The 57,042-nt window shown below is 68.7% G+C and carries 51 protein-coding genes and 1 tRNA gene (2 of these 52 running past the window's edge); 15 read left to right on the top strand and 37 right to left on the bottom strand.

From position 1 onward, the window contains the following. From rpoD to hemH, 4 genes are all read left to right on the top strand, one after another. Positions 1–1,437: the 3' portion of an RNA polymerase sigma factor RpoD gene (rpoD, locus tag VO99_RS03575; RefSeq protein WP_046111418.1), read on the top strand. 735 nt of this gene lie to the left of the window's left edge; the window shows 1,437 of its 2,172 coding nt (coding positions 736–2,172); its start codon lies beyond the left edge, outside the window; its stop codon occupies positions 1,435–1,437. Between the two features lie 106 nt (positions 1,438–1,543). After that, on the top strand, positions 1,544–2,512 hold the full coding sequence (locus VO99_RS03580; RefSeq protein ID WP_046111419.1) for an adenylate/guanylate cyclase domain-containing protein: 969 nt from the start codon (positions 1,544–1,546) through the stop codon (positions 2,510–2,512). 15 nt (positions 2,513–2,527) lie between these two features. Continuing rightward, complete coding sequence (locus tag VO99_RS28585) at positions 2,528–5,365, top strand: ATP-binding protein (protein ID WP_052736069.1); 2,838 nt, start codon at positions 2,528–2,530, stop codon at positions 5,363–5,365. Positions 5,366–5,377: 12 nt separating this feature from the next. Beyond that, a complete protein-coding gene (hemH, locus tag VO99_RS03590; RefSeq protein ID WP_046111420.1) occupies positions 5,378–6,478 on the top strand; it encodes a ferrochelatase in 1,101 nt (366 codons plus the stop codon). Positions 6,479–6,505: 27 nt separating this feature from the next. Here the strand turns inward: hemH and VO99_RS03595 are convergent, their stop codons facing one another. Genes VO99_RS03595 through VO99_RS03605 form a run of 3 tightly spaced genes read right to left on the bottom strand, consistent with a single transcriptional unit; the run spans position 6,506 to position 9,493 of the window. Further along, positions 6,506–7,990 carry a tripartite tricarboxylate transporter permease gene (locus tag VO99_RS03595; RefSeq protein WP_046111421.1) on the bottom strand — a complete coding sequence of 495 codons (1,485 nt, stop codon included), beginning with the start codon at positions 7,988–7,990 and terminating at the stop codon, positions 6,506–6,508. Between the two features lie 10 nt (positions 7,991–8,000). After that, on the bottom strand, positions 8,001–8,534 hold the full coding sequence (locus VO99_RS03600; protein ID WP_046111422.1) for a tripartite tricarboxylate transporter TctB family protein: 534 nt from the start codon (positions 8,532–8,534) through the stop codon (positions 8,001–8,003). Beyond that, the gene (locus tag VO99_RS03605; protein WP_046111423.1) at positions 8,534–9,493 is read right to left on the bottom strand and encodes a tripartite tricarboxylate transporter substrate binding protein; all 960 of its coding nucleotides are present in this window, start codon (positions 9,491–9,493) and stop codon (positions 8,534–8,536) included. Before VO99_RS03605 ends, VO99_RS03600 begins: the two co-directional genes overlap by 1 nt. A gap of 124 nt (positions 9,494–9,617) precedes the next feature. Here VO99_RS03605 and VO99_RS03610 point away from each other — a divergent pair, with 124 nt between their 5' ends. The 7 genes from VO99_RS03610 to VO99_RS03640 all read left to right on the top strand — a co-directional run bounded on the left by VO99_RS03610 (position 9,618) and on the right by VO99_RS03640 (position 17,088). Continuing rightward, positions 9,618–10,277 (top strand): response regulator transcription factor, encoded by a 660-nt coding sequence (locus VO99_RS03610; protein WP_046111424.1) that lies wholly within the window; start codon positions 9,618–9,620, stop codon positions 10,275–10,277. Next, complete coding sequence (locus VO99_RS03615; protein ID WP_232315254.1) at positions 10,274–11,722, top strand: sensor histidine kinase; 1,449 nt, start codon at positions 10,274–10,276, stop codon at positions 11,720–11,722. Before VO99_RS03610 ends, VO99_RS03615 begins: the two co-directional genes overlap by 4 nt. Then, positions 11,722–12,162, top strand: a complete 441-nt coding sequence (locus VO99_RS03620) for an RNA-binding S4 domain-containing protein (protein ID WP_046111425.1) — start codon at positions 11,722–11,724, stop codon at positions 12,160–12,162. Before VO99_RS03615 ends, VO99_RS03620 begins: the two co-directional genes overlap by 1 nt. Positions 12,163–12,269: 107 nt before the next feature. Next, positions 12,270–12,866 carry a nucleotide exchange factor GrpE gene (gene grpE, locus VO99_RS03625; RefSeq protein WP_083440334.1) on the top strand — a complete coding sequence of 199 codons (597 nt, stop codon included), beginning with the start codon at positions 12,270–12,272 and terminating at the stop codon, positions 12,864–12,866. A gap of 68 nt (positions 12,867–12,934) precedes the next feature. Further along, positions 12,935–14,878 carry a molecular chaperone DnaK gene (gene dnaK / locus VO99_RS03630; protein ID WP_046111426.1) on the top strand — a complete coding sequence of 648 codons (1,944 nt, stop codon included), beginning with the start codon at positions 12,935–12,937 and terminating at the stop codon, positions 14,876–14,878. A gap of 151 nt (positions 14,879–15,029) precedes the next feature. After that, positions 15,030–16,190 (top strand): molecular chaperone DnaJ, encoded by a 1,161-nt coding sequence (gene dnaJ, locus VO99_RS03635; RefSeq protein WP_046111427.1) that lies wholly within the window; start codon positions 15,030–15,032, stop codon positions 16,188–16,190. A gap of 94 nt (positions 16,191–16,284) precedes the next feature. Further along, positions 16,285–17,088 (top strand): peptidoglycan-binding protein, encoded by an 804-nt coding sequence (locus VO99_RS03640; RefSeq protein WP_046111428.1) that lies wholly within the window; start codon positions 16,285–16,287, stop codon positions 17,086–17,088. 9 nt (positions 17,089–17,097) lie between these two features. On the opposite strand, the gene VO99_RS03645 is transcribed toward VO99_RS03640, so the two are convergent. The 8 genes from VO99_RS03645 to ppsA form a co-directional block, all read right to left on the bottom strand. After that, positions 17,098–18,189: a PA0069 family radical SAM protein gene (locus tag VO99_RS03645; protein WP_157039420.1), complete on the bottom strand. Its 1,092-nt coding sequence runs from the start codon at positions 18,187–18,189 to the stop codon at positions 17,098–17,100. A 110-nt stretch (positions 18,190–18,299) separates the two neighbouring features. Further along, the gene (gene dnaB, locus VO99_RS03650; protein ID WP_046111430.1) at positions 18,300–19,715 is read right to left on the bottom strand and encodes a replicative DNA helicase; all 1,416 of its coding nucleotides are present in this window, start codon (positions 19,713–19,715) and stop codon (positions 18,300–18,302) included. A 145-nt stretch (positions 19,716–19,860) separates the two neighbouring features. After that, complete coding sequence (gene rplI, locus VO99_RS03655; protein ID WP_046111431.1) at positions 19,861–20,313, bottom strand: 50S ribosomal protein L9; 453 nt, start codon at positions 20,311–20,313, stop codon at positions 19,861–19,863. A 10-nt stretch (positions 20,314–20,323) separates the two neighbouring features. After that, a complete protein-coding gene (rpsR, locus tag VO99_RS03660) occupies positions 20,324–20,614 on the bottom strand; it encodes a 30S ribosomal protein S18 (RefSeq protein ID WP_046111432.1) in 291 nt (96 codons plus the stop codon). A 46-nt stretch (positions 20,615–20,660) separates the two neighbouring features. After that, positions 20,661–20,942, bottom strand: a complete 282-nt coding sequence (priB, locus tag VO99_RS03665; RefSeq protein ID WP_046111433.1) for a primosomal replication protein N — start codon at positions 20,940–20,942, stop codon at positions 20,661–20,663. Positions 20,943–20,973: 31 nt separating this feature from the next. Beyond that, a complete protein-coding gene (gene rpsF / locus VO99_RS03670; RefSeq protein WP_046111434.1) occupies positions 20,974–21,339 on the bottom strand; it encodes a 30S ribosomal protein S6 in 366 nt (121 codons plus the stop codon). Positions 21,340–21,484: 145 nt separating this feature from the next. Then, positions 21,485–23,500 carry a VC_2705 family sodium/solute symporter gene (locus VO99_RS03675; RefSeq protein WP_083440335.1) on the bottom strand — a complete coding sequence of 672 codons (2,016 nt, stop codon included), beginning with the start codon at positions 23,498–23,500 and terminating at the stop codon, positions 21,485–21,487. 82 nt (positions 23,501–23,582) lie between these two features. Further along, positions 23,583–25,991, bottom strand: coding sequence for a phosphoenolpyruvate synthase (gene ppsA / locus VO99_RS03680; protein ID WP_046111436.1), 2,409 nt, complete (start codon positions 25,989–25,991; stop codon positions 23,583–23,585). 235 nt (positions 25,992–26,226) lie between these two features. Here ppsA and ppsR point away from each other — a divergent pair, with 235 nt between their 5' ends. Continuing rightward, positions 26,227–27,051 carry a posphoenolpyruvate synthetase regulatory kinase/phosphorylase PpsR gene (gene ppsR / locus VO99_RS03685; protein WP_046111437.1) on the top strand — a complete coding sequence of 275 codons (825 nt, stop codon included), beginning with the start codon at positions 26,227–26,229 and terminating at the stop codon, positions 27,049–27,051. On the opposite strand, the gene VO99_RS03690 is transcribed toward ppsR, so the two are convergent. The 16 genes from VO99_RS03690 to rpsB form a co-directional block, all read right to left on the bottom strand. Further along, positions 27,045–27,824, bottom strand: coding sequence for a TrmH family RNA methyltransferase (locus tag VO99_RS03690; RefSeq protein ID WP_046111438.1), 780 nt, complete (start codon positions 27,822–27,824; stop codon positions 27,045–27,047). The genes ppsR and VO99_RS03690 overlap by 7 nt on opposite strands. Then, positions 27,821–28,477, bottom strand: a complete 657-nt coding sequence (gene rnhB / locus VO99_RS03695) for a ribonuclease HII (RefSeq protein WP_046111439.1) — start codon at positions 28,475–28,477, stop codon at positions 27,821–27,823. The genes VO99_RS03690 and rnhB overlap by 4 nt, the downstream gene beginning before the upstream one ends. Next, positions 28,449–29,567: a lipid-A-disaccharide synthase gene (gene lpxB / locus VO99_RS03700; RefSeq protein ID WP_046111551.1), complete on the bottom strand. Its 1,119-nt coding sequence runs from the start codon at positions 29,565–29,567 to the stop codon at positions 28,449–28,451. The genes rnhB and lpxB overlap by 29 nt, the downstream gene beginning before the upstream one ends. Before the next feature lie 35 nt (positions 29,568–29,602). Next, entirely contained in the window at positions 29,603–30,391 is a 789-nt protein-coding gene (gene lpxA / locus VO99_RS03705; RefSeq protein ID WP_046111440.1) for an acyl-ACP--UDP-N-acetylglucosamine O-acyltransferase, read from the bottom strand. Beyond that, on the bottom strand, positions 30,388–30,828 hold the full coding sequence (fabZ, locus tag VO99_RS03710) for a 3-hydroxyacyl-ACP dehydratase FabZ (protein WP_046111441.1): 441 nt from the start codon (positions 30,826–30,828) through the stop codon (positions 30,388–30,390). The genes lpxA and fabZ overlap by 4 nt, the downstream gene beginning before the upstream one ends. Before the next feature lie 2 nt (positions 30,829–30,830). Next, positions 30,831–31,865 carry a UDP-3-O-(3-hydroxymyristoyl)glucosamine N-acyltransferase gene (gene lpxD / locus VO99_RS03715; protein ID WP_046111552.1) on the bottom strand — a complete coding sequence of 345 codons (1,035 nt, stop codon included), beginning with the start codon at positions 31,863–31,865 and terminating at the stop codon, positions 30,831–30,833. 34 nt (positions 31,866–31,899) lie between these two features. After that, complete coding sequence (locus tag VO99_RS03720) at positions 31,900–32,412, bottom strand: OmpH/Skp family outer membrane protein (protein ID WP_198156859.1); 513 nt, start codon at positions 32,410–32,412, stop codon at positions 31,900–31,902. Then, positions 32,412–34,715: an outer membrane protein assembly factor BamA gene (gene bamA, locus VO99_RS03725; RefSeq protein ID WP_052736070.1), complete on the bottom strand. Its 2,304-nt coding sequence runs from the start codon at positions 34,713–34,715 to the stop codon at positions 32,412–32,414. The genes VO99_RS03720 and bamA overlap by 1 nt, the downstream gene beginning before the upstream one ends. 13 nt (positions 34,716–34,728) lie before the next feature. Beyond that, positions 34,729–36,096: an RIP metalloprotease RseP gene (rseP, locus tag VO99_RS03730; RefSeq protein WP_046111442.1), complete on the bottom strand. Its 1,368-nt coding sequence runs from the start codon at positions 36,094–36,096 to the stop codon at positions 34,729–34,731. Then, positions 36,093–37,283: a 1-deoxy-D-xylulose-5-phosphate reductoisomerase gene (gene ispC, locus VO99_RS03735; protein ID WP_046111443.1), complete on the bottom strand. Its 1,191-nt coding sequence runs from the start codon at positions 37,281–37,283 to the stop codon at positions 36,093–36,095. Before ispC ends, rseP begins: the two co-directional genes overlap by 4 nt. A 13-nt stretch (positions 37,284–37,296) precedes the next feature. Further along, the gene (locus VO99_RS03740; protein WP_046111444.1) at positions 37,297–38,118 is read right to left on the bottom strand and encodes a phosphatidate cytidylyltransferase; all 822 of its coding nucleotides are present in this window, start codon (positions 38,116–38,118) and stop codon (positions 37,297–37,299) included. A 15-nt stretch (positions 38,119–38,133) separates the two neighbouring features. Next, a complete protein-coding gene (uppS, locus tag VO99_RS03745) occupies positions 38,134–38,868 on the bottom strand; it encodes a polyprenyl diphosphate synthase (protein WP_083440336.1) in 735 nt (244 codons plus the stop codon). Beyond that, on the bottom strand, positions 38,865–39,425 hold the full coding sequence (gene frr / locus VO99_RS03750; RefSeq protein WP_046111445.1) for a ribosome recycling factor: 561 nt from the start codon (positions 39,423–39,425) through the stop codon (positions 38,865–38,867). Before frr ends, uppS begins: the two co-directional genes overlap by 4 nt. Positions 39,426–39,434: 9 nt before the next feature. After that, on the bottom strand, positions 39,435–40,145 hold the full coding sequence (gene pyrH / locus VO99_RS03755) for a UMP kinase (RefSeq protein ID WP_046111446.1): 711 nt from the start codon (positions 40,143–40,145) through the stop codon (positions 39,435–39,437). Between the two features lie 77 nt (positions 40,146–40,222). Continuing rightward, the gene (tsf, locus tag VO99_RS03760; RefSeq protein WP_046111447.1) at positions 40,223–41,113 is read right to left on the bottom strand and encodes a translation elongation factor Ts; all 891 of its coding nucleotides are present in this window, start codon (positions 41,111–41,113) and stop codon (positions 40,223–40,225) included. A 99-nt stretch (positions 41,114–41,212) separates the two neighbouring features. Next, positions 41,213–41,959 (bottom strand): 30S ribosomal protein S2, encoded by a 747-nt coding sequence (rpsB, locus tag VO99_RS03765; protein ID WP_046111448.1) that lies wholly within the window; start codon positions 41,957–41,959, stop codon positions 41,213–41,215. Positions 41,960–42,302: 343 nt separating this feature from the next. On the opposite strand from rpsB, the gene VO99_RS03770 reads away from it, so the two are divergent. After that, positions 42,303–43,589: a D-amino acid dehydrogenase gene (locus VO99_RS03770; protein ID WP_046111449.1), complete on the top strand. Its 1,287-nt coding sequence runs from the start codon at positions 42,303–42,305 to the stop codon at positions 43,587–43,589. A 17-nt stretch (positions 43,590–43,606) separates the two neighbouring features. After that, positions 43,607–45,124 carry an NAD(P)H-hydrate dehydratase gene (locus VO99_RS03775; protein WP_046111450.1) on the top strand — a complete coding sequence of 506 codons (1,518 nt, stop codon included), beginning with the start codon at positions 43,607–43,609 and terminating at the stop codon, positions 45,122–45,124. 28 nt (positions 45,125–45,152) lie between these two features. On the opposite strand, the gene rnr is transcribed toward VO99_RS03775, so the two are convergent. Beyond that, the gene (gene rnr, locus VO99_RS03780; RefSeq protein WP_046111451.1) at positions 45,153–47,396 is read right to left on the bottom strand and encodes a ribonuclease R; all 2,244 of its coding nucleotides are present in this window, start codon (positions 47,394–47,396) and stop codon (positions 45,153–45,155) included. A gap of 73 nt (positions 47,397–47,469) precedes the next feature. Here rnr and VO99_RS03785 point away from each other — a divergent pair. Beyond that, positions 47,470–47,554, top strand: a tRNA-Leu gene (locus VO99_RS03785). A gap of 160 nt (positions 47,555–47,714) precedes the next feature. Here the strand turns inward: VO99_RS03785 and VO99_RS03790 are convergent. The 9 genes from VO99_RS03790 to bamB form a co-directional block, all read right to left on the bottom strand. Beyond that, positions 47,715–48,236 carry a phosphoribosyltransferase gene (locus VO99_RS03790; protein ID WP_046111452.1) on the bottom strand — a complete coding sequence of 174 codons (522 nt, stop codon included), beginning with the start codon at positions 48,234–48,236 and terminating at the stop codon, positions 47,715–47,717. 28 nt (positions 48,237–48,264) lie between these two features. After that, positions 48,265–49,617: an adenylosuccinate synthase gene (locus VO99_RS03795; protein WP_046111453.1), complete on the bottom strand. Its 1,353-nt coding sequence runs from the start codon at positions 49,615–49,617 to the stop codon at positions 48,265–48,267. A 28-nt stretch (positions 49,618–49,645) separates the two neighbouring features. Next, on the bottom strand, positions 49,646–50,809 hold the full coding sequence (locus VO99_RS03800) for an ATP phosphoribosyltransferase regulatory subunit (RefSeq protein WP_046111454.1): 1,164 nt from the start codon (positions 50,807–50,809) through the stop codon (positions 49,646–49,648). 186 nt (positions 50,810–50,995) lie between these two features. After that, positions 50,996–51,883: a protease modulator HflC gene (hflC, locus tag VO99_RS03805; protein ID WP_046111455.1), complete on the bottom strand. Its 888-nt coding sequence runs from the start codon at positions 51,881–51,883 to the stop codon at positions 50,996–50,998. Positions 51,884–51,905: 22 nt separating this feature from the next. Then, the gene (gene hflK / locus VO99_RS03810) at positions 51,906–53,243 is read right to left on the bottom strand and encodes an FtsH protease activity modulator HflK (protein ID WP_198156860.1); all 1,338 of its coding nucleotides are present in this window, start codon (positions 53,241–53,243) and stop codon (positions 51,906–51,908) included. Further along, positions 53,240–54,481, bottom strand: a complete 1,242-nt coding sequence (hflX, locus tag VO99_RS03815) for a GTPase HflX (RefSeq protein ID WP_083440338.1) — start codon at positions 54,479–54,481, stop codon at positions 53,240–53,242. The genes hflK and hflX overlap by 4 nt, the downstream gene beginning before the upstream one ends. Positions 54,482–54,504: 23 nt before the next feature. Next, on the bottom strand, positions 54,505–54,747 hold the full coding sequence (gene hfq, locus VO99_RS03820; RefSeq protein WP_046111457.1) for an RNA chaperone Hfq: 243 nt from the start codon (positions 54,745–54,747) through the stop codon (positions 54,505–54,507). A gap of 96 nt (positions 54,748–54,843) precedes the next feature. Beyond that, a complete protein-coding gene (gene der / locus VO99_RS03825; RefSeq protein WP_046111458.1) occupies positions 54,844–56,184 on the bottom strand; it encodes a ribosome biogenesis GTPase Der in 1,341 nt (446 codons plus the stop codon). A 19-nt stretch (positions 56,185–56,203) separates the two neighbouring features. After that, on the bottom strand, positions 56,204–57,042 hold the 3' portion of the coding sequence (bamB, locus tag VO99_RS03830; RefSeq protein WP_046111459.1) for an outer membrane protein assembly factor BamB. Its footprint extends 283 nt past the window's final position; the window shows 839 of its 1,122 coding nt (coding positions 284–1,122); its start codon lies off the right edge, out of view — the gene reads right to left on this strand; it ends in the stop codon at positions 56,204–56,206.

Here is a 57,042-nt window from a genome sequence, read left to right on the forward strand (position 1 = left end):
ATGATGCTGGCCATCAGCGCCTCGCCCACCACCATCGCCGAGATCCTGACGATGGCCGAGAAGATCCGCGCCGGCGAGATGCAGATCTCCGAGGCGGTGGACGGCTTCGTGGCCGAGGACGAGGCCGACGACTACGTGGCCGAGGAAGACTTCGACGAATTCGACGAAGAGGAAGACGACGACGACGGCCAGGGCGGCAGCAAGGCGCTGACCAAGAAGCTGGAAGAGCTGAAGGCCGCCGCGCTGGTCAAGCTGGACGCGCTGTCGGAGCACTTCGACCGCATGCGCAAGGCCTTCGAGAAGGAAGGCTACAAGTCCAGCGCCTACAACAAGGCGCAGATGGCGGTCAGCGGCGAGATCATCGGCATCCGCTTCACCGTCAAGACCATCGAGCGCCTGTGCGACATCCTGCGCCAGCAGGTGGACGACGTACGCCGCTACGAGCGCGAGCTGCGCAAGATCGTGGTCGACAAGTGCGGCATGCCGCAGGACCACTTCATCAAGACCTTCCCGCCCAACGCACTCAACCTGCAGTGGGCCGAGAAGGAAGTGGCCGCCGGCAAGAACTACAGCGCCGTGATGGGCCGCAACCTGCCCGCCATCCAGGAGCTGCAGCAAAAGCTGATCGACATCCAGTCGAAGGCCGTGGTGCCGCTGGACGACCTGAAGCTCATCAACAAGCGGATGAACCAGGGCGAGAAGGCCAGCCGCGACGCCAAGAAGGAAATGATCGAGGCCAACCTGCGCCTCGTGATCTCCATCGCCAAGAAGTACACCAACCGCGGCCTGCAGTTCCTCGACCTGATCCAGGAAGGCAACATCGGCCTGATGAAGGCGGTGGACAAGTTCGAATACCGCCGCGGCTACAAGTTCTCGACCTACGCCACGTGGTGGATCCGCCAGGCCATCACCCGCTCGATCGCCGACCAGGCGCGCACCATCCGCATCCCGGTGCACATGATCGAGACGATCAACAAGATGAACCGCATCTCGCGCCAGCACCTGCAGGAATTCGGCTTCGAGCCGGATGCCCCGACGCTGGCCGAGAAGATGGAGATCCCCGAGGACAAGATCCGCAAGATCATGAAGATCGCCAAGGAGCCGATCTCCATGGAAACGCCGATCGGCGACGACGACGACAGCCACCTGGGCGACTTCATCGAGGACACGAACAACGTGGCCCCGGTGGATGCCGCGATGCAGGCCGGCCTGCGCGACGTGGTCAAGGACATCCTCGACAGCCTGACGCCGCGCGAAGCCAAGGTGCTGCGCATGCGCTTCGGCATCGAGATGAGCACCGACCACACGCTGGAGGAAGTGGGCAAGCAGTTCGACGTGACGCGCGAGCGCATCCGCCAGATCGAGGCGAAGGCGATCCGCAAGCTCAAGCACCCGAGCCGCTCGGACAAGCTGCGCACCTACCTGGACAACCTCTGATCCTGCGCGCACCGAAGCCCGGCACCGCCGGGCTTTTTTTTGCGCGAGCCGCGGCCGCTTAAACTCAGGCCGAGCCGTCAACCCCCTATTTGCCCAGTAGCGCCGCATGACCGTGATCGCCGAACGCACCGTCCTGTTTGCCGACCTGCGCGGCAGCACGGCGCTGTACGAGCAACTCGGCAATGCGGAAGCCAGCTCGGTCGTCACCCACACCGTCACCCTGCTGGCCGCCACCGTCACGCAATGCGGCGGGCAGGTGGTCAAGACGCTGGGTGACGGCCTGATGGCGGTGTTCGACACCTCAGTGGACGGCGTGGAAGCCGCCAGCCGCATGCACGAGGCGCTGGACCAGCTGCTGTCGCGCGGCCGCGCCCACGGCGCCTCGCCGGGCCTGCGTTCGCTGCGCATCCAGGTGGCGCTGGCCCGCGGCGAGGTGGTGGAGATGGGCGGCGACTGCTTCGGCGACGCGGTGAACGTGGCGGCCCGGCTGATCGACCATGCAGGCGACAACGAGACGCTGATCACCGACGCGGTGCTGCGCGGCCTGCCGCAGCACCAGCAGCAGCAGCGCTTCCGCAGCCTCGACTGGATGCACCTGCGTGGCCGCGCCGACCCGGTGCTCGTGCATTTGCTGGGCGACCGGCGTGCCGACATGGATGCCACCACGCAGTTCGATCCGGTGTCGCCGCTGGCCGAGCCCGACGGCATCCGGCTGCTGTGGGGCGAGATCGAGCGGGTGTACATCGCCGACCAGACGCCGGTGATCCTGGGCCGCAGCCCGCAGGCCAGCTTCTGCGTGGACGACTCGCGGGTGTCGCGCTCGCATGCGCGCATCCAGTGGCACGGCGGCGCCATCCAGCTCACCGACCTCAGCTACAACGGCACCTACGTGCGCTTCCGCGACGACAACAGCATCCTCGGCCTGCGCCGCAGCAGCTGCACCCTGCACAGCAAGGGCAGCATCGGCCTGGGGGGCAGCCCGCTGGAAAGCACCTCGCCCATCGTGCAGTTCGAGGTGCTCCGCTTCGGCGACACGCACCACAACGCACTCGACGACGGCCTGCTCCTGCCCTGACCGGCCCCAGCCGACATGACGACGCAGTCCCGCGTGTCCGCCGACACCGCTCCGGCGCAGCAGCCGCCGCCCGTGGCCGCCGATGCACTGGCGCTGCTGGATGCCAGCCCCGACGCCGCCTTCGACGCCCTGGTGCGCCAGGCCGCCCGCTGCAGCCGCAGCCCGGTGGCGGCGCTCACGCTGTTTACCGGCCAGCGGTCCTTCACCAAGGCCGCGGTGGGCATGCTGCGCACCGAGGCCGCTGCGCTGCATCCCCTGTGCGCCCAGGTGGTCCGGCGCGACCATGCGCAGGTGCTGCGCCAGCTGCACGACGCGCTGCCGGCCGATGCACCGGGCCGCGCCACCGCCTTGGCGCTCGGCATCGCCGCCTATGCCGGCGTGCCGGTGCGCATGCACGGCCGCGCGGTGGGCACGCTGTGCGTGATGGGTGGGCCGGCCCTGGTGCTGGACGATCCGGTGCTGCAAGGCCTGCACGACCTGGCCATCGCCTGCGGCGGCCTCATCGAATCCCGCCTGGCCGCCCTGCCCGGACCCGCACCGGCCGGGCCGTCCGAGCCCGCCGACGTCCGGCTGCAGCGTGCGCATGAGCTGCTGACGCAGACGCTGGACGGCCTGGCCGGCAGCGTGATGATCAGCGACCCGAATGGCCGCATCCTGCTGGCCAACCAGCGCTGGCACCGCCAGATCGGCGCCCTGCTGCCGCGCGGTTGCGACCACTGGCCCACCGCCGTGCGCCACCTGGCCGCCGCCGGCCACTACCAGCAGGCCATCGGCCGCGAGGAAGCCTTCGTCGCCTGGCGGCTGTCGCTACCCGCTGCGGTGCCCCGTCCGCAGGAAACGCAATGGCGCGGCGGCTGGGTGACCATCAACGACCGCCGGCTGCCCGATGGCACGGTGGTGCACCTGTCGATGGACATCACCGACCGCCGGCGACGCGCCAGCGCGCTGGCCGAGGAGCAGGACCGCGCCCGCACCTCCGACGCGCGGCTGCGTGCGGTGCTGCGCGCGGTGCCCGACCTCTGGTTCGTCATCGCCGACGACGGTCGCTTCAAGCATTGCAGCGCGCCCGACCATCCGTCCATGGCCGTGCCCTGGAGCAGCCTGGCGGATCGCCACATGGCAGACCTGCTGCCGCCGCCGCTGGCCGACAGCCTGCGTGCCGCGCTGCGCCAGGCCCGCGCCAGCGGCGACAGCCAGCGCCTGGAATACGAGCTGCCGGTGCGTGGCCAGCCGCGCAGCTTCGAGGCGCGCATCTCCCCCATGCCCGACGGCGAGCTGCTGTACCTGGTGCGCGACGTGACCGAGCTGCGCATGCTGGCCGCCGAGGTGCGGCTGAACGAGGAGCGCTGGAAGTTTGCGCTCGATGCGGCCGGCCACGGCGTGTGGGACTGGGAGGTCGACACTGGCCGCACCTTCTACTCCGCCTACTGGAAGCAGATGCTGGGCTATGCCGAGCACGAGATCGGCGACGACGCCGTGGAATGGTCGTCGCGCGTGCATCCGGAAGACCTGCCGGCGGTGCAGGCCGCGCTGCAGGCCTACCAGCAGGGCGAGGCCCTCGGCTTCGAGGTGGACTACCGCATGCGGCATCGCGACGGCCGAATGCTGTGGATACGCGACCGCGGCCGCATCGTCGCGCGCGGGGCCGATGGCAGCGCGCTGCGCATGGTGGGCACGCAGACCGACATCACCCGCCAGCGCGCCACCGAGGCGGCCCTGCGCGACAAGCAGGCCGCGGAGCTGGCCAGCCGCAGCAAGAGCGAGTTCCTCTCGCGCATGAGCCACGAGATGCGCACGCCCCTGAATGCGGTCATCGGCTTCGCGCAGCTGCTGCGGCTGCAGGGCGGCGCGCGGCTGGACTACGTGGACCATGTGCTGCATGCCAGCCAGCACCTGCTCACGCTCATCAACGACGTGCTGGACCTGCAGCAGGTGGAGGAAGGTGGCCTCAACCTGCAGCCGCGTGCGATGGATGCCGCGCCGCTGGTGGTGGCCTGCGCCTCCATGCTGCAACCGCTGGCGCAGGCCCGCGGCGTCAGCCAGCACCTGCCGCCGCCGTTGCCGGCCCCGCCCCGGCTGGTGGCCGACGAGCAGCGGCTGCGCCAGGTGCTGCTGAACATCGGCTCCAACGCCATCAAGTACAACCGGCCCGCCGGCCATGTGCACTGGCACCTCGAGGCGGAGTCCGGCGGCTCGGTGGCCATCGAGGTGCGCGACACCGGCTCCGGCATGACCCAGGACCAGCAGGCCCGGCTGTTCCAGCCCTTCGAGCGGCTGGGCCGCGAAGGCAACATCGAAGGCAGCGGCCTGGGCCTGCTGATCGCCCGCCGCCTGGTGGGCGACATGGGCGGCAGCCTCAGCCTGAGCAGCCAGCCGGGCGTGGGTACCGTCGTGCGCATCCTGCTGCCGGCCGAGCCACCCGCTGCGCCGGCCGCCGGGACCACCGCCGGCGTGCCCGGGCCCGCCGCGCGCACCGCGCCGCTGCGCCTGCTGTACCTGGAGGACAACCGCGTCAATGCGCTGCTGTTCACCGAGGCGCTGCGCATGCACAGCGACGTGGAGCCGCATGTGGTGGAGACCGGCGCCGAGCTGTTCGAGCGGCTGGACGAACTGCGGCCCGACGTCCTCGTGCTGGACGCCCACCTGCCCGACTGCAACGGCTACGAGGTGCTGGCCCGGCTGCGCACCCTGCCCGGCTATGCGGCCGTGCCGGCCTACATGTGCTCGGCCGATGCCGCGCCCGAGGACATGGCTCGCGCGCAGCAGGCCGGCTTCGCGGGCTACTGGTCCAAGCCGCTGGACTTGTCCCGTATCCTCGCCGACCTCGGCCGGCTTGGTGCCGGCATCCACTGAAGATCACACTGCATGACGACCCCACCCCCCGCCGCGTGGCGCCACGGCACGCCCCAGCGCACCGCGGTCCTGCTCGTCAACCTGGGCACGCCCGATGCGCCCACCGCCCCGGCCCTGCGCACCTACCTGGCCGAGTTCCTGAGCGATCCGCGGGTGGTGGAGATTCCCCGCGCCGCCTGGCTGCCCATCCTGCACGGCGTGATCCTGCGGGTGCGGCCGGCCAAGTCGGCGGCCAAGTACGCCAGCATCTGGACGAAGGAAGGCTCGCCGCTGGCGGTGTGGACGCAGCGCCAGACCACGCTGCTGCGAGGCCACCTGGGCGAACGCCTGGGCCAGCCCGAGCCGGCGGTGCTGGTGCGCCATGCGATGCGCTACGGCAATCCCTCCATCCCTTCGGTGCTGGATGAACTCACCGCCGAGGGCGCCACGCGCATCCTGGTGCTGCCGCTGTATCCGCAATACGCCGGCTCCACCACCGCCACCGCCAACGACAAGATCAATGAGTGGATGGCGAAGCAGCGGCGCCAGCCCGAGCTGCGCTTCGTCAACCACTACCACGACGATGCCGGCTACATCGGCGCGCTGGCCCGCCGCGTGACCGACCACTGGGCGGCGCACGGCCGCGGCGACAAGCTGGTGCTCAGCTTTCACGGCGTGCCCGAGCGCACGCTGCACCTGGGCGACCCCTACCACTGCGAATGCCATGTCACCGCCCGGCTGCTGCGCGAGCATCTGGGCCTGCGGTCCGACGAACTGCAGGTCACCTTCCAGAGCCGCTTCGGCAAGGCCAAGTGGCTGGAGCCCTACACCGAGCCGACGTTGATCGCACTGGCGCAGCAGGGCCTGAAGCGCGTGGACGTGATGTGCCCCGGCTTCACCTCCGACTGCCTGGAGACGCTGGAGGAGATCGACCAGGAAGCGCGCGAAGCCTTCCTGCATGCCGGTGGCCAGGCCTTCCACTACATCCCCTGCCTGAACGACCAGCCGCAGTGGATCAACGCGCTGGCCGCGCTGGCCGAACGCCATCTGCAAGGCTGGGAGCTGCGCGGCGCCCCGCCCGCGGCACTGGCCGCCCAGCGTGAGCGCGCCGTCGCGATGGGCGCGGCCGCCTGAAGAACCGCCGCGCCGGGCTGCCGGTGGTCAGCCCCGCCGCAGCCGCTTGACGATGCGCGGCAGCACGATCACCGCCACGATGCAGGCCAGCAGCGTGGCCGACATCGGCCGCTCCCACAGGATGCTCCACTTGCCTTCGCCGATGGACAGCGCGTTGCGCAGCTGCGCCTCGGCCAGCGGGCCCAGGATCATGCCGATGACCACCGGCGCGGCGGGAAAGTCGAAGCGCCGAAGCACCAGGCCCAGCACGCCGATGGCGTACAGCAGGAAGAGGTCGAAGGCCGACTGCCGCATGCCGTACACGCCCACCGTGGCGAAGATCAGGATGCCGGCATACAGCTGCGCCTTCGGCACCTTCAGCAGCTTGACCCACAGGCCCACCAGCGGCAGGTTCAGCACCAGCAGCATCACGTTGCCGATGTACAGCGAGGCGATCAGCGCCCACACCAGCGTGGCATTGGTGTCCAGCAGCTGCGGCCCGGGCTGGATGCCGTAGTTCTGGAACGCGCCCAGCAGGATGGCCGCGGTGTTGGAGGTGGGAATGCCCAGCGTCAGCAGCGGGATCAGCGTGGCGGTGATGGCCGCGTTGTTGGCGGCCTCGGGCCCGGCCACGCCCTCGATGGCTCCGGTGGTGCCGAACTGCTCCTTGTGCTTGGAGAACTTCTTCTCGGTGGCGTAGCTGAGGAAGGTGGGGATCTCGCTGCCGCCGGCCGGGATGGTGCCGAACGGGATGCCGATGAAGGTGGCGCGCAGCCAGGCCGGGATGGACCGCTTCCATTCCAGCTTGGTCATGTGCACCTTGGTCAGCTTGTTCTGGGTCTCCACCACGCGGCCTTCGAACAGCACCACGTGCAGCGCCTCCGCCACCGCGAACAGCCCGACCGCGATCAGCACCACCTCCATGCCGTCCATCAGCTCGGGCACGCCCATGGTGTAGCGGGCCTGGCCGGTGATCTGGTCGATGCCGATCAGGCCCAGCGCCAGCCCGATGAACAGCGCGGTCACGCCGCGCAGCGCGCTCTTACCCAGCACCGCCGTGACGGTGACGAAGGCCAGCACCATCAGCATGAAGTACTCGGGCGGGCCCAGCAGCACCGCGTACTTGGCCACCACCGGCGCGGCGATCGTCACCACCACCGTGGCGATGGTGCCGGCCACGAAGGAGCCGATGGCCGCCGTGGCCAGCGCCGCGCCGGCGCGGCCGTTCTTGGCCATCTTGTTGCCCTCCATCGCGGTGACCATGGAGGCCGCCTCGCCGGGCGTATTCAGCAGGATGGAGGTGGTGGAGCCGCCGTACATCGCACCGTAGTAGATGCCGGCGAAGAAGATCATCGAGCCGGTGGGCTCGACCTGCAGCGTGATGGGCAGCAGCATTGCCACCGCGGTGGCCGGCCCGATGCCCGGCAGCACGCCGATGGCGGTGCCGATGGTGCAGCCCAGCAGCGCCCACAGCAGGTTGACCGGCGTGCCGGCAGTGGCAAAGCCTTGGAGGAGTTGGTTCCAGACGTCCATGGGGTGCCGTTCAGATCCAGCCGGTGGCCGTCAGGCCGGGAAGGTTGATGGCCAGCAGCTTGGTGAACAGCCAGTACACCGGCGCAGCGATCGCGATGCCCACCAGCGCATCCTTCAGCAGCGTCAGCGGCCTCAGGTCCGGGTGGCCCTGCGAGGCGCGGTAGCCGCGCGTGGCCAGCACGAACGACAGCGTGCAGCTCAGGATGAAGCCGATGGTGGTGATGAGCGCGGCGTTCAGGAGGATGCCGGCGGAGACCGCGGCGAAGCCCGGCCAGTAAGGCCGGCCATCGCCGCCTGACAGCACCGGCGGCGGCTCGTCCCCGTCCATCTGGCGGAAGCCGCCGGTCAGCGACTCCCACAGCAGCCACAGCCCGCAGATGCCCAGGGCGATGGCCACCACCCAGGGCACGAAGTTGGGGCCGATGCCGGCATAGCCGGCCTCGGAGCTGATGTCGCGGGCACCGGCCGCCAGCAGGCCAGCGGCCACCAGCGTTCCGACGGCCACGAGTGTCTGGGCACCCTTGGGGCGGCGGGCGCTGTGCATCAGATCATTCCGGACTTGGCCATCACCGCCCGCAGCGATGCGAATTCGTCGTCCACGAACTGGTCGAAGGCCGGGCCGGTGAGCAGCGCCGGCGTCCAGCCGTTGCGCTCCACGGCTTCCGCCCACGACTTGTGCTTGGTGGCGGTGACGATGGCGTCGGTCAGCGCCTTGCGCTGCTCGGGCGTGATGCCGGCCGCGCCGAACACGCCGCGCCAGTTGCCGATCACCACGTTGTAGCCCATCTCCTTCATCGTCGGGATGTCCTGGCCGGGCAGGCGCTTCTCCGAGGTGACGGCCACCGCGCGCATCTTGCCGGCCTTGATGTACTCGGAGAACTCGCTCAGGCCGCTGCCGCCCACCGACACGTTGCCGCCCAGGATGGCGGCCGTGGCTTCGCCACCCCCCCGGAAGGCCACGTAGTTGATCTTGGCCGGATCGACGCCGACGTCACGCGCCAGCATGGCCGCGGCGATGTGCTCGGTCGAGCCGCGGGAGCCACCGCCCCACTTCACGCTGCCGGGGTCCTTCTTGAGCTGGGCCACCACGTCCTGCATGGTCTTGAAGGGCGAGTTGGCCGGCAGCACGAAGACGTTGTATTCGCTGGACAGCCGCGCGATGGGCGTGGCCTGCGACAGCTGCACCGGCGGCTTGCCGGTGATGATGCCGCCCAGCATCACGGCGCCCATCACCATCAGCGCATTGCCGTCGCCCTTGCTGCTGTTGACGAACTGCGCGAGGCCGATGGTGCCTGCTGCACCGCCCTTGTTCTCGTAGCTCACGGTCGCGGCCGCGCCGGAATCGATCAGCGCCTTGCCCAGCGCGCGGCCCGTGGTGTCCCAGCCGCCGCCCGGGTTGGCCGGCACCATCATCTTCAGGTTGGCCGCCGCCCAGGCCGACATCGGCAGGGCACCGGAAGCGGCCAGGGCCGCCAGGGATTTCAGGAAGGTGTCACGACGCATGGTGTCTCCAGACGGAAGGCGTTCTAGTGAAAATGGCCGAGGTGATCTTCGCCAAGAAAGCTGTCAAACGGCTGTCCATCCACCTAGGGAAAGCGCTAGGGCCTCGCGGCCCCGGCCCGCGCGCATGAAGCTGCTGCTGATCGAAGACAACCCCACCATGCAGACCACGCTGCAGCGCTCCTTCCAGCGCCGCGGCTTCCAGGTGGTGGTGTGCGGCGAAGGCAGCCGCGCGCTGGACCGCTGGGCCGCCAGCGTGCCCGACGTGGTGCTGCTGGACCTCAGCCTGCCCGACGTCGACGGCCTGGAAGTGCTGGCGCAGGCGCGCCAGCGCGGCTTCACCACGCCGGTGCTCATCCTCACCGCGCGCAGCACCGTGGGCGACCGCGTGCTGGGCCTGAACACCGGCGCCGACGACTACCTGCCCAAGCCTTTCGACCTGGACGAGCTGGAAGCCCGCGTGCAGGCCCTGGCCCGCCGCGCCGGCAAGGCCGCGCCGACGCCCGAGTTCTGCGGCCTGCGGGTGGACGCCGCCAGCGGCGCGATCTACCACCTGGGCGAGCCGATGGACCTCTCACCGCGCGAGGCCGCGCTGCTGCGCGGCCTGCTGGCCCAGCCGGGCCAGGCTGTGGCCAAGGAACGCCTGTTCGAGCTGGTGTTCCCGGGCGACGCCAGCGCGCAGGCCGAGGCCATCGAGGTGGTGGTGTACCGGCTGCGCAAGCGGCTGGCCGCCACCGGCGCGCAGCTCGTCACCCTGCGCGGCCTGGGTTACCTGCTCAAGGGATGAAGCCGCCTTCGATGCAGGACCTGCGGCGCCGCCTGGGCCGGTTGTCGGTGCGCAGCCGGTTGCTGTGGGGGCTGCTGCTGCCCATGCTGGCGCTGGTGGCGCTGAACACCGGCAGCTTGTATAGACAAGCGCTGCGCTCGGTCAATACCGCCTACGACCGCACGCTGCTGGCCTCGGCCAAGTCGCTGGGCGAACTGCTGGCAGTGGAACAGGTGGGCGGCCGGCTGCGCATCACCTCCACCGTGCAGTACTCGGCGCTGGAGGCCTTCGAGTCGGACAACCGCAGCAGCCTGTTCTACAAGGTCACCGGCTTCGACGGCGAGGTGGTGGCCGGCTACCCCGACCTGCCGCCCTGGCGCGGCACGCTGCCGGCCAAGGGACCGTATGCGGCCCTGGTGGAGTTCTACGACGACCACTACCAGGGCGAACCGGTGCGCGTGGCGGTGCTGCTGCAGCCGGTGGCCAGCCGCGACGGCATGGGCGTGGCCACCATCCAGGTGGCCGAGACGCTGGAGCTGCGCGAGACGCTGGCCCGCCAGATCCTGCTGGACACCGTGTGGCGCCAGGCCGCGCTGCTGGCGGTGCTGGCGCTGGTGGTGGTGCTGGTGGTGCAGAGCGCCACGCGGCCCGTGCGCGAGCTCAGCACCCTGCTGCGCCAGCGCCGCGAAGGCGACCTGACGCCGGTGGATGCGCAAGGCGCGCCGAAGGAGCTGCGCCCGCTGATGGACGCCACCAACGAGGTGATGCAGCGCCTGCAACAGCTGCTGGACCACCAGAAGCGCTTCGTGCGCGATGCCTCGCACCAGCTGCGCACGCCGCTGGCGGTGCTGAAGGCGCAGGTGCAGTCGGCCCAGCGTGGCGACGTGCCGCCGGCGCAGGCGCTGCAGGAGATCGCCACCACCGTGCAGGGCGCCACCGACCTGGCCAACCAGATGCTGGCGCTGGCCAAGCTGGAGCAGCTGCGCCAGCAAGGCGCACCCGAGCCGCAGGACTGGGCACCCATCGTGCGCGCGGTGTCGCTGGACATCGCGCCGCTCACCGCCGATCGCGGGCTCGACTTCTCGCTGGAAGCGGCGCCGGCCTGGGTGCGCGCGCATCCCTGGGCCCTGCGCGAGCTCACCCGCAACCTGCTGCACAACGCCATCAAGCACGGCCCGCCCGGCAGCGCGCTGGAGGTGCGCCTGGGCGTCGACGGCGGCCAGGCGGTGCTCACGGTGGCCGATGAGGGCCCCGGCATCAGCGAGCCGCTGCGCCGGCGGCTGTTCCAGCCCTTCAGTGCCGGCGAGGCGGGCAGCGGCTCCGGACTCGGGCTTGCCATTTGCCGCGAGATCGTCGAACCGCTGGGCGGCCAGATCGCCCTGGAGAACCGGCGCGGCGACGACAGGCGGCCGCCGGGGCTCGATGCGGTGGTGCGCCTGCCGCTCGCGGAGAATGCCGCCCGCTGATGAAGACCAAACACGACGACGGAGACACCCGCGAAGGCCCGCGCCTGGACAAGTGGCTGTGGGCCGCCCGCTTCTTCAAGACCCGCTCGCTGGCCGCCGAGGAGATCGGCAAGGGCCGCGTGAGCATCAACGAGCAGGTGGCCAAGGCCTCGCGCGAGCTCCGCCTGGGCGACCGGGTGCAGTTCCGCCAGGGGCCCGCGCTGCGCACCGTGGTGGTGCTGGGGCTGAGCCATGTGCGCGGCCCTGCCCCGGTGGCCCAGGCGCTGTACGAGGAAACGCCGGACAGCATCCAGGCCCGTGAACGGGCTGCGCAGGCCCGCCGCCAGGGCGTGGAGCCGGCCGCCAGCATCGAGCAGGGCCGGCCCACCAAGCGCGACCGCCGCACCTTGGCCGACTGGCAGCGCTGGAGCGCCTCGGTCGACGACGACGAGGGCGGCTGATCCCCGCGCGCGTGCCACGTCTGGATCAACCCCAGCGTGCGAAGGCCCTCTTGAAACCCTGAAATCACGCCTCAAGTGCCCGGCAGTCCTCTTTCCGTTTGAAAACAATGACGTCGAACGACCCCGCCCAACAAGCCCCCCAAGCCGCCGATCCGGCCGCCGCCGGTGCGCCCGCCGCAGCACCGGCCGCCCCTGAAGCCACGACCGCGTCGCCTGCCGCCCCGTCGGGCGCCGACGGCGCCGCGCCGTCGGCCGAAGCCCGCCTGGCCGAGCTGGAGGCCAAGCATGCGGAGGTGGCCGACGCCTACCTGCGCTCCAAGGCCGAGGCCGAGAACACCCGCCGCCGCGCCGAGGAAGAAGTGGCCAAGGCCCGCAAGTTCGCGGTGGAAGGTTTTGCCGAATCGCTGCTGCCGGTCAAGGACAGCCTGGAAGCCGCGATCGCCATCCAGAACGCCACCAGCCAGCAGATGCTGGAAGGCGTGCATGCCACGCTGCGCCAGCTCAGCCAGGCGCTGGAGCGCAACAAGGTGGTCGAGATCGCGCCGCCCGCGGGCACCAAGTTCGATCCCCACCAGCACCAGGCCATCAGCGTGGTGCCGGCCGACCAGGAGGCCAACACGGTGGTGGCCGTGCTGCAGAAAGGCTACCTCATCGCCGAGCGGGTGCTTCGCCCCGCGCTGGTGACGGTGTCGGCGCCGAAGTGAGCCTTGAAAACACCTGAGTTATCCACAACTCGAACACAACCGGATTTTTCAGTTTCAGGAGAAAGAATATGGGCAAGATCATTGGCATCGACCTCGGCACCACGAACTCGTGCGTCGCGGTCATGGAAGGCAACACCACGCGCGTGATCGAGAACAGCGAAGGTGCGCGCACCACGCCGTCGATCATTGCGTACCAGGAAGACGGTGAGATCCTGGTCGGCGCCGCCGCCAAGCGGCAGGCCGTCACCAACCCGCGCAACACGCTGTATGCGGTCAAGCGCCTGATCGGTCGCAAGTTCACCGAGAAGGAAGTGCAGAAGGACATCGACCTGATGCCCTACACCATCGCCGCGGCCGACAACGGCGACGCCTGGGTGGAAGTGCGCGGCAAGAAGCTGGCGCCCCCGCAGGTCAGCGCCGAAGTGCTGCGCAAGATGAAGAAGACCGCCGAGGACTACCTGGGCGAGGAAGTGACCGAGGCCGTGATCACGGTGCCCGCGTACTTCAACGACGCGCAGCGCCAGGCCACCAAGGACGCCGGCCGCATCGCCGGCCTGGACGTCAAGCGCATCATCAACGAGCCCACGGCCGCGGCCCTGGCCTTCGGCCTGGACAAGCACGGCAAGGGCGACCGCAAGATCGCCGTCTATGACCTGGGCGGCGGCACCTTCGACATCTCGGTGATCGAGATCGCCGACGTCGATGGCGAGAAGCAGTTCGAGGTGCTGTCGACCAACGGCGACACCTTCCTGGGCGGCGAGGACTTCGACCAGCGCATCATCGACTACATCATCGCCGAGTTCAAAAAGGAGCAAGGCGTCGACCTGACCAAGGACGTGCTGGCCCTGCAGCGCCTGAAGGAAGCGGCCGAGAAGGCGAAGATCGAGCTGTCGAACTCGTCGCAGACCGACATCAACCTGCCCTACGTCACGGCCGATGCCTCGGGCCCGAAGCACCTGAACATCAAGCTCACCCGCGCCAAGCTGGAAAGCCTGGTGGACGAGCTGATCGAGCGCACGATCGAGCCCTGCCGCATCGCCATCAAGGATGCGGGCGTCAAGGTCAGCGACATCGACGACGTGATCCTGGTCGGCGGCATGACCCGCATGCCCAAGGTGCAGGAGAAGGTCAAGGAGTTCTTCGGCAAGGAACCGCGCAAGGACGTCAACCCTGACGAAGCCGTCGCCGTGGGCGCGGCCGTGCAAGGCCAGGTGCTGGGCGGCGAGCGCAAGGACGTGCTGCTGCTGGACGTCACCCCGCTGAGCCTGGGCATCGAGACCCTGGGCGGCGTGATGACCAAGATGATCAAGAAGAACACCACGATCCCGACCAAGTTCAGCCAGGTGTTCTCCACGGCCGACGACAACCAGCCGGCGGTGACCATCAAGGTGTTCCAGGGCGAGCGCGAGATGGCCTCGGGCAACAAGAGCCTGGGCGAGTTCAACCTCGAGGGCATTCCGCCGGCCCCGCGCGGCGTGCCGCAGGTGGAAGTCACCTTCGACATCGACGCCAACGGCATCCTGCACGTGAGCGCCAAGGACAAGGGCACCGGCAAGGAAAACAAGATCACCATCAAGGCGAACTCGGGCCTGTCCGAAGCCGAGATCGAGAAGATGGTGAAGGACGCCGAGCTGAATGCCGCCGAAGACGCCAAGAAGCTGGAGCTGGTGCAGGCCCGCAACCAGGGCGAGGCGCTGGTGCACTCGGTCAAGAAGAGCGTGAGCGAGCATGGCGACAAGCTCGACGCGCCTGAGAAGGAAAAGATCGAAGCCGCGCTGAAGGACCTGGAAGCCGCCCTCGCGGGTGAGGACAAGGCCGACATCGACGCCAAGACCGAAGCCCTGATGACCGCCAGCCAGAAGCTGGGCGAGAAGATGTACGGCGATGCCCAGGCGGCTGCCGCCGGCGCCGCCGGTGCGGCCGGTGCCACCGAAGGCGCGGCCCCGAAGAGCGAAGCACGGGCGGAAGACGACAACGTCGTCGACGCCGACTTCAAGGAAGTCAAGAAGTGACGTGCTGAACGACGGCGGCGGCCCTGCCCGGTCCGCCCCCGACGTTCCTTGAATGCGCCGCGTCCGGGCGCGAAGGTTGCGTGATGAACGCCTCTTCGCCCCGGCGCGGCTTCCTCGCTTGAATGAGCCCGAAATTCAATGGCAACTTTCAATGGCAACTAAGCGCGACTACTACGACATCCTCGGCGTCCCCAAGAACGCCGACGATGACGCTATCAAGAAGGCCTACCGCAAGCTGGCCATGAAGTTCCACCCGGACCGCAACCAGGGGGACGATGCCAAGACGGCCGAGGAGAAGTTCAAGGAGGCCAAGGAGGCCTACGAGATGCTCTCCGACCCGCAGAAGCGAGCCGCCTACGACCAATACGGCCATGCCGGCGTCGACCCCAACATGGGCATGGGCCGCGGCGGCCCCGGCCAGGAAGGCTTCGGCGGTTTCGCCGAGGCGTTCGGCGACATCTTCGGCGACCTCTTCGGTGCGCAGGGCGGCCCCGGCGGCCAGCGCCGGCCGGGCGGCGGCCAACAGGTGTACCGCGGCAGCGATCTCTCCTACGCGATGGAGATCACGCTCGAGGAAGCAGCCAACGGCAAGGAGACGCAGATCCGCATCCCCACGTGGGACACCTGCGAGACCTGCAAGGGCTCCGGCGCCAAGCCCGGCACCAGCCCCAAGACCTGCGCCAGCTGCAACGGCAGCGGCACGGTGCACCTGCGCCAGGGCTTCTTCAGCATCCAGCAGACCTGCCCGCACTGCCACGGCACCGGCAAGATCATCCCCGAGCCCTGCGTGACCTGCAGCGGCGACGGCAAGATCAAGCGGCAGAAGACGCTGGAGGTGAAGATCCCCGCCGGCATCAACGAAGGCATGCGCATCCGCTCGGCCGGCAACGGCGAGCCTGGCACCAACGGCGGCCCCGCCGGCGATCTCTACATCGAGATCCGCATCAAGCAGCACGAGATCTTCGAGCGCGACGGCGACGACCTGCACTGCACCGTGCCGATCGGGCTGACCACCGCGGCGCTGGGCGGCGGCATCGAGGTGCCTACGCTGGGCGGCAAGGCGGAGATCGAGCTGCCCGAAGGCACCCAGCACGGCAAGACCTTCCGGCTGCGCGGCAAGGGCATCAAGGGCATCCGATCCAGTTATCCGGGCGACCTGTACTGCCATATCGCGGTGGAAACCCCGGTGAAGATCACCGAGCACCAGCGCAAGCTGCTGAAGGAACTGGACGACTCCTTCCGCAAGGGCGGCGACAAGCACTCGCCCAACGCCAAGAGCTGGACCGACCGGGTCAAGGACCTGTTCAAGTAAGCCTGCGCTTCTGGGGATGCCGCCGGTTACAAGCCGGCGGCGCGCTGCTATAAGCCTCGTAACGCCGGCAGCTCCAGCGTCCACGAGGTCTTGCATGGCGATGCTCGAGATCGGTGACAGCGGACCCGCGGTCCGTAAGCTGCAGCAGGCACTGCTGACGGCCGGGTTCAATCCCGGCAAGATCGACGGCGAGTTTGGCGCCGGCACCGAAGCCGCGGTGATGGCCTTCCAGCACAGTGCCGGCCTGCTGCACGACGGCGTGGCCGGCCCCCGCACCTTGCGTGCACTGGGCCTGGCACGCAGCGACAAACTTCCCGACGCCACCGACCGCTTCACGCTGCAGGTGGTGGCGCAGATGTTCCCCGCCACGCCGCTGGGCGCCCTCCGCAGTCACCTGCCGCCGGTGCTGGAAGCGATGAAGAGCGCCGGCATGCCCGACCGCATCATGCTGCTGGCCGCACTGGCCACCATCCGCGCCGAGACGGCGGGCTTCGTGCCCATCGACGAAGGCCCGTCGCGCTTCAACACCTCGCCGCGCGGCCACCCATTCGACCTCTACGACCGCCGCGCCGATCTTGGCAACCACGACGCGCCGGATGGCGCCGCCTTCAAGGGCCGCGGCTTCGTGCAGCTCACCGGCCGCCACAACTACACCGTGTATGCCGAACGGCTGGGCGCCTCGCTGATTGACCATCCGCACGAGGCCAATGACCCCGCCGTGGCCGCGGCGGTGCTGGCAGCCTTCCTGAAGGACCGCGAGCTGCGCATCAAGTCGGCGCTACTGGAAGGTGACCTGCGCAGTGCCCGGCGCGCAGTCAACGGCGGCAGCCACGGGCTGGAAGCCTTCACCGAGGCCTACCGCATCGGCGACATGCTGACCGACGACGAGGATCTCTAGGCAGGGTGCCTAGAACAAGCTGCCCTGGGCCTGCATGCCGGCCTTCACCGGCGGCTTGAAGCGGCTGAAGTCCAGCTCGATCCGCTCCCGGTCCAGGCCCAGCCGCGCGGCGGCCTTCTTCACGCGCTGGTGCAACAGCTCGGCCCAGATGCCCTGCCCGCGCATGCGGCTGCCGAAATTGGCATCGTTGTCGCGGCCACCCCGCATCTCACGGATTCGTGCCATGACCCGCGCTGCGCGGTCAGGGAAGTGCTGCTCCAGCCACTGCTGGAACAGCGGGTTCACCTCCCACGGCAGCCGCAAGACGATGCTGAAGGCCCGCGTGGCACCCGCCTCGGCCGCAGCCTCCAGGATCTGCTCGATCTCCGGCTCGTTGATGAAGGGTATGACCGGCGACACGCTCACGCCCACGCGGATGCCCGCCTGGGTCAATGCCTTGATCGTCTGCAGGCGCCGGTGCGGCGCGGCCGCCCGCGGCTCCAGGATGCGGGCGAGCTGAGGGTCCAGCGTGGTGAGCGAGACATAGGCCGCCGCCATGTTCTGCGCGGCCATTGGCGCAATCAGGTCGATGTCGCGCTCGATGCCGGCCGACTTGGTGATGACCGAGAACGGATGCTGCGCCTCCACCAGCACCTCGATCACCGAACGGGTGATTCGCAGCCGGCGCTCCACCGGCTGGTAGGCGTCGGTGGCCGAGCCGATGTTCAGCGCCTGGGGACGGTAGCTGCGCCCGGCCAGGGCCTCACGCAGCCGTTCGGCCGCATTCACCTTGGCGATGATGCGCGTCTCGAAGTCCAGCCCCGGCGACAGGTTGAGGTAGCTGTGCGTGGGCCGCGCGAAGCAGTAGATGCAGCCGTGCTCGCAGCCGCGGTAGGGGTTGATCGACAGGTCGAACGAGATGTCCGGCGAGTCGTTGGCCGCCAGGATCGACTTGACGTTCTCTTCCACCAGCTGCGTGCCGGGCGCCAGCACCTCTTCCTGCGCCGCCTGCTCCAGCGCACCCCAGCCGTCGTCAAAGGCCTCCCGTGCATCGGAAGTGAAGCGGTGCTCGATGGCCCACACCGTGCCCCGGCCCTTGACCGGCGAGCGAGGTGCATACATCAAGGTGGCCGCTGGCGGGCGTGACTGAATGGGACGGTCGGTGCGCATACTGTGAATATATACAGTGCTTGCGCGCCTTGCAAACGCCGGCGCCACGGCCGGCCCATCACTCAATACTCGCCGCTGCTGCTGCCCGGTGCCAGGTTGTCGAACTTGGTCAGCGGCTTGAGGAAGGTGAGCTTCACCGTGCCCACCGGGCCGTTACGCTGCTTGCCGATGATGATCTCGGCCACGCCCGGCTCCTTCGAGTCCTTGTTGTAGTACTCGTCGCGGTAGATGAACATGATGACGTCGGCGTCCTGCTCGATGGCGCCGGACTCGCGCAGGTCGCTCATCATCGGCCGCTTGTCGGTGCGTGTTTCCACCGAGCGGTTGAGCTGCGACAGGGCGATCACCGGGCATTGCAGCTCCTTGGCCAGTGCCTTCAGGCCACGCGAGATCTCGCCGATGACGGTCGCCCGGTTCTCCTCGTTGCTGCTGGCGGTGCCGCTCATCAGCTGCAGGTAGTCGATGACGATCAGGCCCAGCTTGCCGCACTGCCGCGCCTGGCGCCGTGCGCGGGCGCGCAGCTCGGCCGGGTTGAGCGCGGGCGTCTCGTCGATGAAGACGCTGGCCTTAGACAGCTTGTCCACCGCCTCGGTCAACCGGCCCCATTCGTCGTCGCGCAGCGCGCCGGTGCGCAGGTGCTGTTGGTCGATGCGGCCGAGCGAGCCCACCATCCGCAGCGCCAGCTGCGAGGCGCCCATTTCCATCGAGAACACCACCGCCGGCAGGCCTTCGTTCACCGCCACATGCTCGGCGATGTTCAGCGCGAAGGCCGTCTTGCCCATGGAAGGCCGCGCCGCCAGCACGATCAGGTCGCCCGGCTGCAAGCCCGCCGTCATGCGGTCCATGTCGTAGAAGCCGGTGCGCACGCCCGTCACTTCCTCGGCGCCGTTCTCGGCCAGCTCGGTCACGCGGTCGATCAGCTGCATGACCAGGTGGTCCATGCTCTGGAAGCCCTGCTTGGTGCGTGAGCCTTCTTCGCCGATCTTGAAGATCTTGCCCTCGGCCTCGTCCAGGATCTGCGACACCGCCCTGCCCTGCGGATTGAAGGCGTTGGTGGCGATCTCGTCACTGGCCTCGATCAGCTTGCGCAGGATGGCGCGCTCGCGAACGATCTCCGCATAGCGCCGCAGGTTGGCCGCGCTGGGCACGCTTTGCGCCAGCGCATTCAGGTAGACCAGGCCACCGCACTCGTCGGCCTTGCCCAGGCTCTGCAGCTGCTCGAAGACCGTGATGACGTCGGCGGGCTTGTTGGCATTGATCAGCGAGCCGATCACGCCATAGATGGCCTTGTGCTCGAAGCGGTAGAAGTCGCTTTCCTGCAGCAGGTCGCCGGCGCGGTCCCAGGCGCCGTTGTCGAGCAGCAGGCCGCCGAGCACGCTCTGCTCGGCTTCGATCGAATGGGGCGGCACCCGCAGGCGGGCGACTTCGTCGTCGCGCGCGGCGCCAGGAAACACGGGGCTCTGGAAGACTACAGACATGGTTCCGAGGATAAGCCGGCCCTGCGACAGCGCCTGTGGACAGACCTGTGCATGACCTGGGGAACTTGCGCGGATAACCCGCCGCGCCAAAGAAAAAGGGCCGGCGATCAGCCGGCCCTCTTGCAGCGACGGTGCGCCGAGGCGATCAGTCGGTTTCGCCGACCACCACGATGGTGACTTCCGACACCACGTCGGTGTGCGGAGCGACCGCCACCGTGAACTCGCCGATGGTCTTCAGCGGGCCGTTGGGCAGGCGCACTTGCGACTTGGCGATGTCGAAGCCTTCCTTCTTCAGCGCGTCGGCGATGTCGGCATTCGTGACCGAGCCGAACAGACGGCCATCGACACCGGCCTTCTGCGCGATGCGGACCGACTTGCCGTTGAGCTTGTCGCCCAGGGCTTGAGCGGCCGACAGCTTTTCGGCGGCGGCCTTCTCGAGCTCGGCGCGGCGGGCTTCGAATTCCTTGATCGCGACGTCGGTCGCGCGGCGGGCGCGCTTGGTCGGGATCAGGAAGTTGCGGGCGTAGCCGTCCTTGACCTTGACGACATCACCGAGATTGCCCAGGTTGGCAACCTTGTCCAGCAGGATGATTTGCATGGCGGTTTCCTCAGGACTTGTGCTGGTCGGAGTACGGCAGCATGGCCAGGAAACGGGCGCGCTTGATGCACGTCGTCAGCTGGCGCTGGAAGAACGCACGCGTGCCGGTCAGGCGAGCGGGCGTGATCTTGCCGTTTTCACCGACGAAATCGCGCAGCGTGTCGATGTCCTTGTAGTCGATCGTCTCGACGCCGGCGACCGTGAAGCGGCAGAAGCGCTTGCGGCGGAACAGCAGCGATTGTTGGTTGCGCTTGGGCTTGCGATCTTTGGCCGAACGGCCTTTACCACGTGGCGGGGGCATAGTGACCTCGTTTGATTCTGGATCCGGGATTGAACAGGTGCGCTCGTCAGTCGAGTGCCGTGACATGGAACACGACGCCGCGGCCGTTGCGTGCTGCTGCGAGAAAGCCGGCGAAGGTGCGCGAGGCGCCCAGTTCCAGCTTGCTCAACGGCTGCGTGATCTCCCCGATCGCCACCGAACGCATCTCGAGAGACACCTTGCGGGGGTGGCCGTTCTCGCTGACCTCGGACTCGTGCTGAAGCACCAGGTCCAGGGCCGGCAGGCCGGCGGGGGTGTAGCGCAGCGCGGCACGCTCCAGCAATTGCGCTTGCAGAACCAGCCGGTTCATGCGGGCAACTGCCAGGCCGCGAACATCATGCTCAGGCGGCGCTCTCCTGCGCTTGCTGCTTGCGGGCTTCTTCGCGCTCGACCTGCTTCATGATGACGGACGGCGCGGTTTCGGCCTTGTCCATCGCCACGGTCAGGTGACGCAGCACGGCGTCGTTGAAGCGGAAGCCGGTTTCCAGCTCTTCCAGCGTTTCCTTGCTGCACTCGATGTTGAGGCAGAGGTAGTGGGCCTTGCTGAGCTTCTGGATCTGGTAGGCCAGTTGGCGGCGGCCCCAGTCCTCGACACGGTGCACCGTGCCGCCAGCATTCGTGATGCTGCCCTTGTAGCGCTCCAGCATGGCCGGAACCTGTTCGCTTTGATCCGGATGGATCAGCAGAACGATCTCGTAGTGACGCATGGATTCTCCTTGTGGATTCCGTGGTGGAAGCCGCGGCGCTGCATCGGTTCGCCTGCGGCAAGGCCGGGGTGCGCGCAGGCGCACACCCTGGATTGGCTTCTTCCCCGAACCCTGCAGGCCCGGAAAAGCCCGCGAGTATAGCAGTTCAGCCCGGGCTGGGGGAACGCAGGCGTTCGACCAGCGTCTGCTGATCGCGCGACGGTGCCGGACCGAGGTGGCTGGCCAGCACCATCACCAGGAAACCCACCGGCACGCCGAACACGCCGGCGGCCACCGGGTCGATGCCCCACCAGCGCCATGCATCGGCGGCCGGCTGCAGGCCGACCAGGTTGCGGAACGCCGAAAGATTGGCGGCCATGTAGCCCATGCACACCAGCAGCCCGCTCAACATGCCGGCGGTGGCACCCCAGCGGGTGGCGCGCTTCCAGAAGATGCCCAGCACCAGCGCCGGGAAGAAGGCCGAGGCCGCCAGAGAGAAAGCCGCCGACACGAATTGCAGGATGTTGGCGATGCGCAGCGAGGCCACCCAGGCCGCGATCAACGCGATCACCAGCACCAGCATCTTCGACATCATCACCCGCCGGATGGCCGACGCCCGCGGGTTGATGGCGCGGTAGTAGATGTCGTGGGACAGGGCATTGGCGACCGTCAGCAGCAGGCCGTCCGCGGTGGACAGGGCCGCCGCCAGCCCGCCCGCAGCCACCAGGCAGGTGACCACGTAGGGCAGCCCGCCGATCTCCGGCGCGGCCAGCACGATGAGATCGCCGCTGAGCCGCAGCTCGGCCAGCTGCAGCAGGCCGTCGGCATTGATGTCCTCCACCCACACCAGGCCGGAATCCAGCTTGCTCCAGCGCCGTATCCAGGCCGGCAGTTCGTCGAACGGCGTGCCGACCAGGTGGCTGAGCACCTCGTACTTCACCAGCACCGCCAGCGCCGGCGCCGACAGGTACAGCAGCGTGATGAACAGCAGCGACCAACCCACCGAATTGCGCGCCTGCGCCACGGAGGGCGTGGTGTAGTAGCGCGTGAGCACGTGCGGCATGGCGGCCGTGCCCATCATCAGGCACAGCACCAGGGCCACGAAGTTGCGGCGGCCGCTTTCGTCGGAGGAAGGCCCCGGCTGCGACGGCGCGAACGGCTCGGCCTGCGGCGCCATGCCGCCCAGTGGCAGCGCCTGCTGCGCGGCGCGGTCGCGCTCGCGCTCGTAGGCGGCGCGCGCGTCGGCCTCGTTGCGCGGGGCCAGGGCCAGCTGCCGCTCGGCCTGCTGGATGCGGCGCAGCGGCGCGTCTTCCGCACGCAGCGCCTGGATGCGTTCAGCCTGTCGCTGCGCATCCTCCTTCATGGCCGCGGGCACGTCGGCCAGCTTCTGCTGCGCGCTGATGGCCCGCCGCTCCAGCGCCGCCTGCGCCCGCTGCTCGGCCGCGTCGTTGCGCAGGTGTTCCTCCATGCGCGTCACCTGCTGCAGCTGCTGCGAATAGGTGATCTGCGGCAGCCAGCTGCCGCTCTGCTTGACCGACAGCCAGGTCAGCGGCAGCAGGAAGGCAATCAGCAGCACGATGTACTGCGCCACCTGCGTCCAGGTGACCGCGCGCATGCCGCCCAGGAAGGAGCACACCAGCACACCGCCCAGGCCGACGAAGATGCCCACCTCGAAGCTGAAGCCGGTGAGGTGCGAGGTGATCAGGCCGACGCCGTAGATCTGCACCACCACGTAGACGAAGCTCACCAGCAGCACCGCCGCCACCGCGATGAAGCGCGGCAGCCCGCCGTAGCGCTCGCCGATGAAGTCGGGGATGGTGAACTGGCCGAAGCGACGCAGGTACGGCGCCAGCAGCAGCGCCACAAGGCAGAAGCCGCCGGTCCAGCCCAGCAGGTAGGCGAGGCCGCCGAAGCCCTGCAGGTACAGCACGCCCGCCATGCCGAGGAACGAGGCGGCGCTCATCCAGTCGGCGGCGGTGGCCATGCCGTTGTAGAAGGCCGGCACGCGCCGGCCGGCCACGTAGTACTCGGCCTCGTCGGTGGTGCGGCACGACAGCCCGATGGTGGCGTACACCGCCACCGTGGCCACCAGGAACATGGTGCCGATCCACGCCCGCGAGAAGCCCGCGTGCTCGGCCCAGGCCAGCAGCGCCACGAACAGCAGCACGCCCAGCGCGAACATCCCGTAGCGCCGGTGCAGGCGCCGTTCGAAGGCGCCTGCGCTGCTGCCGCGGGCGGTAGTCAGACGCGCTCCCGCCCGAAGGCTACTTGGCGGCGCCCAGCCGCTGCCAGGTCTCGATCACCGTGTCGGGGTTCAGCGAGATCGACACGATGCCTTCCTGCGCCAGCCAGTCGGCGAAGTCCGGATGGTCGCTGGGCCCCTGGCCGCAGATGCCGACGTACTTGCCGGTGGCGCGGCAGGCGGCGATGGCGCGCGAGATCATGGCCTTGACGGCCGGATCCCGCTCGTCGAAGTCGCCGGCCAGCTGCTCCAGGCCGGAGTCGCGGTCCAGGCCCAGCGTCAGCTGCGTCAGGTCGTTCGAGCCGATGGACATGCCGTCGAAGTACTCGAGGAACTGCTCGGCCAGGATGGCGTTGCTCGGCACCTCGCACATCATGATCAGGCGCAGGCCGTCCTGGCCGCGCTTGAGGCCGTGCTCGGCCAGCATCTCGTTGACCTTGCGCGCCTGGGTCAGCGTGCGCACGAAGGGCACCATGATCTCGACGTTGGTCAGGCCCATGTCGTTGCGCACGCGCTTGAGCGCCTCGCACTCCATCGCGAAGGCGTCGCTGAAGTCGCCGCTGATGTAGCGCGACGCACCGCGGAAGCCCAGCATCGGGTTCTCTTCGTCGGGCTCGTAGCGCGAGCCGCCGATCAGCTTGCGGTACTCGTTGCTCTTGAAGTCCGACAGCCGCACGATCACCGTCTTGGGCCAGAAGGCACCGGCGATGGTGGCGATGCCCTCGACCAGCTTGTCGACGTAGAAGGCGCGCGGGCTGGCATGGCCCCGCGCCACCGATTCCACCGCCTTCTTCAGGTCGGCGTCGATGTTGGGGTAGTCGAGGATGGCCTTCGGATGCACCCCGATGTTGTTGTTGATGATGAATTCCAGCCGCGCCAGGCCCACGCCCGAATTCGGCATCTGGGCGAAGTTGAAGGCCAGCTGCGGGTTGCCCACGTTCATCATGATCTTGATGGGGCAGTACGGCAGGTCGACCGGCTCGACGTCGGACACGTCGGTGTCCAGCAGGCCGTCGTAGATGTAGCCGGTGTCGCCCTCGGAGCAGGCCACCGTCACCAGCGCGCCGTCGGCCAGCTTGTCGGTGGCATCGCCGCAGCCCACCACGGCCGGGATGCCCAGTTCACGCGCGATGATGGCCGCGTGGCAGGTGCGGCCGCCGCGGTTGGTGACGATGGCGCTGGCGCGCTTCATCACCGGCTCCCAGTTGGGGTCGGTCATGTCAGTGACCAGCACGTCGCCGGGCTGCACGCGTTCCATCTCGGTGATGGAGCTGACCAGCCGCACCGGGCCGGTACCGATCTTCTGGCCGATGGCGCGGCCTTCGGCCAGCACCGTGTTCTTGCTGGTGTCGCCGCGCAGCTTGTAGCGCTGCTCGACCTTGCCTTCGGCCTGGCTCATGACCGTCTCAGGGCGGGCCTGCAGGATGTAGAGCTTGCCGTCGCCGCCGTCCTTGCCCCACTCGATGTCCATCGGGCGGCCGTAGTGCTCCTCGATGATGAGGGCGTACCTGGCCAGCTCGGTCACATCGGCATCGTTGAGCGAATAACGGTTTCGCTGCTCGGGCGGCGTGTCCTCGGTCTTGACCAGCTTGCCGGAAGCCGCCTTTTCTTCGGGCGAGGCGAAGGTCATCTTGATGAGCTTGGAGCCCAGGTTGCGGCGGATGACGGCCAGCTTGCCGGCCTTGAGCGCCGGCTTGTGCACGTAGAACTCGTCGGGGTTGACGGCGCCCTGCACCACCGTCTCGCCCAGGCCGTAGCTGGAGGTGATGAAGACCACGTCCTTGAAGCCCGATTCGGTGTCGATGGTGAACATCACGCCCGCGGCGCCCAGGTCGGAGCGCACCATGCGCTGCACGCCGGCCGACAGCGCCACGTCGGCATGGGCGAAGCCCTTGTGCACGCGGTAGCTGATCGCGCGGTCGTTGTAGAGCGAGGCGAACACCTCCTTCATCTTCGACATGACCTCGGGCAGGCCGACGACGTTGAGGAAGGTTTCCTGCTGGCCGGCGAACGAGGCGTCGGGCAGGTCTTCGGCAGTGGCCGACGAGCGCACCGCGAACGAGGCGCCCGGGTTGCCGGCGGTCAGCTTCTCGAACTCGGCCGCGATGGCCTGCTCCAGGTCGGCGGGGAACGGCGTCTCTTCCACCCAGCGGCGGATCTCGGCGCCGGCATCGGCCAGCGCGCGCACGTCGTCGGTGTCCAGCGCCGCCAGGCGGGCGTTGATCTTCTTGTCCAGCCCGCCGTGCGACAGGAACTGGCGGAACGCGTGCGCCGTGGTGGCGAAGCCGCCGGGCACGCGCACGCCGGTGCTGGCGAGCTGGCTGATCATTTCGCCGAGGCTGGCGTTCTTGCCGCCGACCACCTCGACATCGGTCATTCTCAGTTGTTCGAACGGCGCGACCAGGGCGGTCGCCAGGTTGGGTTGGGACATGGGAAAACTCCGTGATGACAAGAAACCGGTGCTTCCGCTCGGCCGAGGACGCGCGCCACCCAGCCAGCCGTGCTGGTTGTTCGGGTTATGGGGCGGGGGCAGCGCATGGGCGTCGTGGCGTGGGAAGGAATTGGCGCCGATTCTAGTTTCGAAGCCGCACCGGAAGCGGGCCTTCGTGAAGTCCTTCGCGGCCTATGATCCATGTCCCCTTCCCTGCTGCCACAGCGCCCTGGCCATGCCCAATCGCTCCGTGTTTTTTGTGTCCGACGGTACCGGCATCACCGCCGAGACCTTCGGCAACTCGATCCTGGCGCAGTTCACGGCCAAGCCCCGGCGTGTGCGCCGCCCCTTCATCGACACGGAAGAGAAGGCCCGCCAGGTGGTGCTGGAGATCAACGAGGTGGCCGAGCGTGAGGGCAAGCCGCCCATCGTGTTCATCACGCTGGTCAACGAGGTGATCCGTGACGTGGTGACCGCGCCGGACTGCCGCGGCATGGTGTTCGACATGTTCCGCACCTTCGTCGAGCCGCTGGAGCACGAGTTCGGCATGAAGTCGAACCACCGGGTGGGGCGCTTCTCCGACGCGGCCAAGAGCCAGGAATACGACGACCGCATCGAGGCGATCAATTTCTCGCTGGCGCACGACGACGGGCAGTCGTCGCGCAACCTGGAGCTGGCCGACGTGATCCTGGTGGGCGTGAGCCGCAGCGGCAAGACGCCCACGTCGCTGTACCTGGCGATGCAGCACGGCATCAAGGCGGCCAACTATCCGCTGATCCCCGAGGACTTCGAGCGCAACAAGCTGCCCTCGGCGCTGGCGCCTTTCAAGGCCAAGTGCTTCGGTCTGTCGATCGACCCGGAGCGGCTGGCGCAGATCCGCAACGAGCGGCGGCCCGGCAGCAAGTACGCGGCGCTGGAGAACTGCCGCTACGAGGTGAACGAGGCCGAAGCGATGATGAAGCGCGAGGGCATCGGCTGGCTGAGCTCCACGCACAAGTCGATCGAGGAGATCGCCACCACGATCCTGCGGGACATCCGCCCCGACCGCCTGATCTACTGAAGCCGCCGCCTCGCCGATTCGTACAGGCACACGGCCGCCGCGGCGGCCACGTTCAGCGATTCCTCGCCGCCCGGCTGCGGAATGCGCACCGCCAGCGCGCAGCGCGCCATCAAGTCCGGCGCCACGCCGCGGCCTTCATGGCCCATCACCCAGGCGCAGGGCCAGGGCAGCTCGGCCTGGTGCAGCACGGCTTCGGTGTGCGAGCTGGTGGCCACCAGCGGCAGCTGCAGCGCCGCCAATGCATCCGCGTCCGCGCCCTCCACCAGCCGCAGCCCGAAATGCGCGCCCATGCCGGCCCGCAGCACCTTGGGCGACCACAGGGCCGCCGTGCCCCTGAGCGCCACCACCTGCTCAAAGCCGAGCGCCGCCGCGCTGCGCAGGATGCTGCCGACGTTGCCGGCATCCTGCAGCCGGTCCAGCACCACCGAGGGCACGCCCGGCTGGATGGCGGGCGAGGCCGGCGCCGCGACGACGAAGCCGATGGCGGCCGGCGACTCCAACGTGCTCAGCGACTTGAACAGCGCATCCGGCAGCAGGCTCACCTTGTCCGCCCAGCCGGCCAGGTCGCGCAGGCTGGGCTCGCGGGCCCAGGCACTTTCGCTGACCAGCGCCTGCTGGGCACGGCCGCCGCGCGACTGCAGCGCACGCGCCAGGTGGTCGCCCTCCAGCCACAGCAGGCCCAACTTGCGATAGCCGGCCGGGTCCTGCGCCAGCTTGCGCAGCTTGACCAGCAGCGGGTTGTCGCGCGAAGTGATCAGCGCCGGTTCGTTCATCGCGGCGTCGGCGGCATCGGCAGCACGCCCACCGGCGTCAGCACCTCGCGCACCGGCGCGAAGCTGCGGCGGTGCGCCTCGCAGGCGCCGTGGGTGCGCAGCGCATGCAGGTGGTCGGGTGTGCTGTAGCCCTTGTGCTCGTCGAAGCCGTAGAGCGGAAAGCGCTCGTGCAGCGCCCTGCAGCCGCGGTCGCGCGTGACCTTCGCGATGATCGACGCCGCCGAGATCGACTGCACCGTGGCGTCGCCGCCGATGATGGCCTCGGCATGCACCCGCAGCACCGGCAGCCGGTTGCCGTCCACCAGCACCTTGCCCGGCAGCAGCCGCAGGCCGTCGACCGCCCGGCGCATCGCCAGCATCGTGGCCTGCAGGATGTTGATCTGGTCGATCTCCTCCACCGTCGCCTCGCCCACGCTGCAGCACAGCGCGCGGGCGCGGATCTCCTCGTACAGCTCCTCCCGGCGGCGGGCGGTCAGCACCTTGGAATCGGCCAGGCCCTTGATCGGCCGCAGATCGTCCAGGATGACCGCTGCGGCCACCACCGGGCCGGCGAGCGGGCCGCGGCCGGCTTCGTCCACGCCGGCGACCAGGAGCCCGGGCACGTCCCAGGACAGGCCCAGCTGCTCAGCTTTCGAGGATTTGCGCGATGGCATCGGTGGCGGTGCGGCCGGTGTCCCGCCGCAACAGATGGTGGAGTTCTTCGAAGCGGCCGGTGACCGCCGCCATGCGGGCCGGCGCGTCCAGCCAGGCCAGCACATCGGCCGCCAGTGTCGCCGGTTGCGCAGCTTCCTGGATGCGCTCGGGCACCACGAAGTCGCGGCACAGGATGTTGGGCAGGCCCACCCAGGGCTGGTAGGCCATGCGCTTCATGATCTGCCAGCTGATCGCGTTCATGCGGTAGGCGATGACCATCGGCCGCTTGAACAGCGCCGCCTCCAGCGTGGCGGTACCGCTGGCGATCAGCGTGACGTCGCAGGCGGCCAGGGCCTCGTGCGAACGGCCGTCCAGCAGCGTCAGCGGCGCCTCAGGCGCATGCTGGCGCTGCAGCGGCTCCACCAGCTCCCGCAGGCCCGGCACCACCGGCAGCACGAAGCGCAGGTCGGGCCGCTGGCGGGCCAGCAGGGCCACGGTCTGCAGGAAGACGGGCGCGATCATCTCAATCTCGGAGCGGCGGCTGCCGGGCAGCACCGCCACCACCGGCGCATGGTCGGCCAGGCCCAGCGCGGCGCGCGCGGCCGCCCGCGGTGCCTGCAGCGCAATGGCATCGGCCAGCGGATGGCCGACGTAGGTGGCAGGCACGCCATGCGCGTGCAACAGCTCCGGCTCGAACGGGAACAGGCACAGCACATGGTCGGTGCTGGCCGCGATCTTCTTCACCCGCCCGCCGCGCCAGGCCCAGATCGAGGGGCACACGAAATGGATGGCCTTGATGCCTGCGGTCCTGAGCCGAGCTTCCAGGCCCAGGTTGAAATCGGGTGCATCGATACCGATGAAGGCATCGGGCCGTTGCTGCAACAGGCGCTCGGTCAGCTCGTCGCGGATGCGCGAGATGCCGCGGTAGTGGCGCAGCACCTCCACATAACCGCGCACCGCCAGCTTCTCGTGCGGCCACCAGGCCTGGAAGCCGTGGGTCGCCATGCGCGGGCCGCCGATGCCGGCCGCCTGCATGGCCGGCCAGCGCTGCTTCATGCCGCCCATCAGCAGACCGGCCAGCAGGTCGCCGGACGTCTCGCCCGCCACCATGCCGAACCGCGGAGCCTGCGCCGCGGTATCCACGGTCAGCGCGCGATGCCGCGGGTGGCGGCCTGCAGGAAGTCCAGCATCATCGCCACGTCGCCGGCCGCATCGGGCACGGTGGCGCTCAGGCCGGCGATCTCGGCGCGGGCCTCGTCCAGCGTCTGGCCCTTGCGGTACAGCGCCTTGTGCATCTGCTTGACGGCGTTCACCCGCTCGGCGTTGAAGCCGCGGCGCTTCAGCCCCACCGCATTGAAGCCGCGCACCGCCAGCGGATTGCCGTCCACCAGCATGTAGGGCGGCACGTCCTGCGTCACCGCGCTGGCAAAGCCGAGCATCGCGTAGGAGCCGATCTTCACGAACTGGTGGATGCCGGTCAGGCCGCCCACGGTCACGTAGTCGCCCACATGCACGTGGCCGGCGAAGGTGGCGTTGTTGGCCAGCGTGTTGTCGTTGCCCACCTGGCAGTCGTGGGCGATGTGCACGTAGGCCATCACCCAGTTGTCGTCGCCGATGCGGGTGACGCCCGCGTCCTGCGCGGAGCCGGTGTTGAAGGTGCAGAACTCGCGGATGGTGTTGCGGTGGCCGATGTGCAGTTCGGTGGGCTCACCCGCGTACTTCTTGTCCTGCGGCATGGCGCCCAGCGACACGAACTGGAAGATGCGGTTGTCGCGCCCGATCGTGGTGTGCCCTTCGATCACCGCATGCGGGCCCACCGTGGTGCCGGCGCCGATGCGCACATGCGGCCCGATGACCGCATACGGCCCCACGCTCACCGAAGGATCCAGCTCGGCCTTCGGGTCGACGATGGCGGTGGCGTGGATCGTGGTCATGCCACCTTGCGCATGGTGCACATCAGCTCGGCTTCCACGGCGGTTTCGCCGTCCACGCTGGCGCGGGTCTTGTACTTGTAGATGCCGGCCTTGGCGCGCTCGATGCTGGCTTCCAGCGTCAGCTGGTCGCCGGGCTCGACCACGCGCTTGAAGCGCGCACCGTCGATGCCCACGAAATACACCACCATGTCGTCGGTCAACTCCGCGTCCATCGACTCGAAGCTGAGCAGCGCGGCAGCCTGGGCCAGCGCTTCGAGCATCAGCACGCCGGGCATCACCGGCCGGTTGGGGAAGTGGCCCATGAAGAACGGCTCGTTGATGGTGACATTCTTGATGGCACGGATGCGCTTGCCCTTCTCGAGTTCCAGCACCCGGTCGACCAGCAGGATCGGGTAGCGGTGGGGCAGCTTCTTCAGGATCTGGTGGATGTCCATCATCGTCAAACGTTCTTCTTTTCGAGCGCCCGCACGCGGTCGCGCAAGGTATGCAGGTGACGCAGCGTGGCGGCGTTCTTCTCCCACGCGGCATTGTCATCGAAGGGAAACACGCCGCTGTACTGGCCTGGCTTGAGGATGGAGCGGGTGACCACCGTGGCCGCCGACACGTGCACGCCGTCGGCCAGCTGCAGGTGGCCCAAAATGATCGCGCCACCGCCCACGGTGCAGCCGGCACCGATGCGCGCGCTGCCGGCCACGCCCACGCAGCCGGCCATTGCGGTGTGGCGGCCGACGTGCACGTTGTGGCCGATCTGGATCAGGTTGTCGAGCTTGACGCCGTCTTCCAGCACCGTGTCGTCCAGCGCCCCGCGGTCGATGCAGGTGTTGGCACCGATCTCCACGTCGTCGCCGATGCGCACCGCGCCCAGCTGCTCGATCTTCTCCCAGCGGCCCTCGGTCGGCGCGAAGCCGAAGCCGTCGGCGCCGATCACCACGCCGCTGTGGAGGATGCAGCGGTCGCCCACCGAGCAGCCATCCCCCACCACCACGCGCGGCGCGATGCGGGTGTGCGCGCCGATGCGCACATCGCGGCCGATCACCGTCTGCGCACCGATCACTGCGCCCTCGCCCACCACCGCGCCGGGGCCGATGCACACCATGGGGCCGACGTGGGCCGTGCCATGCACCTGCGCCGCGGCGTCGACCACCGCGCTGGCATGCACGCCGGCGGCTTCGCGCGGGCGCGTCAGCTCGGCCCAGAGCTGCGTCAGCCGGGCGAAATACAAGTAGGGGTCGGGCGTGACGATGACGGCGCCACCGGCCGGCCGCGCCCTCGCCTCGTCGGCCTGCGCCGGCGCGACGACCACGCAGCCGGCCGAGGTGTCGGCCAGCTGCGAGCGGTAGCGGGGATTGGACAGGAAGCTCACCGTCGTGGCGGTGGCCCCTGCCAGCGGGCCGATGCGATCGAAGCGCATCGCCAGATCGCCGGTGACGTCGCCCCCCAGGCGGGCGGTGATGTCAGCGAGCGTGAGCGAGATCGTCATGCCAGCCAGCCCGGGCGCTGGCCGCGCATCACTTGCCGGCGTTCAGCGCGTCGATCACCTTCTTGGTGATGTCGACACGCGGGCCGGCAAAGACCACTTCCTGCAGGATGAGGTCGTACTTCTCGCTGTCGAAGATCTGCTTGATCACCTTGTTGGCGCGTTCCACCACCAGGGCCAGCTCTTCGTTCTTGCGGTTGTTGAGGTCTTCCTGGAACTCGCGGCGCTTGCGCTGGAAGTCCCGGTCCTGCTCCACCAGCTCGCGCTGGCGGCGGGTGCGCTCGGCTTCGCTCAGCGTGGGGGCTTCCTTGTCCAGCTTGTCGGAAGCGGCCTTGAGCCGGTTGGCCACCTCGGCCAGGTCCTTCTCGCGCTTGCCGAACTCGGCTTCCAGCTTGCTCTGCGCGGCCTTGGCGGGCGTGGCCTCGCGCAGCACGCGCTCGCTGTTGACGTAGCCGATCTTCAACTCCTGGGCCTGTGCGACCGAGCACGTCGCCCACAGCGACGCGGTTGCCACCGCGGCCGCCAACGTCTTCACCTTGTTCATCAAAACGCTGTCCCGATCTGGAATTGGAATTTCTGGATTCTATCGTTGCGTTCCTTGCGGATCGGCGCACCGAAGCTGAGCTTCAGCGGGCCCACCGGCGAGATCCACGACAGGCCGATACCGGCCGAGGCACGCAGCGTTCCGGCGTCCAGCGACTCATGTTCGCCCCACACGTTGCCCACGTCGGTGAAGCCGAAGATGCGCAAGGTCTTGTCGTTGCCGGCGCCCGGCACCGGCACGTACAGCTCGGCATTGAAGTTGATGCGGCGGTTGCCGCCGATGTAGGTGCCGGTCACGTCCACCGGGCCCAGCGAGCTCTGGTCGAACACCCGCACCGAGCCCAGGCCGCCGCCATAGAAGTTCTTGAAGATGGGATACGGCCGGCCGCCGATACCCTTGCCCCAGCCCAGTTCGCCGTTGAGGCCCAGCGTGAACTGCGGGCCCAGCGGGATGTACTGCTGGTACTGCGCATTGGCACGCACGTAGCGGGCATCGCCCAGCGCCGACAGCTCGACGTTCACGCGCTTGTAGCTGCCGGTGGTGGGCACCAGCGCGCTGTCACGCTGGTCGCGGGCCCAGCCCAGCGTCAGCGGCACGGTCAGGCTGCGTTCGCCGAACTGCTCGCGGTAGATCAGGTAACTGTTGGGCAGCGCGCCCGGGCCCTTGATCTGCGTGCTTTCCACGCCGATGCCGAAGAACACCGTGTCGTACTCGGAGAACGGCACGCCGAAGCGGATGGACGCGCCCGGCGTGGACAGCTCGTAGTCCACGCCCTGGCTGTTCAGCGGCTTGCTGGTGCGGTAGTACACATCGAAGGCCCGCGAGATGCCATCCATCGTGAAGTACGGATCCACCGTGGACAACACGATGTTGCGGTTGTACTTGCTGGTGTTGACCTCGATGCCCAGGTAGTTGCCCGAGCCGAAGACGTTTTCCTGCTTGATCGAGCCGGTCAGCGCCAGCTTGTCGGCGCTGGAGAAGCCGGCGCCCAGCATCAGGTTGCCGGTGGGTTTCTCCACCACGTTGATCGTCAGGTCCACCTGGTCGGCGGTGCCCGCCACCTCGTTGGTCTCGACGTTCACTTCCTTGAAGTAGCCCAGGCGGTCCACGCGGTCGCGCGAGAGCTTGATCTTCTGGCCGTCGTACCAGGCCGACTCGAACTGGCGGAACTCGCGGCGCACCACTTCGTCGCGCGTGCGAGTGTTGCCGGCCACGTTCACGCGGCGCACGTACACGCGGCGCTGCGGTTCCGCATTCAGCACCACCACCACCTGGCCGGTGGCGCGGTCGATCTCGGGGCGCTGCTCCACGCGGGCGAAGGCGTAGCCGAACAGGCCGAAGCGCTCGGTGAACAGGCGCGTGGTCTGGGCCACGTCTTCCGCGCGGTACGACTCGCCCGGCTTGATGCGCACCAGGTCCCTGAACTCCTGGTCGCGGCCCAGGTAGTCGCCCTCCAGCCGCACCGCGGTGACGGTGTAGCGCTGGCCTTCGCGCACGGAGATGGTGATGGAGATGTCCTGCTTGTCCGGCGAGATCGTGACCTGCGTGGACTCGACGACGAACTCCAGGTAGCCGCGGTTGGTGTAGTACGCGCGCAGGGCTTCCAGGTCGGCGTTGAGCTTGGTGCGCGAATAGCGGTCGCTCTTGGTGTACCAGGTCAGCCAACCGCCGGTGCTCTGCTCGAACAGGCCCAGCAGCGTGCTCTCCGAGAATGCCTTGGCGCCGACGATGCGGATTTCCTTGATCTTGGCGGCTTCACCTTCAGTCATGGTGAAGGTGACATCCACGCGGTTGCGCTCCAGCGGGGTGATGGTGGTCACCACCTCGGCGCCGTACAGGCTGCGGGTGAGGTACTGGCGCTTGATCTCCTGCTCGGCCCGGTCGATCACCGCGCGGTCGAAGGGCAGGCCTTCGCCGATGCCGGCGTCCTTCAGCGACTTGGTCAGCGTGTCCTTGTCGAACTCCTTCAAGCCGATGAAGTTGACCGAGGAGATCACCGCGCGCTCATCGGCGATGACCACGAGCACGTCGCCTTCCACCTCGATGCGCACGTCCTTGAACAGGCCGGTGGCGAACAGCGCACGCAGGCCGGCCGCGCCCTTTTCGTCGGTGTAGGTATCGCCGATGCGGAACGGCAGCGCGGCGAAGACGGTGCCGGGGTCGGTGCGCTGCAGGCCTTCGATGCGGATGTCCCTCAGCGTGAAGGGTTCGACGGCCAGCGCCGGCAGCGCGGCCAGGCCGCAGGCCAGGGCCACGCAGGCAGCCACCGGCCGCAGCGGGCTCGGGCAAAAGAATGAATGCATCGGGGGAAACGCTTCAGTGCAGGCCCAGGAGGCGGGCCACATCGTTGGAAAGGGCGAGGGACATCAGCAGCAGCATGATGAAGGCGCCGCCACGTTGCAGCCACTTGAGCCACAACTCGGAGACCGGGCGCCCGGTCAGACCCTCGAAAAGATAATACATGAGGTGCCCGCCATCGAGCATGGGCAGCGGCAGCAGGTTGAGCACCCCCAGGCTCACGCTCACCAGCGCCAGGAAGGCGAGGTAGTCGGGCAGGCCGCGCTGCACCGACTGGCCGGCATAGTCGGCGATGGTCAGCGGGCCGGAGAGGTTCTTCAGCGATGCCTCGCCGACCAGCATGCGGCCCATCATCTTCAGCGTGAGGACCGAGACCTCCCAGGTGCGCGCCGCGCCATTCACCAGGCCTTCGACCGGCCCGCGCTGCACGTTGACCATCTGCGGCGGCTGGCCCACGAAGGCGTCGATGCGACCGATCGCGGTGCTGCCTTCGGTGGCCACGCGAGGCTCCACCGTCAGCTCAAGGTTGCGACCCTGGCGTTCCACCGTCCACGACTGTGGCACCGACGCGCCTTGGCGCACGCCCTGGCGGATGCGCTCGCGCAGCGCCTGGGCATCGCCGATGGGTTGGCCGTCCACGCGCAGCACGCGGTCGCCTTCCATCAAGCCGGCACGTGCCGCCGGGCCGGCCGGCTTCACCTCGCCCAGCACCGGCTCGCTGTACGGTGCGCCGATGCCGATCTGTCGCACCATCGCCGCGTCCATGTCCTGGCCTGCCACGCGGTCCAGTTCCAGCACCACGGTGCGGCTGCGGTGGCCACCGGGCTCACCCACCAGCATGTGCAGCCGCTCGCCCTGCACCGCGGCCTGGGTGACACGCCAGCGCAGGTCGGTGAGCGAGGCCACGTCCTGCCAGTCCTGGCCGTCGCTGGACAGCGCCGTCACCTCGTCACCGGCCCGCAGGCCGGCGCGCTCGGCCAGGCTGCCGGCCACCGGCGCGGACAGGATGGCGCGCGGCTCATCCACGCCGATCCACTGCGCGGCCGCATACAGCACCACCGCCAGCAGCAGGTTGGCCGCCGGACCGGCCGCGACGATGGCCGCGCGCTGGCGCAGCGACTTGCGGTTGAAGGCCTGGTCCTGCTCGTCGGGCGACACCGGGCCTTCGCGCTCGTCCAGCATGCGCACGTAGCCGCCCAGCGGCAGCGCGCTGAGCACGAACTCGGTGCTGTCCGGCGTGGCCTGGCGGCGCCACAGCACGCGGCCGAAGCCCACCGAGAAGCGCAGCACCTTCACGCCGCAGGCGCGTGCCACGCGGTAGTGGCCGTATTCGTGGATGACGATGAGCACGCCCAGCGTCAGCAGGAAGGCCAGCACGGTGGTCATGAGGCCACCCCGCGCACCAGCTGCCGTGCATGGGCACGCGCCGCCTCGTCCAGCGCCAGAAGGTCGTCCAGCGCGGGCTGCGCCGGCAAGGCCGGCTGCACCGCCTCCACCGTCGCGGCATTGATGCGGTGGATGTCCATGTACCCGGTACGGCCGGCGAGGAAGGCCTCCACGGCCACCTCGTTGGCGGCATTCAGCACCGTGGTGCTGCCCTCGGCCGCGCGCAGGGCGTCCCAGGCCAGGTACAGGCCGGGGAAGCGCTGCCGGTCCGCCGGGGAGAAGCTGAGCGACGACAGCGTGAGGAAGTCGAGCTGCGACGCGCCGGACTCGATGCGCTCCGGAAAGGCCAGGCCATACGCGATCGGCACCCGCATGTCGGGCGTGCCCAGTTGCGCCAGCACCGAGGCATCGCGGCACACCACCATCGAATGGATGATGCTCTGCGGATGGATCACCACGTGGATCTGCTCGGGCGCGAGGTCGAACAGCCAGCGCGCCTCGATCACCTCCAGCGCCTTGTTCATCATCGTTGCCGAATCGACCGAGATCTTGCGCCCCATCACCCAGTTGGGATGGGCGCAGGCCTGGTCGGGCGTGATGTCGGCCAGCGTGGCCGGATCGCGGTCGCGGAACGGCCCGCCCGAGGCGGTGAGCACGATGTGGTCCATGCGCTGGGCCCAGGCGCTGCGGTCTTCCGGCAGGCACTGGAAGATGGCCGAGTGCTCGCTGTCGATCGGCAGCAGCGTGGCACCGCCCTGTTTGACCGCCTGCATGAACAGCGCGCCGCCGACCACCAGCGCCTCCTTGTTGGCCAGCAGCAGCCGCTTGCCGGCGCGGGCCGCGGCCAGGCACGGCGGCAGGCCGGCGGCGCCGACGATGGCGGCCATCACCGCATCCACCTCGGGGTGGCTGGCCAGGTCGCAGAGGGCCTGCTCGCCCTGCAGCACCTCGGTGGCGATGCCTTCGGCGCGCAGCTTGTCGCGGAGCTGCCCGGCCAGCGTGGCCGACGGCATGGCCGCATAACGCGGCCGCCAGCGCGCGCACTGGGCGGCCAGCTCGTCCACCTTGGCATGGGCGGTGAGCGCGAACACCTCGAAGCGCTCCGGGTGGCGGGCCATGACGTCCAGTGTGCTGGTGCCGACCGAGCCGGTGGAGCCGAGGATGGTGATGCGCTGGCGATGGGTCATGGGAACAGGAGGCTCAGAGAGTGGCCAACGCGATGGCGATGGGCAGCACCGGCAGCAGCGCGTCGATGCGATCGAGCACGCCGCCGTGGCCGGGCAGCAGCTGGCTGCTGTCCTTGGCGCCGGCGGCCCGCTTGACCAGGGATTCAAACAGGTCGCCGGCCACGCTCATCGCGGTCAGCACCATCAGGGCCAGCAGCGCCAGCGGCCAGCCCAGGCGGGCCGGCAGCAGGCTGTACAGGCTGGGCGATGCAGGCGTGAAGTGCGCATCGGCCAGCGACCACAGCACCGCCAGCAGCAGCACGCCGACCACGCCACCGTACACGCCCTCCCAGCTCTTGCCAGGGCTGATGGTGGGGGCCAGCTTGCGCCGGCCGAAGGCGCGGCCGCTGAAGTAGGCGGCGATGTCGGCCATCCACACCAGGCAGAAGACAGACAACAGGAAGTTCAGGCCCAGCGCCTTGCCCTGCGTCATCGCCAGCCAGGCCACGCACAGCAGCGCCACGCCCAGCACCCAGCGCAGGGCGGCTGGCGTCTTTGGCCAGCCGGCTGGACCGGCCCGCAGCACCAGCGCCACGCCCACGATCCAGGCCACCGCCACCAGCGGCCAGGCGCCGAAGGCGGTGCCGGTCCACCAGGCCGCCGCGCAGATCAGCGCCACGGCCGCGCCCACGAGCACGGCACCGCCCGCCAGACCGTTGAGCCGGCCCCATTCCCAGCCGGCCGCGGCAACCATCACCAGCGTGAGCAGGCCGAAGGGCCAGGGACTGGAGGCGAACAAGGCGGGCAGCAGCACTGCAAGCAGCACCACCGCCGTGATCACGCGCTGCTTGAGCATGGACTGCGACGACTTCTAGTTGCCGACGGCAAGGGACGCCGCCGGCGCGGGCTTGACGCCACCGAAGCGGCGATCGCGTTCGGCATAGGCGGAGATGGCGGCGTCGAGTTCGGCTTCACCAAAATCGGGCCACAGGCAATCGGAGAAATGCAGCTCCGAATAGGCGATTTGCCACAGCAGGAAGTTGCTGATGCGCACTTCGCCGCCGGTGCGGATGAACAGGTCCGGGTCGGGCGCAAAACCCATCGCCATGTACTGGCCGAGCTTGCGCTCGTCCAGCGCATCGGCCGGCACGCCGTCGCGGATGGCCTGCTGCGCGGCCTGCACCACGTCCCAGCGGCCCCCATAGTTGAACGCCACGATCAGCGTGATGCGCTGGTTGTGGGCGGTGGTGGATTCCACCTGCTCCCAGGCCTGCCGCACCTTGTCCGACACCGCCGAGCGATCGCCCACGATGCGGATGCGCACGCCTTCGCGCGCCAGCTTGCCGAGGTACTTGGACACCGCCACCAGCACCAGGCCCATCAGCCCCGAGACCTCTTCGGTCGGGCGCTTCCAGTTCTCGGTGGAGAAGGCGAACACGGTGAGGTACTCGACGCCGCGGTCGGCGCAGGCCTGCACCGTGCGCACCAGCGCATCGACCCCCTGCTTGTGGCCGAAGAAACGCGGCATGAAGCGCTTCTTGGCCCATCGGCCGTTGCCATCCATCACGATGGCCACATGGCGCGGAACGGAGGCGCTCACGCTCAAACCGCCAGGATCTCGGCTTCCTTGGCCTGGGTCAGGCGGTCGATCTCGGCGATCGTGCGGTCGGTGAGCTTCTGCACGTCGTCCTGGGCGCGGCGCTCGTCGTCTTCGCTGATGGCCTTGTCCTTGACCAGCTTCTTCAGTTGGTCGTTGGCATCGCGGCGCAGGTTGCGCACGGCCACCTTGGAATCCTCGCTGGCGTGGCGCACGACCTTGGTCAGGTCCTTGCGGCGCTCTTCAGTCAGCGCGGGCATCGGCACGCGGATCAGGTCGCCCTGCGAAGCCGGGTTCAGGCCCAGGTCGCTTTCACGGATGGCCTTCTCGATCTTCGGCCCCATGCCCTTCTCCCAGGGCTGCACGCTGATCGTGCGGGCATCGATCAGGGTGACGTTGGCCACCTGGCTGATGGGCACCTGCGAGCCGTAGTACTCCACCTGCACCTGGTCCAGGATGCCCGGGTGGGCGCGGCCGGTACGGATCTTCTGCAGCTCGGACTTGTAGGACTCGATGGACTTGGCCATCTTGCCTTCGGCGGTTTTCTTGATGTCGGCAACGGTCATGACAATTCCTCAGACGTGCACCAGCGTGCCCTCGTCCTCGCCGAGCACCACACGCTTGAGCGCACCGCTCTTGAAGATGGAGAACACCTTGATGGGCAGCTTCTGGTCGCGGCACAGCGCAAACGCGGTGGCGTCCATCACCTGCAGGTTCTTGGTAATCGCTTCGTCAAACGAGATGTTGGTGTAGCGCGTGGCCGTCGGATCCTTCTTCGGATCGGCGGTGTACACGCCATCGACCTTGGTGGCCTTCAGCACGATCTCGGCGCCGATCTCGGCACCACGCAGCGCGGCGGCCGTGTCGGTGGTGAAGAACGGGTTGCCGGTGCCGGCCGCGAACACCACGACCTTGCCCTCTTCGAGGTACTGCAGCGCCTTCGGCCGCACATACGGCTCGACGACCTGCTCGATCGCGATGGCGCTCATCACGCGGGCGGTCATGCCTTCCTGGCGCATGGTGTCGGCCAGGGCCAGCGAGTTCATCACCGTGGCAAGCATGCCCATGTAGTCGGCGGTGGCGCGGTCCATGCCCACCGAACCGCCGGCCACGCCGCGGAAGATGTTGCCGCCACCGATCACCACCGCCACTTCGCAGCCCATCTGGGTGACTTCGTGCACTTCGCGCACCATGCGGACCATGGTCGCGCGGTTGATGCCGAACTGGTCGTCGCCCATCAGGGCTTCGCCGGAGAGTTTGATCAGGATGCGCTTGTACGCCGGCATTCGGCTCCCCCGTGAGCGATGTTCAACTTGTTCTAGTTTAAGGGGCCGCGTTTGCGGCCCCTTTGCTTTGCAGACGGTTACTGGCCCTTGGCCGCCGCCACCTGCGCAGCCACTTCGGCCGCGAAGTCGTCCTGTTTCTTCTCGATGCCCTCGCCCACCACGTAGAGCGTGAAGCCCTTGACCGTGGTGCTGGCGGCCTTGAGCATCGCGGCCACGGTCTGCTTGTCGTTCTTGACGAAGGTCTGGTCCAGCAGCGAAACCTCCTTCAGGAACTTGGCGACCGAGCCCTCAACCATCTTGGCGACGATCTCGGCCGGCTTGCCCGATTCAGCGGCCTTTTCGGCAGCGATCTTGCGTTCCTTCTCGACCAGCTCGGCCGACACCTCCGACGACGACAGCGCGGCCGGCTTCATCGCGGCCACGTGCATCGCCACGTCCTTGGCGGCCACGTCGTCGCCGTCGAACTCGACCATCACGCCGATGCGCGTGCCGTGCAGGTAGCTGGCCAGCTTGCCGCCGTCGGCATAGCGCTTGAAGCGGCGGATCGACATGTTCTCGCCGATCTTGCCGATCAGGCCCTTGCGCACGTCTTCCAGCGTCGGGCCGAAGGTGTCCTGCTCGTACGGCAGGGCCGACAGCGCGGCGACGTCGGCCGGGTTGTGCTCGGCCACCAGCTTGGCGGCGGCCTGCACGAAGGCCAGGAACGAGTCGTTCTTCGAGACGAAGTCGGTCTCGCAGTTGACTTCGATCAGCGCGCCGGTGGTGCCGTTGACGGCCGCGGCGACCACGCCTTCGGCGGTCACGCGCGAGGCGGCCTTGCCGGCCTTGTTGCCCAGCTTGACGCGCAGGATCTCTTCGGCGCGGCCGAGGTCGCCTTCGGCTTCCGTCAGCGCCTTCTTGCATTCCATCATCGGCGCATCGGTCTTGGCGCGCAGCTCGGCGACCATGCTTGCGGTGATTGCGGGCATCTCAAATTCTCCGTTGAGTGAAAAAGGGGCTCAGCGGCCCCTTTCGAACAATGTCGGCTTGCACGGCACCGGGGCACCGTTGCAGTCCATGGGCGCGGATCAGGCGTCTTCGCTGACCTCGACGAACTCGTCGTCGCCGGCCGTCACGGCCTGCACCAGTTCGTTCGTGGCGTTGGCCTTGCCTTCCAGCACGGCGTCGGCCACCGCACGGGCGTACAGCGCCACGGCCTTGGCCGAGTCGTCGTTGCCGGGGATGACGTAGTCGATGCCCACCGGCGAGTGGTTGGTGTCGACGATGCCGATGATGGGAATGCCCAGCTTCTTGGCTTCGGCGATGGCGATCTTGTGGTAGCCGACGTCGATGACGAACATCGCGTCAGGCAGCGCGGTCAGGTCGCCGATGCCGCCGATGTCCTTTTCCAGCTTCGCGATCTCGCGCTGGAACATCAGGGCTTCCTTCTTGATCGCGGGCTGGGTGCCGGCCTCGACCTGGGCCTGCATGTCCTTCAGCTTCTTCAGCGAGCCCTTGACCGTCTTGAAGTTGGTCAGCATGCCGCCGAGCCAGCGCTGGTCGACGTAAGGCATGCCGGCGCGTTGCGCTTCTTCGGCGATCACCTCGCGAGCCTGGCGCTTGGTGCCGATCATCAGGATCGTGCCGCGCTTGGCCGCCAGCTGGCGGACGAACTTCATCGCCTCTTCGAAGAGCGGCTGCGTCTTCTCGAGGTTGATGATGTGGATCTTGTTGCGATGGCCGTAGATGTACGGGGCCATCTTGGGGTTCCAGAAGCGCGTTTGGTGGCCAAAGTGGACACCGGCTTCCAGCATTTCACGCATCGTGACGGACATGGAGACTCCGAAGGTTGGGTCTAGAATCCGGCGTGAATCGAAACAGGAACTGCAAGGGTTTTTCCCCTCGCGTCACGCTCCTTGGAGCGCCTGTCCCGACACCTTTCAGCAGCCGGATTCGCGATTGATTTACCGACAAGCACGCCGCCAGGATGGCAGTGGCCGGGTAAACCAAAGGATTCTAGCACGCGCCCAGGCGCCATCCTCCTTCTCCGCCACCGGCGCATTGCCGGCCGGCCCTTCCAGCATGCCCCAACGGCCCTCTTCTCCGGCGCGCCAACGCGCCGGCTCCACCGTGTCCCACTGCTTCCGCGGCGCCTTTGGCGCGGCGGGCCCGCGCTGAATGCGCGTCGCCGTGATAGGCGCCGGCATCGTCGGCGTGACCACCACCTATGAGCTGGCCGCGGACGGCCACGAGGTGGAGGTGTTCGAGCGCCGCGGCACCGTGGCCGAGGAAACCAGCTTTGCCAATGCCGGAGTGCTCGCCCCAGGCTATGTCACCCCCTGGGCCGCGCCCGGCATGCCCGCCAAGGTGCTGCGCCATCTGCTGACCCGGCATGCGCCGGTGCGCTTCGGCGGCATGCCCGGCCCTGCGCTGATGGGCTGGCTGTGGCGCTGGTGGCGCGCCTGCCATCCGGACACCTATGGTCCCAACCGACGGGCCATGCATGCGCTGGCGCATTACAGCCGCGAGCGCCTGGCCGACCTGCAGCACACGCTGCACCTGGAATATGAACAGGCGCAGGGCCTGCTGGTGCTGCTGCGCACGCCGCGCGACGTGGCCGGCGCCCGAGGCTCGCTCAAGCTGCTGGCGGAGCTGGGCGTGGACTTCCACCTGGTGGACGCCGCGCGATGCCGGCAGATCGAACCCGGCCTGGACGCGGCCACGCCGCTGCATGCCGGCGTGCATCTGGCACAGGACGGCGTGGGCAACTGCCGCCAGTTCGCGATGCTGATGCGCGCGGAAGCCCAACGGTTGGGCGCACGCTTCCGCTTCCACCACACCGTGCGCGGCATCGACGCCGGCAGCCGCACGCCGGTGCTGCGCTTCGCCGAGCATGCACAGCAGGACATGCCCGGCCCCGAGCAAACGCAGCCCTTCGACGCGGTGGTGCTGTGTGCGGCCATGGGCGCCCTCCCCTTGCTGGGCCGGCTGGGCGTGAAGCTGCCGATGCAGCCGGTGTACGGCTACTCGCTCACCGCACCGCTGCGCATCGTCGAGGGCCATCCCGATTTCGGACCCCGCGCGGCACTGATGGACGAGAAGTACAAGATCGCCATCTCTCGCCTGGGCCAGCGCGTGCGGGTGGCTGGCAGCGCGGAGCTGGGCGGCGCGCCGGGGCAATGGTCGAAAGCGCCGATGGACACCTTGTACAAGGTGCTGCACGACTGGTTCCCGGGTGCCACCCACCTGGCGCAGGCGCAGCGCTGGAAGGGCGCACGACCGATGCTGCCCGATGGCCCGCCAGTGCTCGGCGCCAGCGGCCAGGCCGGCGTGTGGCTGAACCTGGGCCATGGCTCCAGCGGCTGGGCACTGTCCTGCGGATCGGCCCGTGTGCTGGCCGACCAGCTGGCAGGCCGCACGCCGGCCATCGACACCACGCGCCTGGCGCTGGAACGCCTGCGCTGACATTCCCAGGAGCTGCCATGGCGCGGACGACTGAACCGGTGCTGCCCCTGGATCAGCCGCGGCCGCTCCACGGCATCGCGGCGGCACGGCAGATCGAGTCGGCCGCCGCCGCGGTGCTGCCGCCCCACACCCTGATGCAACGTGCCGGACTGGCAGTGGCGCGGCTGGCCCAGGCGCTGGCACCGCATGCGCGCCGCGTGTGCGTGCTGGCCGGCCCGGGCAACAACGGCGGCGACGGCCTGGAAGCGGCGCTGCACCTGCTGCGCAGCGGCCGGCCGGTGCAGGTGCTGCTGATGGCGGACGCCGCCGCCCTGCCCGAGGACGCCGCCCGATCGCTGCAGCGTGCATGCCAGGCCGGTGCCCGCATCGAGACCGCGCTGCCCGAGCGCCTCGAAGCCGACCTGCTGATCGACGCCTTGCTTGGCCTCGGTGCGCGCCGCGCGCCGGAAGGCGCCGTCGCCGCCGCCATCGGCCGCACGGCCCTGCACCGCGGTCCGCTGCTGGCGGTGGACCTGCCCTCCGGGTTGCATGCCGAGACCGGTGCCCCGCTGGGCGACACGGTGGTGCGCGCCACCGACACCTTGTCGCTGCTGGCGCTGAAGCCGGGCCTGTTCACCGGCCAGGGCCGGGAACTGTGCGGCCGCCTGTGGCATGACGACATCGGCGTCGACGAGCCGCAGCGCGCACTGCAGGCGCCGCTCGCACGGCTGGCGCCCACGCTGGCCGGCGCCGGGTCGCTGCTGCGACGCCAGCATGCGCAACACAAGGGCAGCTTCGGTGACGTGGTGGTGATCGGCGGGGCGCCGGGCATGGCAGGCGCCGCACGGCTGGCCGGCCGGGCGGCGCTGGCAGCAGGCGCCGGCCGCATCTACCTGAGCGTGCTAGATCCGCAGGCGGCAGGCGATGACGGCCGACCCGAGCTGATGCACCGGCCGGCCGCATGGTCCGACACCGCGAGCCTGCTGACGGCCGCCACCGTGGTGTGCGGTTGTGGCGGCGGCCGGGCCGTGGCGGCGGTGCTGCCGCCGGTGCTCCAACATGTGCCGCGCCTGGTGCTGGACGCCGATGCGCTGAACGCCATTGCCGCCGACGCCACGCTGCAGCAGGCCTTGGCTGCCCGCGCGCGCCGCGGCCAGCACACGGTGCTGACGCCGCATCCGCTGGAGGCCGCGCGCCTGCTGGGCTGCAGCGCCGCCCAGGTGCAGGCGGACCGGCTGAATGCCGCGCTGCAGATCGCCGCGCGGCTGCAGGTGGTGGTGGTCTTGAAAGGGTCCGGCACAGTGCTGGCGGCGCCGGCGCGGCTGCCGATGATCAATGCCACCGGCAACGCCCTGCTGGCCACCGCCGGTACCGGCGACGTGCTGGCCGGCTGGCTGGGCGGGCGCTGGGCGCCAACGCCCGGCGAGGATGGCTGGCTGCCCGCACTGGACAGCGTGCGCCTGCATGGTGCCGCCGCCGACGCGGCCGCTGCCGCCGGCCGGCGCGGCCCGCTGCGCGCGGCCGAGCTGGTGGAGGCGATGCTCGCGCTGGGCTGAGCATCGCTGCGCTGCCAGCCAGCGCGGTTCAGCGCCGCTTGCGGGTCTTGCCTGCCGCAGTGGACTTGCGGCCCGCGCCGCCACCGCCGCCCGCGCTGCGCTTGCTGGCTGCCTTGCGCGTGCGGGCTTTCACCGCACGGTCGGTTTCCTGCACCGAAGCCAGTTCGTCCACCGCGCTGGAAGCGGCGCGCCGCTCACCCGGCTTGTCGCGCCCGTTGCGCGACAGCGGCCGCTCCGGCTCGCCTTCACGCACCATGCGGAAGTCGATGCGCCGACCGTCCAGGTCGACGCGGCTGACCTGCACCCGCACCCGCGAGCCGATCGTGTAGCGCACGCCGCTGCGCTCGCCGCGCAGTTCCTGCCGTGCCTCGTCGAAGCGGAAGTACTCCCCGCCCAGCTCGGTGATGTGCACCAGGCCTTCGACGTACAGGCCGTCGAGCGTGACGAAGAGGCCGAAGCTGGTGGCCGCGGTGACGGTGCCGCCGAACTCCTCGCCCAGGCGCTCGCGCATGTAGCGGCACTTGAGCCAGGCTTCCACGTCGCGCGAGGCCTCGTCGGCACGGCGCTCGTTGGCGCTGCAATGCGCGCCGGCGATGTCCCAGACATCGGCTGCGGTGACGCGCGTGGCGCCGGTGGGCGTGGCCACCGCGGCCTTCACCGGCTTGCCGGCCTTGCGCATCGTCACCGTGGGTTCGCTGGCCAGCAGGTTGGGGTCGAGCTGGTACTTCTTGCCCGACAGCAGGCCCTTGATCACCCGGTGCACGAGCAGGTCCGGGTAGCGGCGGATCGGGCTGGTGAAGTGCGTGTAGGCCGGGTAGCCAAGGCCGAAGTGGCCGCTGTTGGCCGGCGTGTAGATGGCCTGCTGCATCGAGCGCAGCAGCATGGTGTGGATCTGCAGCGCATCGGGCCGGTCCTTCGTGGCCTGGGCGATGGCCTGGAACTCACCCGGCGTGGGGTCGTCGCTGACCGACAGGCCCAGCCCCAGCGAGCGCAGGTAGTTCTGCAGCGTCGTTTTCTTCTCGGGCGTGGGGCCCTCGTGCACGCGGTACAGGCTCTTGTGCTTGCCCTGCTGGATAAAGTCGGCGGCGCACACGTTGGCGGCCAGCATGGCTTCCTCGATCAGCTTGTGGGCCTCGGTGCGCACGCGCGGCACGATCTTCTCGATGCGGCCGTTCTCGTCGCACACGATCTGCGTCTCGGTGGTCTCGAAGTCCACCGCGCCACGGGCCGCACGCGCCTTCAGCAGCGCGCGGTAGCAGTCGTTCAGGTGCAGCAGGTGCTCCACCAGGTCGCTGCGCTTGGCGGCCTCCGGCCCACGGGTGTTGGCCAGGATGGCCGCCACCTCGGTGTATGTGAAGCGCGCATGCGAGTTGATGACGGCCGGGTAGAACTGGTAGGCCTGCACGTCGCCGACGTCGGACACCAGCATGTCGCACACCATCGCCAGCCGGTCTTCGTACGGGTTCAGCGAGCACAGTCCGTTGGAGAGCTTCTCCGGCAGCATCGGAATCACGCGCCGCGGGAAATACACCGAGGTGGCGCGCTCGTAGGCGTCGTCGTCGATCGGCTCGCCAGGCTTCACGTAGTGGCTCACGTCGGCGATGGCCACGATGAGCCGGAAGCCGTTGAACGCCGTCTTGCCGCGGCCCTTCTTGAAGGGCTCGCAGTACACCGCATCGTCGAAGTCGCGTGCGTCCTCGCCGTCGATGGTGACCAGCGGCACGTCGGTCAGGTCGATGCGGTGGCGCTTGTCGGCCGGCCGCACGCGGTCGGGCAGCGCCGCGGCCTGCGCCAGCGTCTCGGGCGAGAAGCGGTGCGGCACCTCGTACTTGCGCACCGCGATCTCGATCTCCATGCCCGGGTCGTCGATCTCGCCCAGCACCTCGCTCACGCGGCCTACCGGCTGCGAGAACATCGAGGCCGGCTCGGTCAACTCCACCGCCACCACCTGCCCGGCCTGCGCATCGGCGGTGGCGTTCTTCGGGATCAGGATGTCCTGACCGTAGCGCTTGTCCTCCGGCGCCACCAGCCACACGCCGCTTTCATGCAGCAGCCGGCCGATGATGGGCGACTTGCGGCGCTCGAGGATCTCGAGCACGCGGCCCTCGGGCCGTCCCTTGCGGTCATAGCGCACCACGCGCACCCGCACCTTGTCGCGGTGGAGCACGGCGCGCATCTCTTGCTGCGACAGGTAGATGTCGTTGCCACCGGGTTGCAGCACGAAGCCGTGGCCGTCGCGGTGGCCCTGCACGATGCCTTCCACTTCGCTCATCAGAGCGGCGCCGAGGCTGGAGGCGCTTGCGTTGTTCGAATTTTTGATGATAGACTCTCGGCTTCCCTGAAATGCCCAGGTGGCGGAATTGGTAGACGCACTAGTTTCAGGTACTAGCGGGTAACTCCGTGGAGGTTCGAGTCCTCTCCTGGGCACCAGAGTTGAATGGATTGAAGCAAAAAGGGCCGATGCACACAGCATCGGCCCTTTTTGTTTGTGCGGCAACCGAAGAAGCACCGGACCTCGGCGTCAGCCAAGGAAGCGCCATCAAGGACACTCGATCCTTGATGGCATCAACCAATCCGGTGCTGCCTTCGCTCAAACCGCGAACTTCCTCGCAAGGCCTTCGGGGCGCAGCCCGTCGTATTCCTCGAAGGGCTGATGGATCCACGGGCTGGTCGTCAGCATCTCGACGTAGTAGTCGGGCGTGTAGGTCGATACGCCCTTGGTCCAGATGACAGCCGAGCGCAGTTCCTGGATGGAAGGCATGCCACGCAGCCGGTCGACCACCGCGCGCAGCGTGATGCCGGAATCGGCGAGGTCGTCCACCAGCAGCACGCGGCCAGCCAGTTCGCCCTTGGGCATGGTGATGTACTTGGCCATGTCCAGCCGGCCCTGGATGGTGCCGGCCTCGGCACGATACGAACTGGTGGACATGATCGCCAGCGGCTTGTCGAACACGCGCGACAGCACGTCGCCCGGGCGCATGCCGCCGCGGGCCAGGCACAGGATCTGGTCGAACTCCCAGCCCGAGTTGTAGACCTTGAGCGCCAGGCGCTCCGTCAGCATGTGGTACTCGTCCCAGGAGACGTACAGGTGTTTGCCGTCGTCGGTCAGCATCGTGGGCTCCTTGTCTGGCGATGGGGCATCAGGCTTGGTAGGGATGGCGCAGCAGGATGGTGTGGTCGCGGTCGGGACCGGTGGACACCATGTCGATCGGCGCGCCGATGAAGGCCTGCACACGCTCCAGGTAGGCCCGTGCATTGGCCGGCAGCGCATCCCACTGCGTCACACCGAAGGTGGTCTCGGTCCAGCCGGGGAAGGTCTCGTAGATCGGCTTGCAGGCCACGATGTCGTCGGCATCCAGCGGCAGGATGTCCACGCGCTGGCCGTCCAGCTCATAGCCCACGCAGACGTTGATCTCCTTCAGGCCGTCCAGCACATCGAGCTTGGTGATGCACAGGCCCGAGATGCCGTTGATGATGATCGAGCGCTTGAGCGCCGCGGCATCCAGCCAGCCGCAGCGGCGCGGCCGGCCGGTGACGGTGCCGCGCTCCTGGCCGACGGTGGACAGGTGATGGCCCACGGTGCCCTCCTCGTCCATCGGCAGCTCGGTCGGGAACGGGCCCGAGCCCACGCGCGTGGTGTAGGCCTTGGTGATGCCCAGGATGTAGTGCAGCTGGTCGGGCCCGACGCCGGAGCCCGCGGCCGCATTGCCGGCCACGCAGTTGCTGGAGGTGACGTACGGATAGGTGCCGTGGTCGATGTCCAGCAGCGTGCCCTGCGCGCCTTCGAACAGGATGTGAGCGCCTTGCTGGTTGGCGGTGTGCAGGCGGTAGCCCACGTCGGCCATCATCGGCTTGAGCTGCTCGGCCACCTTCATTGCGTGATCGAAGATGGGCTGGTAGTCCAGCGGCGTGGCCTTTAGGTAGCCGCCCAGCGCGAAGTTGTGCAGCTCCAGCAGTTCCTTGAGCTTCTTCGCAAAGCGCTCGGGGTGCTTCAGGTCCTGCACGCGCAGCGCGCGGCGGGCCACCTTGTCCTCATAGGCCGGGCCGATGCCCTTGCCGGTGGTGCCGATCTTGCCGGCGCCGCTGGTCTCGCGCAGCGCCTCGCGCGCCTTGTCCACTTCCACGTGGAAGGGCAGGATCAGCGGGCACGATTCGCTGATGAACAGCCGCGACCGCACGTCCAGGCCGATCTTCTCCAGCCGCTCGATCTCCGACAGCAGGTGGGTCGGGTCGACCACCACGCCGTTGCCGATGTAGCACTGCACGCCATCGCGCATGATGCCGCTGGGGATGAGCTGCAGCGCCGTCTTCACGCCCTTGATGACCAGCGTGTGGCCCGCGTTGTGGCCGCCCTGGAAGCGCACCACCGCCTGTGCGTGGTCGGTCAGCCAATCCACCACCTTGCCCTTGCCCTCGTCGCCCCACTGGGTGCCGACGACGACGACATTCTTGCCCCGCGATGCGCGCGAGGCCGAGTTGCTCTGCTGTTGCATGATGTCCGAAAGGTTCGTGGAAAGAGAATCAGAGCGCGCGCAGCGCCCAGCGTCCGTCGACGAGCGCAAGCTCGCGGTCGCAGTCGAATTCCTGGGCCTCGTGTTCATGGCCCGGCAGCACGCACACCACCGTCTCGCCCTGCTGGCGAAGGCTGCGCACGGCGTCGCGCAGCGCGCTGTCTTCGCCCCAAGGGGCGCGGATGGCCATGCGCGGGCCTTGCGGCGTGGCCAGCTCCACCAGCACCTTCAGGTCCAGGCTGAAACCGGCGGCGGGCCGATTGCGGCCGAACACCGCGCCCACCTCGTCATATCGACCGCCGCGCACCAGCGAATCGCTCGCACCCGCGCCGTATAGGGCGAAGCGCACGCCGCTGTAGTAGGCATAGCCGCTCATGTCGGCCAGGTCGAAGCCCACGCGCACCTGCGGATGCGCGCGGCGCACATGCTGTTCGATCCACTGCAGGTCGTCCAGCGCGGCAGCGATGAGTCCGCTGGCCGGCAGCTGCGCCCGGGCAGCCTGCAGCACGTCGGCGCCGCCATACAGGCGCAGCAGCGTGGCAAAGCCCTCGCGGGCCCGTGCCGGGAAGCCGGCAGTGAGCTCGGACAACGCGGCGCTGTCCTTGTGCGCCAGCGCGGCCATCACGTCGTTGAGCCGCGTGGCATCGACCGAGACGCCTTCCAGCAGCCCGCGCACCACGCGCGCATCGCCCAGGTCGAGCACCGGCGCTTCGATGCCGGCAGCCTTCAGGCCGTCCAGCGCCAGCTCGATGACTTCCAGCTCGGCCTCCAGGCCAGCATGGCCATAGATCTCGGCGCCGAACTGCAGCGGCTCGCGCGTGGCATGCAGCCGCTCGGGCCGGGTATGCAGCACTGGGCCGCAGTAGGCCAGGCGGGTGACGCCGCTGCGGTTGAGCAGGTGGGCATCGATGCGCGCCACCTGCGGCGTGGTGTCGGCGCGCAGGCCCAGGGTGCGGCCGCTGAGCTGGTCGACCAGCTTGAAGGTCTTCAGGTCGAGTTCGCGGCCGGTGCCGGACAGCAAGGACTCCAGATGCTCCAGCAGCGGCGGGATGACCAGCTCAAAACCATAGCCACGCGCCATGTCGAGCAAGGCGCGCCGCAGTTCTTCGATACGCCGGGCCTGCGAAGGCAGGACATCGGCAATGTGCTCGGGCAGCAGCCACGCAGACGACATCAAAATGCACCGGTATTAAAAACCCGATTGTACGGGCGTGGAAACGGCCGCCAGCCGGTGCCGGCGGCCTGTTGGCGCGGCGGGGTCCGGGCGCTGGCCGGCCCCAGCCTCAGGCGGCGCAGGGCCCCAGCCGCGCTTGCAGCATGCAGCGCTGCGGCCGCCGAACGCAGCGGCAGTCTTGCGGCCTCAGCGGCCGGTCGGCGTGCTGCTCTGCGAGCCGCGCATGGCGCGGAAGAACTCGCTGTTGGGATCGACCACCATCACGTCGCCCTTGGTGCGGAAGCTGGCGCGGTAGGCCTCCAGGCTGCGATAGAACTGGGCGAACTGGGGATCGCGGCCAAAGGCGTCGGCATACAGCGCCGAGGCCTGCGCATCGCCCTCGCCCTTGATCTTCTGCGCGTCGCGGTAGGCCTCGGCGATGATGACTTCGCGTTGCCGGTCGGCATCGGCGCGGATCTTCTCGCCGTCGGCCGCGCCCTGCGAACGCAGCTCGTTGGCCACCTGCTTGCGCTCCGATTCCATGCGGCGGTAGACGGCGTCGGTGATGTCGGCGACGAAGTCCACGCGCTTGACGCGCACGTCGATGATCTCGATGCCGAAGGCCTTGCCCTCGTCGGCCAGGCGGTCGCGCACGGCCTGCATCACCTGCTCGCGCTCGGTGGCCAGCACGCCGCGCACGGTGCGGCGGGTCACCACCTCGTTGAAAGCAGCCTGCACCACCGGCGCCAGGCGGCTTTCCAGGTTGCGGATGTCGACGCCGCTGTTGCGGATGAACTGGCGCGGCTCCACGATGCGCCACTTGATCAGCCAGTCGATCACCAGGCTCTTCTTCTCGGCGGTGAAGATCGGGCGGGTCTCGGGGCTGTCCAGGGTCTGCACGCGCTTGTCGAGGAACACCACGTTCTGGAACGGCGGCGGCAGCTTGAATTTGAGGCCGGGCTCGGTGATCACTTCCTTGATCTCACCCAGCGCGTAGACCACCGCCACCTGGCGCTGGTCGACGATGAAAAGCGTTGAGCTGGCGAGCATCAGCAGGATCAGCGCGCCGGCAACGATGGCTCCGATTCGGTTCATGTTGTCTATGTCTCCTGCAAGCTCAGCGGACTTCGCGGTCGCGGCTGCGCTGGTTCTCGCGCGATCGGACGTCGGCGGCGGACGAGCCGCTGGGCACGCTGTCCATCGGCGTCGGTGGGGTGGCCACGCCGGAGGCGGGCGCGCCCGCGCCGCCGGCCTGCGGCTGCTGCAGCAGCTTGTCCAGCGGCAGGTACAGCAGGTTGGATCCGTTGCGGCTGTCCACCATCACCTTGCTGACGTTGCTGTAGACCTGCTGCATCGTCTCGATGTAGAGGCGGTCGCGCGTCACGGCCGGTGCCTTCTGGTATTCCGTCAGCACCGAGCGGAAGCGCTGCGCGTCACCCTCGCCCTGGGCGGTCACGCGGGCCTTGTAGCCCTCGGCCTCCTCGCGCAGGCGCGCGGCCGTGCCCTGCGCCTTTGGAATCACGTCGCTGGCGTAGGCCTGGCCTTCGTTCTTGAAGCGGTCGCGGTCGGCCCCGGCCTTCACCGCGTCGTTGAACGCCGCCTGCACCTGCTCGGGTACCTGCACGTTCTGCACGTTGACGTTGGCCACGATGATGCCGGCCTTCAGCCGGTCAAGCTGCGCCTGCACGGACTTCGCCAGGTCGGTGGCGATGGCGTCACGCTGCTCGTACAGCACCTGGTCGATTCGGCTGCGGCCGACGATCTCGCGCACCGCCGATTCGGCCGCCTGCACCACGGCTTCGTCGGGACTGCGGTTCTCGAACAGGAACTCGCGGGCATCCTTCAGCCGGTATTGCACGGTAAAGCGGATGTCGACGATGTTCTCGTCCTCGGTGAGCATGGAGGAGTCGCGCAGGCCGGTGGCCTGCACCACGCTGTTGCGGCCCACTTCCACCGAGCGCAGCTGCGTCACGGGCACCGTCTCATGCGCCTGGAACGGATACGGGAAGCGCCACTGGAAGCCGGCCTCGGCCGTGTAGGCATAACGCCCGAAGGAAGTGACCACCGCCTGGTGGCCTTCCTGCACGATGAAGAAGCCGCTGGCCAGCCACACCAGCACCACCACCACGCCGATCAGGCCCGCGCCGATGCCGGCGCTCTTCATGTCGGGCCGGAAGTTCGGGCCGCCGCCATCGCCGCTGCCACCGCGGTTGTTGTTGCCGCCGCCGGTGGGCTTGCCGCCCAGCAGCCCGCTGAGCTTGCGGTTGAAGTCGCGCCAGAGTTCGTCGAGATCGGGTGGGCCGTCGTTGCGGCCGTTGTTGAGCACGAGGGTGTCGCTGGCGTCTGCGCGGCGCCGCGGCCAGGCGCTGCGAGCCAGGCCGGCCAGGAGCGCGCGGGAGGCCTGGGCGACGGCCGACAGGCTGGAACGCTCGGGGAACGATGGGCGCATGTTCATGCTTGCATGGATCGGGTGGCGGGAGCCTCGTCGGCTTCCGGTGAGGGGGGCTCGTCGGCCTCGGCGGCGGCTTCGCCGGCCGGGGTGACGTAATCGTCGGCATTGCCGCTGGCGGCCGCGGCGATGGCTTCGCGCAGCGCCTCCAGGCCGGTGCCTTCCATGGCACTGAGGAAGATACGCGGCACCCGCAGGCCCGGCGCACGTTCCACCGCATCGACCAGCACCCGCGGCCGGGTGGCCTCGTCGAGACGGTCGAGCTTGTTGTAGACGAGGATTTGCGGAATGCGTTCGGCGTCGATCTCGGCCAGCACGCGATCCACTTCGTCGAGCTGCTCGGCCAGCTGCGGGCTGGAGGCATCCACCACGTGCAGCAGCAGGTCGGCCTCGGCCGCCTCCTGCAAGGTGGCGCGGAAAGCCTCCACCAGCTTGTGCGGCAGGTCGCGGATGAAGCCGACGGTGTCCGACAGCGAGACGGTGCCGCCCAGCTGCGGCAGGTAGAGCTGCCGCGTGGTGGTGTCCAGCGTGGCGAAGAGCTGGTCGGCGGCGTAGGTTCGGGCCTTGACCAGAGAATTGAACAGCGTCGACTTGCCGGCGTTGGTGTAGCCCACCAGCGAGATGCGGAAGGTGCCGCTCTTCTCCCGCGCCCGGCGCTGCGTGCCGCGCTGGCGCTTGACCTTCTCGAGCCGCTGCTTCACGGTCTTGATGCGGTCGCCGATCATCCGCCGGTCGAGCTCGATCTGCGCTTCGCCCGGCCCGCCGCGGGTGCCGATGCCGCCCTGCTGGCGCTCCAGGTGGCTCCAGCGGCGCACGAGGCGGGTGGCGACGTACTGCAGCCGCGCCAGTTCCACCTGCAGCTTGCCCTCATGGCTCTGGGCGCGCTGGGCGAAGATCTCGAGGATGAGGGCGGTGCGGTCGGCCACCTGCACGCCCAGGTGGCGCTCCAGGTTGCGCTGCTGCGCCGGGCTCAGCGCCTGGTCGAAGATGACACCGGTGGCCCGGTGTTGTTCCACCAGGGCCTTGATCTCGTCGGCCTTGCCGCTGCCTACGAAGAGCGCGGCATCGGGCGCCTTGCGGCGGGCGATCAGGCGCGCCACCGCGACGTCGCCGGCCGACTCGGCCAGCAGCGCCAGTTCGTCGAGCGTGGGATCGAAGGAGGACGATGGGCCCAGGTCGACGCCGACGAGCACCGCCCGGGCGCCGTCGGCTGCAGCACCGGACGGAGAAACGTCAGAACTCAAAGCAGGATGTGCCAGCTCGGCCGTCAGGCCGCTTCACCGGGTTCTTGCGCGTGGAAATTGACCGCGCGACCGGGAACCACCGTGGAAATGGCATGTTTGTAGACCATCTGGGTCACGGTGTTGCGCAACAGGACGACGTACTGGTCGAAGGATTCGATGTGGCCCTGCAGCTTGATGCCATTGACCAGATAGATCGACACCGGAACATGTTCCTTGCGCAGCAGGTTCAGAAATGGGTCTTGTAGCAATTGCCCTTTATTACTCACGACATTCTCCGTGTCTGTTTCAGATGCGTGCCACGTTAGCACAGGGTTGCCCCTAGTGGCCGGCGGGCCCCGCGACAACCTTTCCCCGCCCCGCCTCTAGGAGCCCTTGTCGTCGAAAGGGTTCCGCGAAGATTTCATTTCTATGCGCAGCGGGGTGCCGGTGAGCTTGAAATGCTCCCGGATGCGACCTTCCAGAAAGCGCTTGTAGGCGTCGGTGATGTGCTCGAGCGAGTTTCCGTGGATCACCACCACCGGCGGATTCATGCCGCCTTGGTGCGCATATCGCAGCTTGGGGCGGAAATTGCCAGCCCGCTTGGGTGCCTGGTGTTCCACCGCCTCGTGCACCAGCCGGGTGAGCACCGGGGTGCTCATCTTCACCGTGGCCGAGGCGTGCGCGTCGGCGATCGTCTTCCACAGCGGGCCCAGGCCCTGCCGCTTCAAAGCGGAGATCTGGATGATGGGCGCGAACTTGAGGAAGGCAAGCCGGCTGGCGATGGAGCGGTCCAGCATCTCGCGCTGGTAGCTGTCCACCGCGTCCCACTTGTTGACGGCCAGCACCACCGCGCGGCCGGCGTCCAGCACATAGCCGGCGATGTGGGCGTCCTGCTCGGTCACCCCCTGGGTGGCGTCCAGCAGCAGCACCACCACGTTGGCGTCGGCGATGGCCTGCAGCGTCTTGACCACCGAGAACTTCTCGATGGCCTCGAACACCCTACCCTTGCGGCGCAGGCCGGCGGTGTCGATCAGTTCGAAGCGCTTGCCGTTGCGCTCGAACGGCACATGGATGGCATCGCGCGTGGTGCCGGGCATGTCGAAGGCGATCAGCCGCTCCTCGCCCAGCCAGGTGTTGATCAACGTGCTCTTGCCCACATTGGGCCGTCCAGCCACGGCCAGGCGGATCGGGCGTTCCTCGCCGTCGGCGGGTTCTTCCTCGTCCTCGGGCCAGGTGAAGCTCTCGAGCACCGCTTCCACCAGGCTGCGGATGCCCTGGCCGTGCGCGGCGCTGATGGGATGCGGCTCGCCCATGCCGAGTTCATGGAACTCCGACAGCATCGGCGATTCGGCCATGCCTTCGGCCTTGTTCACCGCGATGAAGACCCGCTTGTTGGCCGCGCGCAGGTAGCGCGCGATGTCGGCGTCCTGGCCGGACAGGCCGGATCGGATGTCCAGCACGAAGATCACGGCGTCGGCCTCGGCCACCGCCTGCTTGGTCTGCTTGGCCATCTCGGCCACCACGCCGGTGGGCTTGTCGGGCTCGAAGCCGCCGGTGTCGATGACGATGAACTCGCGGCTGCCCAGCCGGGCGTCGCCGTAGTGGCGGTCGCGCGTCAGGCCGGCGAAGTCCGCCACGATGGCGTCCCGGCTCTTGGTGATGCGGTTGAAGAGCGTGCTCTTGCCGACATTGGGGCGGCCCACGAGGGCCACGACCGGTTTCATGTGTGCTGCCTGTTGACTGTCATTCCGGGCGGAACGCGAACACGCCGCCGTTGCGGGTGGTCACGACCACGGTGTTGCCCCACCGCACCGGCAGGCCCACGACCGGCGAGCCGTCTGTGGGCAGGCGCAGCAGGGTGGTGCCGTTGGTGCGATCCAGGAAGTGCACCTGGCCTTCGACGTCGCCGAAGATCACCGTGCGGCCGACCACCAGGCCGCCGCTGAGCTGCCGGTAGAGCAGCCGCTCGGAGGTCCAGGCCACGTCGCCGTTGGTGCCCCGCCAGGCGGTGATGCGGTCGCTGGCATCGGCACCGACGACCAGTTCGGCATCGCCGCCGACGGCCTGCACGCCGCCCACGTTCTTGCTCCACTGCAGCGTGCCGCGCTCGGCATTCACGCAGCCCACGGCGGACTGGAAGGCCCGCACGCAGACGGCGTCGCCGTTGCGCGCCGGCGGCCCGATCAGGTCGGCGAGCCGTTCCACCTCGTTGGTACCGCGCGGGGTGGCCACGGCCACGTCCCAGCGCACGGTGCCGCGCAGCGGGTCGACGCCCAGCAGGCGCGGGCCCTGGCCCACCAGCAAGGTGTCCTTGAACGGCGCCAGCACGCTGGCCTGCGACAGTGTGAGCGCGTCGCCCGGGCGCTGCAGCCGCCACAGCGGCTTGCCGTCCAGCGCGTCGAAGGCATTGACGATGCGATCCACGCCCATCACGAACACCCGCTCGCCGGCCACCAGCGGCGGCGTGGCCACGCGCGCGTTCAGGCGCACCTTCCACTTGACGGCGCCACGCTCCATGGCCACCAGCTCGTTGTCGCGGGTGACGACGGCGGCGATGCGGCCATCGCTGCCCACGCCGGCCA

It is taken from the genome of Aquincola tertiaricarbonis, from assembly GCF_000969605.1.
GTDB classification, from domain to species: domain Bacteria; phylum Pseudomonadota; class Gammaproteobacteria; order Burkholderiales; family Burkholderiaceae_C; genus Aquincola; species Aquincola tertiaricarbonis.

Coding starts and splice junctions, on each gene's coding strand:
- VO99_RS03580 (WP_046111419.1), top strand. CDS start 1,544: ATGACCGTGATCGCCGAACGCACCGTCCTGTTTGCCGACCTGCGCGGC.
- VO99_RS28585 (WP_052736069.1), top strand. CDS start 2,528: ATGACGACGCAGTCCCGCGTGTCCGCCGACACCGCTCCGGCGCAGCAG.
- hemH (WP_046111420.1), top strand. CDS start 5,378: ATGACGACCCCACCCCCCGCCGCGTGGCGCCACGGCACGCCCCAGCGC.
- VO99_RS03595 (WP_046111421.1), bottom strand. CDS start 7,990: ATGGACGTCTGGAACCAACTCCTCCAAGGCTTTGCCACTGCCGGCACG.
- VO99_RS03600 (WP_046111422.1), bottom strand. CDS start 8,534: ATGCACAGCGCCCGCCGCCCCAAGGGTGCCCAGACACTCGTGGCCGTC.
- VO99_RS03605 (WP_046111423.1), bottom strand. CDS start 9,493: ATGCGTCGTGACACCTTCCTGAAATCCCTGGCGGCCCTGGCCGCTTCC.
- VO99_RS03610 (WP_046111424.1), top strand. CDS start 9,618: ATGAAGCTGCTGCTGATCGAAGACAACCCCACCATGCAGACCACGCTG.
- VO99_RS03615 (WP_232315254.1), top strand. CDS start 10,274: ATGAAGCCGCCTTCGATGCAGGACCTGCGGCGCCGCCTGGGCCGGTTG.
- VO99_RS03620 (WP_046111425.1), top strand. CDS start 11,722: ATGAAGACCAAACACGACGACGGAGACACCCGCGAAGGCCCGCGCCTG.
- grpE (WP_083440334.1), top strand. CDS start 12,270: ATGACGTCGAACGACCCCGCCCAACAAGCCCCCCAAGCCGCCGATCCG.
- dnaK (WP_046111426.1), top strand. CDS start 12,935: ATGGGCAAGATCATTGGCATCGACCTCGGCACCACGAACTCGTGCGTC.
- dnaJ (WP_046111427.1), top strand. CDS start 15,030: ATGGCAACTAAGCGCGACTACTACGACATCCTCGGCGTCCCCAAGAAC.
- VO99_RS03640 (WP_046111428.1), top strand. CDS start 16,285: ATGGCGATGCTCGAGATCGGTGACAGCGGACCCGCGGTCCGTAAGCTG.
- VO99_RS03645 (WP_157039420.1), bottom strand. CDS start 18,189: ATGTATGCACCTCGCTCGCCGGTCAAGGGCCGGGGCACGGTGTGGGCC.
- dnaB (WP_046111430.1), bottom strand. CDS start 19,715: ATGTCTGTAGTCTTCCAGAGCCCCGTGTTTCCTGGCGCCGCGCGCGAC.
- rplI (WP_046111431.1), bottom strand. CDS start 20,313: ATGCAAATCATCCTGCTGGACAAGGTTGCCAACCTGGGCAATCTCGGT.
- rpsR (WP_046111432.1), bottom strand. CDS start 20,614: ATGCCCCCGCCACGTGGTAAAGGCCGTTCGGCCAAAGATCGCAAGCCC.
- priB (WP_046111433.1), bottom strand. CDS start 20,942: ATGAACCGGCTGGTTCTGCAAGCGCAATTGCTGGAGCGTGCCGCGCTG.
- rpsF (WP_046111434.1), bottom strand. CDS start 21,339: ATGCGTCACTACGAGATCGTTCTGCTGATCCATCCGGATCAAAGCGAA.
- VO99_RS03675 (WP_083440335.1), bottom strand. CDS start 23,500: ATGTTCGCGCTGGGCGTGCTGCTGTTCGTGGCGCTGCTGGCCTGGGCC.
- ppsA (WP_046111436.1), bottom strand. CDS start 25,991: ATGTCCCAACCCAACCTGGCGACCGCCCTGGTCGCGCCGTTCGAACAA.
- ppsR (WP_046111437.1), top strand. CDS start 26,227: ATGCCCAATCGCTCCGTGTTTTTTGTGTCCGACGGTACCGGCATCACC.
- VO99_RS03690 (WP_046111438.1), bottom strand. CDS start 27,824: ATGAACGAACCGGCGCTGATCACTTCGCGCGACAACCCGCTGCTGGTC.
- rnhB (WP_046111439.1), bottom strand. CDS start 28,477: ATGCCATCGCGCAAATCCTCGAAAGCTGAGCAGCTGGGCCTGTCCTGG.
- lpxB (WP_046111551.1), bottom strand. CDS start 29,567: ATGGTGGCGGGCGAGACGTCCGGCGACCTGCTGGCCGGTCTGCTGATG.
- lpxA (WP_046111440.1), bottom strand. CDS start 30,391: ATGACCACGATCCACGCCACCGCCATCGTCGACCCGAAGGCCGAGCTG.
- fabZ (WP_046111441.1), bottom strand. CDS start 30,828: ATGATGGACATCCACCAGATCCTGAAGAAGCTGCCCCACCGCTACCCG.
- VO99_RS03720 (WP_198156859.1), bottom strand. CDS start 32,412: ATGAACAAGGTGAAGACGTTGGCGGCCGCGGTGGCAACCGCGTCGCTG.
- bamA (WP_052736070.1), bottom strand. CDS start 34,715: ATGCATTCATTCTTTTGCCCGAGCCCGCTGCGGCCGGTGGCTGCCTGC.
- rseP (WP_046111442.1), bottom strand. CDS start 36,096: ATGACCACCGTGCTGGCCTTCCTGCTGACGCTGGGCGTGCTCATCGTC.
- ispC (WP_046111443.1), bottom strand. CDS start 37,283: ATGACCCATCGCCAGCGCATCACCATCCTCGGCTCCACCGGCTCGGTC.
- VO99_RS03740 (WP_046111444.1), bottom strand. CDS start 38,118: ATGCTCAAGCAGCGCGTGATCACGGCGGTGGTGCTGCTTGCAGTGCTG.
- frr (WP_046111445.1), bottom strand. CDS start 39,425: ATGACCGTTGCCGACATCAAGAAAACCGCCGAAGGCAAGATGGCCAAG.
- pyrH (WP_046111446.1), bottom strand. CDS start 40,145: ATGCCGGCGTACAAGCGCATCCTGATCAAACTCTCCGGCGAAGCCCTG.
- tsf (WP_046111447.1), bottom strand. CDS start 41,113: ATGCCCGCAATCACCGCAAGCATGGTCGCCGAGCTGCGCGCCAAGACC.
- rpsB (WP_046111448.1), bottom strand. CDS start 41,959: ATGTCCGTCACGATGCGTGAAATGCTGGAAGCCGGTGTCCACTTTGGC.
- VO99_RS03770 (WP_046111449.1), top strand. CDS start 42,303: ATGCGCGTCGCCGTGATAGGCGCCGGCATCGTCGGCGTGACCACCACC.
- VO99_RS03775 (WP_046111450.1), top strand. CDS start 43,607: ATGGCGCGGACGACTGAACCGGTGCTGCCCCTGGATCAGCCGCGGCCG.
- rnr (WP_046111451.1), bottom strand. CDS start 47,396: ATGAGCGAAGTGGAAGGCATCGTGCAGGGCCACCGCGACGGCCACGGC.
- VO99_RS03790 (WP_046111452.1), bottom strand. CDS start 48,236: ATGCTGACCGACGACGGCAAACACCTGTACGTCTCCTGGGACGAGTAC.
- VO99_RS03795 (WP_046111453.1), bottom strand. CDS start 49,617: ATGCAACAGCAGAGCAACTCGGCCTCGCGCGCATCGCGGGGCAAGAAT.
- VO99_RS03800 (WP_046111454.1), bottom strand. CDS start 50,809: ATGTCGTCTGCGTGGCTGCTGCCCGAGCACATTGCCGATGTCCTGCCT.
- hflC (WP_046111455.1), bottom strand. CDS start 51,883: ATGAACCGAATCGGAGCCATCGTTGCCGGCGCGCTGATCCTGCTGATG.
- hflK (WP_198156860.1), bottom strand. CDS start 53,243: ATGAACATGCGCCCATCGTTCCCCGAGCGTTCCAGCCTGTCGGCCGTC.
- der (WP_046111458.1), bottom strand. CDS start 56,184: ATGAAACCGGTCGTGGCCCTCGTGGGCCGCCCCAATGTCGGCAAGAGC.